This window comes from Leisingera sp. ANG59, from assembly GCF_013317235.1.
Classification (GTDB): domain Bacteria; phylum Pseudomonadota; class Alphaproteobacteria; order Rhodobacterales; family Rhodobacteraceae; genus Leisingera.
Genome location: NZ_WLCM01000015.1, coordinates 56,192 through 103,972 on the forward strand (window position 1 = coordinate 56,192; position 47,781 = coordinate 103,972).

Annotated in this window: 47 protein-coding genes and 1 pseudogene (1 of these 48 running past the window's edge); 22 read left to right on the plus strand and 26 right to left on the minus strand. The window is 64.5% G+C overall.

The genetic code is table 11. The features are described 5' to 3' along the window. The 8 genes and pseudogenes from tilS to GKC28_RS14575 form a co-directional block, all read left to right on the plus strand. Positions 1-1,227, plus strand: partial view of a tRNA lysidine(34) synthetase TilS gene (gene tilS, locus GKC28_RS14540; RefSeq protein WP_254604245.1) — the 3' portion only. The gene continues 27 nt to the left of window position 1, outside the view; 1,227 of the gene's 1,254 nt are visible here — the last part of the coding sequence; its start codon lies off the left edge, out of view; the stop codon is at positions 1,225-1,227. A 78-nt stretch (positions 1,228-1,305) separates the two neighbouring features. Continuing rightward, positions 1,306-3,219, plus strand: a complete 1,914-nt coding sequence (gene ftsH / locus GKC28_RS14545; protein ID WP_174147650.1) for an ATP-dependent zinc metalloprotease FtsH — start codon at positions 1,306-1,308, stop codon at positions 3,217-3,219. Between the two features lie 163 nt (positions 3,220-3,382). Next, a complete protein-coding gene (locus tag GKC28_RS14550) occupies positions 3,383-3,958 on the plus strand; it encodes a sulfurase (protein WP_174147652.1) in 576 nt (191 codons plus the stop codon). A 188-nt stretch (positions 3,959-4,146) separates the two neighbouring features. Next, a pseudogene (locus tag GKC28_RS14555) lies at positions 4,147-4,379 on the plus strand (formate--tetrahydrofolate ligase); the annotation flags it as partial. A gap of 17 nt (positions 4,380-4,396) precedes the next feature. Beyond that, on the plus strand, positions 4,397-6,073 hold the full coding sequence (locus tag GKC28_RS14560; protein ID WP_174147654.1) for a formate--tetrahydrofolate ligase: 1,677 nt from the start codon (positions 4,397-4,399) through the stop codon (positions 6,071-6,073). Between the two features lie 58 nt (positions 6,074-6,131). Then, positions 6,132-6,437 (plus strand): chorismate mutase, encoded by a 306-nt coding sequence (locus GKC28_RS14565; protein ID WP_174147656.1) that lies wholly within the window; start codon positions 6,132-6,134, stop codon positions 6,435-6,437. 36 nt (positions 6,438-6,473) lie between these two features. After that, entirely contained in the window at positions 6,474-7,364 is an 891-nt protein-coding gene (folD, locus tag GKC28_RS14570; RefSeq protein WP_174147659.1) for a bifunctional methylenetetrahydrofolate dehydrogenase/methenyltetrahydrofolate cyclohydrolase FolD, read from the plus strand. Between the two features lie 22 nt (positions 7,365-7,386). After that, the gene (locus GKC28_RS14575) at positions 7,387-7,614 is read left to right on the plus strand and encodes a hypothetical protein (protein ID WP_302480800.1); all 228 of its coding nucleotides are present in this window, start codon (positions 7,387-7,389) and stop codon (positions 7,612-7,614) included. A gap of 85 nt (positions 7,615-7,699) precedes the next feature. On the opposite strand, the gene GKC28_RS14580 is transcribed toward GKC28_RS14575, so the two are convergent. From GKC28_RS14580 to GKC28_RS14595, 4 genes are all read right to left on the minus strand, one after another. Further along, entirely contained in the window at positions 7,700-8,107 is a 408-nt protein-coding gene (locus GKC28_RS14580) for a PaaI family thioesterase (RefSeq protein ID WP_174147661.1), read from the minus strand. Positions 8,108-8,181: 74 nt separating this feature from the next. After that, positions 8,182-8,832 (minus strand): ligase-associated DNA damage response endonuclease PdeM, encoded by a 651-nt coding sequence (gene pdeM / locus GKC28_RS14585; RefSeq protein ID WP_174147663.1) that lies wholly within the window; start codon positions 8,830-8,832, stop codon positions 8,182-8,184. Positions 8,833-8,869: 37 nt separating this feature from the next. Beyond that, the gene (locus tag GKC28_RS14590) at positions 8,870-11,299 is read right to left on the minus strand and encodes a ligase-associated DNA damage response DEXH box helicase (protein ID WP_174147665.1); all 2,430 of its coding nucleotides are present in this window, start codon (positions 11,297-11,299) and stop codon (positions 8,870-8,872) included. Positions 11,300-11,337: 38 nt separating this feature from the next. Continuing rightward, on the minus strand, positions 11,338-11,706 hold the full coding sequence (locus tag GKC28_RS14595) for a helix-turn-helix domain-containing protein (protein ID WP_174147667.1): 369 nt from the start codon (positions 11,704-11,706) through the stop codon (positions 11,338-11,340). Between the two features lie 91 nt (positions 11,707-11,797). Here GKC28_RS14595 and GKC28_RS14600 point away from each other — a divergent pair, with 91 nt between their 5' ends. Continuing rightward, entirely contained in the window at positions 11,798-12,568 is a 771-nt protein-coding gene (locus GKC28_RS14600) for a nuclear transport factor 2 family protein (protein ID WP_174147669.1), read from the plus strand. A 45-nt stretch (positions 12,569-12,613) separates the two neighbouring features. On the opposite strand, the gene GKC28_RS14605 is transcribed toward GKC28_RS14600, so the two are convergent. From GKC28_RS14605 to GKC28_RS14665, 13 genes are all read right to left on the minus strand, one after another. Further along, positions 12,614-13,921 carry an ATPase gene (locus GKC28_RS14605; protein WP_174147671.1) on the minus strand — a complete coding sequence of 436 codons (1,308 nt, stop codon included), beginning with the start codon at positions 13,919-13,921 and terminating at the stop codon, positions 12,614-12,616. Positions 13,922-14,100: 179 nt separating this feature from the next. After that, the gene (locus GKC28_RS14610) at positions 14,101-14,598 is read right to left on the minus strand and encodes a prepilin peptidase (protein ID WP_174147673.1); all 498 of its coding nucleotides are present in this window, start codon (positions 14,596-14,598) and stop codon (positions 14,101-14,103) included. A 3-nt stretch (positions 14,599-14,601) separates the two neighbouring features. Continuing rightward, positions 14,602-15,450 (minus strand): lipopolysaccharide assembly protein LapB, encoded by an 849-nt coding sequence (locus tag GKC28_RS14615; protein ID WP_174147675.1) that lies wholly within the window; start codon positions 15,448-15,450, stop codon positions 14,602-14,604. A 30-nt stretch (positions 15,451-15,480) separates the two neighbouring features. Further along, entirely contained in the window at positions 15,481-16,071 is a 591-nt protein-coding gene (locus GKC28_RS14620) for a tetratricopeptide repeat protein (RefSeq protein WP_174147678.1), read from the minus strand. Continuing rightward, positions 16,071-17,054 (minus strand): type II secretion system F family protein, encoded by a 984-nt coding sequence (locus tag GKC28_RS14625; protein WP_174147680.1) that lies wholly within the window; start codon positions 17,052-17,054, stop codon positions 16,071-16,073. The genes GKC28_RS14620 and GKC28_RS14625 overlap by 1 nt, the downstream gene beginning before the upstream one ends. Positions 17,055-17,064: 10 nt before the next feature. Next, the gene (locus GKC28_RS14630) at positions 17,065-18,033 is read right to left on the minus strand and encodes a type II secretion system F family protein (RefSeq protein WP_174147682.1); all 969 of its coding nucleotides are present in this window, start codon (positions 18,031-18,033) and stop codon (positions 17,065-17,067) included. Continuing rightward, a complete protein-coding gene (locus GKC28_RS14635) occupies positions 18,033-19,469 on the minus strand; it encodes a CpaF family protein (RefSeq protein ID WP_174147684.1) in 1,437 nt (478 codons plus the stop codon). The genes GKC28_RS14630 and GKC28_RS14635 overlap by 1 nt, the downstream gene beginning before the upstream one ends. Before the next feature lie 24 nt (positions 19,470-19,493). Next, complete coding sequence (locus GKC28_RS14640; protein WP_174147686.1) at positions 19,494-20,729, minus strand: AAA family ATPase; 1,236 nt, start codon at positions 20,727-20,729, stop codon at positions 19,494-19,496. Positions 20,730-20,888: 159 nt separating this feature from the next. Further along, positions 20,889-21,509 carry an OmpA family protein gene (locus GKC28_RS14645; protein ID WP_174147688.1) on the minus strand — a complete coding sequence of 207 codons (621 nt, stop codon included), beginning with the start codon at positions 21,507-21,509 and terminating at the stop codon, positions 20,889-20,891. Positions 21,510-21,527: 18 nt separating this feature from the next. Continuing rightward, the gene (locus GKC28_RS14650; protein ID WP_174147690.1) at positions 21,528-22,919 is read right to left on the minus strand and encodes a type II and III secretion system protein family protein; all 1,392 of its coding nucleotides are present in this window, start codon (positions 22,917-22,919) and stop codon (positions 21,528-21,530) included. Between the two features lie 214 nt (positions 22,920-23,133). Then, positions 23,134-23,991, minus strand: a complete 858-nt coding sequence (cpaB, locus tag GKC28_RS14655; RefSeq protein ID WP_174147692.1) for a Flp pilus assembly protein CpaB — start codon at positions 23,989-23,991, stop codon at positions 23,134-23,136. A gap of 127 nt (positions 23,992-24,118) precedes the next feature. Further along, positions 24,119-24,328, minus strand: a complete 210-nt coding sequence (locus tag GKC28_RS14660; protein WP_174147694.1) for a Flp family type IVb pilin — start codon at positions 24,326-24,328, stop codon at positions 24,119-24,121. 97 nt (positions 24,329-24,425) lie between these two features. Next, positions 24,426-24,641: a hypothetical protein gene (locus GKC28_RS14665; RefSeq protein ID WP_039180491.1), complete on the minus strand. Its 216-nt coding sequence runs from the start codon at positions 24,639-24,641 to the stop codon at positions 24,426-24,428. Between the two features lie 357 nt (positions 24,642-24,998). On the opposite strand from GKC28_RS14665, the gene GKC28_RS14670 reads away from it, so the two are divergent. After that, positions 24,999-25,814 (plus strand): lytic transglycosylase domain-containing protein, encoded by an 816-nt coding sequence (locus tag GKC28_RS14670; RefSeq protein WP_174147696.1) that lies wholly within the window; start codon positions 24,999-25,001, stop codon positions 25,812-25,814. Between the two features lie 456 nt (positions 25,815-26,270). Here GKC28_RS14670 and GKC28_RS14675 read toward each other — a convergent pair whose 3' ends face one another. The 3 genes from GKC28_RS14675 to GKC28_RS14685 all read right to left on the minus strand — a co-directional run bounded on the left by GKC28_RS14675 (position 26,271) and on the right by GKC28_RS14685 (position 28,189). After that, positions 26,271-26,900, minus strand: coding sequence for a CoA transferase subunit B (locus tag GKC28_RS14675; RefSeq protein WP_174147699.1), 630 nt, complete (start codon positions 26,898-26,900; stop codon positions 26,271-26,273). Next, on the minus strand, positions 26,900-27,625 hold the full coding sequence (locus GKC28_RS14680) for a CoA transferase subunit A (protein WP_019298342.1): 726 nt from the start codon (positions 27,623-27,625) through the stop codon (positions 26,900-26,902). The genes GKC28_RS14675 and GKC28_RS14680 overlap by 1 nt, the downstream gene beginning before the upstream one ends. Positions 27,626-27,763: 138 nt before the next feature. After that, positions 27,764-28,189: a VOC family protein gene (locus GKC28_RS14685; protein ID WP_174147701.1), complete on the minus strand. Its 426-nt coding sequence runs from the start codon at positions 28,187-28,189 to the stop codon at positions 27,764-27,766. Between the two features lie 65 nt (positions 28,190-28,254). Between GKC28_RS14685 and GKC28_RS14690 the strand changes: the two genes are divergently transcribed. Then, entirely contained in the window at positions 28,255-28,842 is a 588-nt protein-coding gene (locus GKC28_RS14690; protein WP_174147703.1) for a TetR/AcrR family transcriptional regulator, read from the plus strand. Here GKC28_RS14690 and topA read toward each other — a convergent pair. From topA to tldD, 3 genes are all read right to left on the minus strand, one after another. Next, positions 28,839-31,481, minus strand: coding sequence for a type I DNA topoisomerase (gene topA / locus GKC28_RS14695; protein ID WP_174147705.1), 2,643 nt, complete (start codon positions 31,479-31,481; stop codon positions 28,839-28,841). The genes GKC28_RS14690 and topA overlap by 4 nt on opposite strands. Before the next feature lie 181 nt (positions 31,482-31,662). Beyond that, positions 31,663-32,844: a DNA-processing protein DprA gene (gene dprA / locus GKC28_RS14700; protein ID WP_174147707.1), complete on the minus strand. Its 1,182-nt coding sequence runs from the start codon at positions 32,842-32,844 to the stop codon at positions 31,663-31,665. 229 nt (positions 32,845-33,073) lie between these two features. Then, positions 33,074-34,501 (minus strand): metalloprotease TldD, encoded by a 1,428-nt coding sequence (gene tldD, locus GKC28_RS14705; protein ID WP_174147709.1) that lies wholly within the window; start codon positions 34,499-34,501, stop codon positions 33,074-33,076. Positions 34,502-34,696: 195 nt separating this feature from the next. Here tldD and coxB point away from each other — a divergent pair, with 195 nt between their 5' ends. The 11 genes from coxB to GKC28_RS14760 all read left to right on the plus strand — a co-directional run bounded on the left by coxB (position 34,697) and on the right by GKC28_RS14760 (position 44,761). Continuing rightward, complete coding sequence (gene coxB, locus GKC28_RS14710) at positions 34,697-35,542, plus strand: cytochrome c oxidase subunit II (protein WP_174147711.1); 846 nt, start codon at positions 34,697-34,699, stop codon at positions 35,540-35,542. A 96-nt stretch (positions 35,543-35,638) separates the two neighbouring features. Next, positions 35,639-36,580: a heme o synthase gene (gene cyoE / locus GKC28_RS14715; protein WP_174147713.1), complete on the plus strand. Its 942-nt coding sequence runs from the start codon at positions 35,639-35,641 to the stop codon at positions 36,578-36,580. Position 36,581: 1 nt separating this feature from the next. Beyond that, entirely contained in the window at positions 36,582-36,761 is a 180-nt protein-coding gene (locus GKC28_RS14720) for a cytochrome C oxidase assembly protein (RefSeq protein ID WP_174147715.1), read from the plus strand. Continuing rightward, positions 36,761-37,348: a cytochrome c oxidase assembly protein gene (locus GKC28_RS14725; protein WP_174147717.1), complete on the plus strand. Its 588-nt coding sequence runs from the start codon at positions 36,761-36,763 to the stop codon at positions 37,346-37,348. Before GKC28_RS14720 ends, GKC28_RS14725 begins: the two co-directional genes overlap by 1 nt. A 23-nt stretch (positions 37,349-37,371) precedes the next feature. Next, positions 37,372-38,181: a cytochrome c oxidase subunit 3 gene (locus GKC28_RS14730; RefSeq protein WP_174147719.1), complete on the plus strand. Its 810-nt coding sequence runs from the start codon at positions 37,372-37,374 to the stop codon at positions 38,179-38,181. 114 nt (positions 38,182-38,295) lie between these two features. Then, on the plus strand, positions 38,296-38,976 hold the full coding sequence (locus GKC28_RS14735) for an SURF1 family protein (protein WP_174147745.1): 681 nt from the start codon (positions 38,296-38,298) through the stop codon (positions 38,974-38,976). A 5-nt stretch (positions 38,977-38,981) separates the two neighbouring features. Beyond that, positions 38,982-40,370 carry a threonine synthase gene (gene thrC / locus GKC28_RS14740; protein WP_174147721.1) on the plus strand — a complete coding sequence of 463 codons (1,389 nt, stop codon included), beginning with the start codon at positions 38,982-38,984 and terminating at the stop codon, positions 40,368-40,370. Further along, positions 40,367-41,629: a pitrilysin family protein gene (locus GKC28_RS14745; RefSeq protein ID WP_174147723.1), complete on the plus strand. Its 1,263-nt coding sequence runs from the start codon at positions 40,367-40,369 to the stop codon at positions 41,627-41,629. The genes thrC and GKC28_RS14745 overlap by 4 nt, the downstream gene beginning before the upstream one ends. Beyond that, positions 41,629-42,219 carry a GNAT family N-acetyltransferase gene (locus GKC28_RS14750; protein ID WP_174147725.1) on the plus strand — a complete coding sequence of 197 codons (591 nt, stop codon included), beginning with the start codon at positions 41,629-41,631 and terminating at the stop codon, positions 42,217-42,219. Before GKC28_RS14745 ends, GKC28_RS14750 begins: the two co-directional genes overlap by 1 nt. Positions 42,220-42,477: 258 nt before the next feature. After that, positions 42,478-43,302, plus strand: coding sequence for an MBL fold metallo-hydrolase (locus GKC28_RS14755; protein WP_174147728.1), 825 nt, complete (start codon positions 42,478-42,480; stop codon positions 43,300-43,302). Positions 43,303-43,342: 40 nt separating this feature from the next. After that, positions 43,343-44,761: an FAD-binding oxidoreductase gene (locus GKC28_RS14760; protein WP_174147730.1), complete on the plus strand. Its 1,419-nt coding sequence runs from the start codon at positions 43,343-43,345 to the stop codon at positions 44,759-44,761. Between the two features lie 217 nt (positions 44,762-44,978). On the opposite strand, the gene GKC28_RS14765 is transcribed toward GKC28_RS14760, so the two are convergent. The 3 genes from GKC28_RS14765 to GKC28_RS14775 all read right to left on the minus strand — a co-directional run bounded on the left by GKC28_RS14765 (position 44,979) and on the right by GKC28_RS14775 (position 47,638). After that, positions 44,979-45,518, minus strand: coding sequence for an adenine phosphoribosyltransferase (locus tag GKC28_RS14765; RefSeq protein ID WP_174147732.1), 540 nt, complete (start codon positions 45,516-45,518; stop codon positions 44,979-44,981). 117 nt (positions 45,519-45,635) lie between these two features. Next, positions 45,636-46,646, minus strand: coding sequence for a DUF418 domain-containing protein (locus tag GKC28_RS14770; protein WP_174147734.1), 1,011 nt, complete (start codon positions 46,644-46,646; stop codon positions 45,636-45,638). A 128-nt stretch (positions 46,647-46,774) separates the two neighbouring features. Continuing rightward, positions 46,775-47,638 carry an S-methyl-5'-thioadenosine phosphorylase gene (locus tag GKC28_RS14775; protein WP_174147747.1) on the minus strand — a complete coding sequence of 288 codons (864 nt, stop codon included), beginning with the start codon at positions 47,636-47,638 and terminating at the stop codon, positions 46,775-46,777. Between the last annotated feature and the right edge of the window lie 143 nt (positions 47,639-47,781).

The following is a 47,781-nucleotide window of genomic DNA, read 5'->3' on the forward strand; positions in this document are numbered from 1 at the left end:
GGACTGCTGCGCGGACAGTTCCAGCCTGCGATGACAGGCAAATTGGGTATTGCCGTTTCCGGCGGCAGCGATTCGATGGCTCTGCTGCACCTGATGAAGGAGGCCTTCGAAGGCGAGCCGGTTGAGCTTCTCGCCGCAACGGTGGACCACGGCCTGCGGCCGGAAGCAGCGGCTGAGGCCAGCAAGGTCGGCGAAGCTGCTGCCGGACTGGGGATCGCGCATGAGGTGATCCGCTGGGAGGATGGACCCGGCAAGGGCAACCTGCAAAAACAGGCGCGCGAAGCGCGCTATGACCTGCTGTGCGCCTGGGCCAGGCGCAATGATATCCCTGCCCTCTGTGTGGCCCATACCGCGGACGATCAGGCCGAAACGCTGCTGATGCGGATGGCGCGTGCCGCAGGAGTCTCAGGCCTCTCGGGCATGCCGCCGCGCCGGGTGCACAAGGGTGTCACCCTGGTGCGGCCGCTGCTGGAAGTGACCCGCAGCGAATTGCGCCAGTACCTGCAGGAACGCGGCATCGAATGGTGCGAGGATCCCAGCAACAGCGACTTGCGCTATGAACGGGTGCGGGCGCGCCGCGCCCTGGCGGAACTGGCACCGCTGGGGCTGACTCCGACGGTGCTGGCCCGGGTTGCCGAAAACATGAACAAGGCCCGCGAAGCGCTGGATTGGTACGTGTTTCTGGCTGCCCGCGACATGGCGCATGTGCAGGCAGGCGCGGTGGTCATTTGCCAGCGCAAGTTCCGCACCCTGCCCAGCGAGACCGGCTACCGCCTGCTGGTCAAGGCAATCCAATGGGTGGCGGGCACCCCCTATCCGCCGCGCCGGGTGCCGATGGAAATCGCGGTTCTGGCCGCGCGTGGCGGCGGTGCGTCGACCGTGGCCGGCTGCCATCTGCTGACAACGTCAAAACAGATCTGGATTTGCCGCGAGGCCAAGGCGGTCGCAGGCGCCACTTCGCTTCCCGGCCAGGTCTGGGACGGCAGGTGGAAGGTTTTCGGAGGCGACGCAAAGGGTTGCGAAGTGCGGCCTCTGGGGCGCGACGGGCTGGCTCACTGCCCGTCCTGGCGGACAACCGGCGTTCCGGGCACCGTGCTGGAGTCCTCGCCGGCGGTGTGGCGCGGTGCAGAACTGGCGGCTGCACCGGTGGCCGGAATGGCCAACGGATGGTCGGCGGAACCGGTGGCAAACGAAGAAGAGTTCTTTGCGTCCCTTTTATCGCATTGAACCTGCCCGAATGATCCTTATTTTAAGCACAACGCAGGCGGCCTGACGGGTGCGCCTAAATGATTGGGAGGCCTTTCCTTGGGCAACGCACGCAATATCGCCTTCTGGGTTGTTCTGTTTCTGCTGATTCTGGCGCTGTTCAATCTGTTCAGCGGCTCCGGCAGCACGATGCAGAGCCGTGAAAAGGTGTTTTCGGATTTCGTAACTTCGGTGGAGACCGGCAAGGTCAGCACAGTGACCCTGGATGGGGAACAGGTGCGCTACACCACGACTGACGGGCAGAACTATGTCACCATCAAGCCGGCCGATGCCGAAGTCACCTCGCTGCTGATAGAAAAGAACATCCCGGTGCGCGCCGAGAAGCAGCAGCAGTCGGGTTTCCAGTCCTTCCTGATCACGCTCTTGCCGTTCCTGCTGCTGATCGGCGTCTGGATCTACTTCATGAACCGGATGCAGGGCGGCGGCAAAGGCGGCGCCATGGGATTCGGCAAGTCCAAGGCCAAGATGCTGACCGAAAAGCACGGCCGCGTCACCTTTGACGACGTTGCCGGCATTGACGAAGCCAAGGAAGAGCTCGAGGAAATCGTCGAATTCCTGCGCAACCCGCAGAAGTTCTCGCGTCTCGGCGGCAAGATCCCCAAGGGCGCGCTGCTGGTCGGCCCTCCGGGCACCGGTAAAACCCTGCTGGCCCGCGCCATTGCCGGCGAGGCCGGGGTGCCGTTCTTCACCATCTCCGGTTCCGACTTCGTCGAGATGTTCGTCGGCGTCGGCGCCTCCCGCGTCCGCGACATGTTCGAACAGGCCAAGAAAAACGCCCCCTGCATCGTCTTTATCGACGAGATCGACGCGGTGGGCCGCCACCGCGGTGCCGGCTATGGCGGCGGCAATGACGAGCGCGAGCAGACCCTGAACCAGCTGCTGGTCGAAATGGATGGTTTTGAAGCCAATGAGGGCGTCATCATCCTCGCTGCCACCAACCGCAAGGACGTGCTGGACCCGGCGCTGCTGCGCCCCGGCCGCTTCGACCGCAACGTCACCGTCGGCAACCCCGACATCAAGGGCCGCGAGAAAATCCTGGCGGTGCACGCCCGCAAGACTCCGCTGGGCCCGGACGTGGACCTGCGCATCATTGCGCGCGGCACGCCCGGCTTCTCCGGCGCCGATCTGGCCAACCTGGTCAACGAGGCGGCGCTGATGGCCGCCCGTGTCGGCCGCCGCTTTGTCACCATGGAGGATTTCGAATCCGCCAAAGACAAGGTGATGATGGGGGCAGAGCGCCGCTCGATGGTGCTGACCCAGGACCAGAAGGAAAAGACCGCCTATCACGAGGCCGGCCACGCCGTTGTCGGCCTGGCGCTGCCGCTGTGCGACCCGGTCTACAAGGCGACGATCATCCCGCGCGGCGGCGCGCTGGGGATGGTGGTGTCGCTGCCGGAAATGGACCGCCTGAACTACCACCGCGATGAGTGTCAGCAGAAACTGGCGATGACTATGGCGGGCAAGGCGGCGGAAGTCATCAAGTACGGCGAGGACCACGTCTCCAACGGCCCGGCCGGCGACATCCAGCAGGCCAGCCAGCTGGCGCGCGCCATGGTGCTGCGCTGGGGCATGTCGGACAAGGTCGGCAATATCGACTACGCCGAAGCGCATGAAGGCTACTCCGGCAACACCGCGGGTTTCTCGGTCTCGGCCCACACCAAGGAGCTGATCGAGGAAGAAGTGAAACGCTTCATCCAGCAGGGCTATGAACAGGCGCTGGAGATCCTCAAGGAGAAGAACGAGGAATGGGAGCGTCTGGCGCAGGGCCTTCTGGAATACGAAACCCTGACCGGCGACGAGATCAAGCGGGTGATGAACGGCGAGCCGCCGCAGGCCGGCGACGATGAGGATGACAGCGAGGATCAGGGCAGCGCCTCGGTCACCGCGATCCCCAAGGCGAAGCCCAAGAAGACCCCGCCCGAAGGCGGCATGGAGCCTGAACCCTCCGCCTGATCTGCCAGGGAATTAGCCCCCCGGAAGCCGCTGGCCTCCGGGGGTTCTCATTTGCGTTCCTGCAGGACGGCATCACAAAAATGCATCGCAACCGGACTGGCCCCGGCCGGCGCGGCCTGTATGCTCGCCCGGCATGAATACTGATTGGCGAGGGAGAGCTGACATGCCGGTGCTGCGGAAAACGGAATATACAGGCCAGATCACTTGGCTGGGCCATGTGCCGGCGGACAGTGGTCTGCAGGCGGTGCCGGCGGACCGCCTGGACCTGGGCTTTGGCGGCATTGCCGGGGAACGCCATGAGGGCGAAAACCGCGCCTCCTGCGTGCGGGTGCGCAATCTCCATCCTGAAGGCACCGAGATTCGCAATGTCCGCCAGCTGACCATCCTGTCGGAGGAGGAACTGGCCCTGATCGCGGCGGACATGGGGATGGAACGGGTCGATCCCGCGCATCTGGGTGCCACCATCGTGCTGCGCGGCATTCCCGACTTCACCTTCGTGCCGCCGGCCTCACGCCTGCAAGGGCCGGACGGGGTGACGCTGACGGTGGACATGGAAAACCGTCCCTGCGTGCTGCCGGGGCGGGAGATCGAAAAGGACCACACGGGTTTTGGCGCCCGCTTCAAACCGGCCGCGCAGAATCGCCGGGGAATCACCGCCTGGGTCGAACGCCCCGGCAGCCTGATGCCGGGCAGCGAACTCTCTCTCTTTGTTCCCGATCAGCGCGCCTGGGCGCCCTAGGCGGCCTTTTTCGGGGAAATCCGTTTCCTTTAAGGAACCTTGGCAGGGCCTGCGAAAGACGCCACGCCGCATCAAGGCGTGATAATGTCGGAAATCACGCGCGTGATTTGCCGCATCTTGGCTAAATCTAACGCCAAACCGGCAACCCTGTGCCGGCGATTGTATGCAAACTCAGCAGGAACCTTGCCATGAGCTACAAGAGTGACATCGAGATTGCGCGTGAGGCGCAGAAGAAGCCGATCCAGGAGATTGGCGCGAAGATCGGGATTTCCAGCGATGACCTGCTGCCCTACGGGCATGACAAGGCGAAGGTGAGCCAGGGGTTCATCGACTCGGTGCAGTCGAAGGAGGACGGCAAGCTGATCCTGGTGACCGCGATCAACCCGACGCCGGCGGGCGAAGGCAAGACCACCACCACCGTNCAGCAGGAACCTTGCCATGAGCTACAAGAGTGACATCGAGATTGCGCGTGAGGCGCAGAAGAAGCCGATCCAGGAGATTGGCGCGAAGATCGGGATTTCCAGCGATGACCTGCTGCCCTACGGGCATGACAAGGCGAAGGTGAGCCAGGGGTTCATCGACTCGGTGCAGTCGAAGGAGGACGGCAAGCTGATCCTGGTGACCGCGATCAACCCGACGCCGGCGGGCGAAGGCAAGACCACCACCACCGTGGGCCTGGGCGACGGCCTGAACCGGATCGGCAAGAACGCGATGATCTGCATCCGCGAAGCGAGCCTCGGCCCGAACTTCGGCATGAAGGGCGGCGCCGCGGGCGGCGGCTATGCCCAGGTGGTGCCGATGGAGGAGATGAACCTCCACTTCACCGGCGACTTCCACGCCATCACCTCGGCGCACTCGCTGCTGTCGGCGATGATCGACAACCACATCTACTGGGGCAACGAGTGCGACATCGACATCCGCCGCGTCGCCTGGCGCCGGGTGGTCGACATGAACGACCGCGCCCTGCGCCAGATCACCGCCAGCTTGGGCGGCGTCTCCAACGGCTTCCCGCGCGAAGCCGGCTTTGACATCACCGTGGCGTCGGAAGTGATGGCGATCCTGTGCCTGGCGAACGACCTCAAGGACCTGGAAAAGCGCCTCGGCGACATCATCGTGGCCTACCGCCGCGACAAGACCCCGGTCTACTGCCGCGACATCAAGGCAGAGGGCGCAATGACCGTTCTGCTGAAGGACGCGATGCAGCCGAACCTGGTGCAGACCCTGGAAAACAACCCGGCCTTCGTGCACGGCGGCCCGTTCGCCAACATCGCGCACGGCTGCAACTCGGTGATCGCCACCAAGACCGCGCTGAAGGTTGCCGACTATGTCGTCACCGAGGCCGGCTTCGGTGCCGACCTCGGCGCCGAGAAGTTCATGAACATCAAGTGCCGCAAGGCAGGCATCGCACCGTCCGCGGTGGTGCTGGTGGCCACCGTGCGCGCGATGAAGATGAACGGCGGCGTTGCCAAGGCAGACCTCGGCGCCGAGAACGTCGAGGCAGTGAACTCCGGCTGCGCCAACCTCGGCCGCCACATCGAGAACGTCAAATCCTTCGGCGTGCCGGTTGTGGTTGCGATCAACCACTTCGTGACCGACACCGATGCGGAAGTTGACGCGGTCAAGGCCTACTGCGCCACCCACGGCGTCGAGGCGGTGCTGTCGCGCCACTGGGAGCTGGGCTCCGAAGGCTCCGCGCCGCTGGCCGAGAAGGTTGTCGAGATCGTCGACGCCGGCTCCGCCAACTTCTCGCCGATCTACCCGGACGAGATGCCGCTGTTCGAGAAGATCGAGACCATCGCCAAGCGCATCTACCGCGCCGACGAGGTGCTGGCGGACAACAAGATCCGCAACCAGCTGAAGGAATGGGAAGACGCGGGCTACGGCAACCTGCCGGTCTGCATGGCGAAGACCCAGTACTCCTTCTCGACCGATCCGAGCTTGCGCGGGGCGCCGGTGGGCCACTCGGTGCCGGTGCGCGAAGTGCGCCTGTCGGCCGGTGCGGGCTTCATCGTCGCGGTCTGCGGCGAGATCATGACCATGCCGGGCCTGCCGCGCACCCCGGCGGCGGAAACCATCCGCCTGAATGCGGACGGCCAGATCGAAGGCTTGTTCTAAGACAGGATATGCGACATTCAGCGGCCCGGGACACCCCGGGCCGCTGGAGTTTTAAGACATGAGCACAGAGACACCGCCGCAGGACTGCCAGTCGATGGCAGAGGTGCGGGCCCAGATTGACCGGCTGGATACTGAGCTGGTGCAGCTTCTGGCCGCCCGGGCGGGCTATATCGACCGGGCGATTGCGCTGAAGCAGGCCAACGGCTGGCCGGCGCGGATCCCGGAACGGGTCGAGGAAGTGGTCATGAACGCCCGCGCCGCGGCGGCAGGGGAGGGGCTGGACCCCGATCTGATCGAAGGCCTGTGGCGGCAGCTGGTGGAGTGGTCGATTGCCCGCGAGGCGCGGGTGATCCGGGAAGAGTAGGCAGGCCGAGCGCCTGCGCAGGAAAGGAAGAGAGCAATGGCAGCAACTCTGATTGACGGCAAGGCCTTTGCGGGCAAGGTGCGCGGCCAGGTGGCCGAGCATGTGGCGCGGCTGAAGGAAGAGCACGGCATCACCCCCGGCCTGGCGGTGGTGCTGGTGGGCGAGGACCCGGCGTCGCAGGTCTATGTGCGCTCCAAGGGCAAGCAGACCGTCGAGGTCGGCATGAACTCCTATGAGCACAAGCTGGAGGCGGACACCCCGGAAGCGGATCTGCTGGCGCTGATCGATCAGCTGAACAACGACCCGGCGGTCAACGGCATCCTGGTGCAGCTGCCGCTGCCGAAGCACATGAACGAGGAGCTGGTGATCAACTCGATCGCGCCGGAGAAGGACGTGGACGGCTTCCACATCTCCAACGTCGGCCTGCTGGGCACCGGCCAGAAATCGATGGTGCCCTGCACGCCGCTGGGCTGCCTGATGATGCTGCGCGACCACCACGGCAGCCTCTCGGGCATGGACGCGGTGGTGATCGGCCGCTCCAACATCGTCGGCAAGCCGATGGCGCAGCTGCTGCTGGGCGACAGCTGCACCGTGACCATCGCGCATTCGCGCACCAAGGACCTGCCGGATGTGGTGCGCCGCGCCGACATCGTGGTGGCCGCCGTCGGCCGTCCGGAAATGGTGCCGGGCGACTGGATCAAGGAAGGCGCCACCGTCATCGACGTCGGCATCAACCGGATCGAGCGCGACGGCAAGAACGTGCTGGTGGGCGACGTCGACTTCGCCTCCGCCGCGGAGCGCGCCGGCGCCATCACCCCGGTGCCCGGCGGCGTCGGCCCGATGACCATTGCGTGTTTGCTGGCCAACACGGTGACCGCCTGCTGCCGCGCCCACAACCTGGCTGAGCCCGAAGGCCTCACCGCCTGAAGCGCACACCGCTGAGCGCTGACTGAACTGCTCCCGCCGGACCCCTCCGGCGGGAGTATTTTTTGCAAAGGTGAAANAGAACGTGCTGGTGGGCGACGTCGACTTCGCCTCCGCCGCGGAGCGCGCCGGCGCCATCACCCCGGTGCCCGGCGGCGTCGGCCCGATGACCATTGCGTGTTTGCTGGCCAACACGGTGACCGCCTGCTGCCGCGCCCACAACCTGGCTGAGCCCGAAGGCCTCACCGCCTGAAGCGCACACCGCTGAGCGCTGACTGAACTGCTCCCGCCGGACCCCTCCGGCGGGAGTATTTTTTGCAAAGGTGAAAAAGGGGGCGTCAGGAAGAGACGGGCACCATTGTGCCTTGCAGGAGGGCGACCAGCTTTTCGTTTGCGCCTGTAATTGCATGGACCTCTGCCGTGACGATCACTAGGCGGCGGCCCGGTTTGATGACCTTGCCCGTGGCACGCAGATAGTCCCCGGCCCCCGGGGCCAGCAGGTTGATCTTCATCTCCGCCGTCATCACCTCGCTGTCTTCCGGCATCAAGGTAAGCGCCGCATAGCCCGCCGCGGTGTCGCCGATGGCAAAGCTGAGCGCGGCATGGGCCACATCGTGCTGCTGGCGGCTGCCGGGCAGGATCGGGGCGGTGATCACCACTTCGCCCGGCGCAACGCTGGCGACCTCCGCGCCCAGTGTCTGCATCATGCTTTGCTTGGCGAAACTGCTGCGGATGCGGTCGTCCATCACTTCTTTCCTTCTGCTGGTTGCGCCAAGCATAGAAGAGGCCGGATAGCAAAGGGCCTGTGACGCTGCGCCACTTAGCGGGGCATTGGCACCGGAAGCGCCTGCGCACCGGTCAGGATCGCCAGCGCGTCCCTTTGCATCAGCGAGGTGAGCGCGGGATCACTGCTGCGCAAACCGCCGGTGTAGGTGCCGAAGGCGGGCAGGATCAGGCGCGACTGGTCGAGCAGGAAGCAGGGGCGGGAGGTGCTGCGCACCCGCGCCTTGGGATGGTAGTGGCCGGAGATCTCTGCTGCTGCCGCAGGATCGGCGATATGGCGGAAGGTAAGGGGGGCAAGATGCAGCTCGGCCATCTGTTCTCCGCCCAGATCCGCAGGCGCCGGGTCGTGATTGCCGGCGATCCAGATCCAGCGGCGGTTCTGCGTCAGGGCGGCCAGCTGCGATTTCTCCGCATCCGGCAAAGCCCGCGAGGCGGCGTCATCGTCGAAACTGTCTCCGAGGCAGACCACCGTGTCCGGCTGCAGGATGGCTATCAGCTCAGCGAGGCGGACAAGCGTGTCCCGCGTCTCATAGGGCGGCAGGGCGCTGCCGCCGCGCCGGATGCGGCGCTCGGATTTGCCCAAATGCAGGTCGGAGACGCAGAGCAGCCGCTGCTCTGCCCACCAGAGCGCGCCGGAGCCGAGGGCGGTGAGACGGGCGCCTGCAAGGGGGAAATCATATCCGGTCATGGTACGGGTTTATCTGTCACAGCCGGGCTGGCAAGGGTTATTGCGGCAGCTGGTCCAGCCCGGATTGCCGCATCAGCGCCGCGGCCTCCTGCTGCAGCAGTTTCTCCTCGGCCGCGCCCTTGACCGGGACCTTGCCAACCTCCAGCAGCAAGGGCGCGGCGAGGGGGGAGATGCGCTCCAGCCGCCTGAGCGTGATGCGGCCCCGGGTCCGCTCCAGCATCTCCTCGATACGGCCGAAATCCACCAGTCCGCGCAGGGCTTCCTCGCGGGTGATGTCCATCAGCAGGTGATCCGGGTCATACTTGCGCAGCGTGTCATAAAGGATGTCGGAGGAGAATGTCGCCTGCCGCCCGTTCTTGCGCGCGCCGGGGGTGTTGCGCTCAATGAGGCCCGCAATGGTGGCAGCGCCGCGGAAAGCGCGTTTCATCACCGCATTGCCGGCCAGCCAGCCCTCCAGCCCGTCGCGCAGCGTTTCCGGGTCGAGCAAGGGGGCGGGGTCGGTAACCTCTTCCAGCCCCCAGATCAGGGTGGCGTAGTCGGTGGCGACAAAACCCAAGGGATCAAGCCCCAACTCCTCCATCCGTTTGGTCAGCAGCAGGCCCAGGGTCTGCTGGGCGTTGCGGCCGGCAAAGCCGTAGGCGCAGATGTGCTCGCGGCTGTCATGCGGGAAGCTTTCGATCAGCAGCCGCCCGGCGCGGGGCAGTTCGGAGACCTCGCGCTGCAGTTCCAGCCAGTCCGCGGTGTGGCGGGGCAGGGCGGGCCAGCTGTCCTGTTTGAACATCGCCAGGATGCGGGCGCTGAGCTGGGTGGAGGTGGCGAATTTACTGCCGGAAAACACCGCGATCTTGGGCTTCTTGCCGGGGTTTCGGGTCACCTCCACGGTCATTTCGCGCAAGCCCTCGTAACGCACGGTCTGGCCGCCGATCAGGAAGGTGTCGCCAGTGGTCAGGGTGGCGGCAAAGGCTTCCTCCACCTCACCCAGCGGCTTGCCGCCGCGGCTGCGCATCAGGCGGACCTTGATCAGGTCGGCGTCCTGAATAGTGCCCAGGTTCATGCGGATGCGCTGCGCAGCACGCGGGTCGCGCAGCTGCCATTTGCCGTCCGGGCGCTGCAGCAGGCGCTGCCACTGGTCGTAGGCTTTCAGCGCGTAGCCGCCGGTGGCGCAGAAGGTTAGGCAGGCATCGAATTCCGGGCGCGTCAGGCCGGCATAGGCACCGGCTTGGGTCATCTCGGCATAGAGTTCGCCCGCGTCAAACGGGCCTGCGCAGGCGGCGATCAGGATGTGCTGGCACAGCACGTCGCGGGGGCCGGGCCCGCGCGGCGCGCCGTCCAGATCGTTTTCGCGCACGGCCTCGAGCGCGGCGCGGCATTCGACCACCTCAAACCGGTTTGCAGGCACCAAGAGCGCCTTGGACGGCGCATTGTAGCGGTGGTTGGCGCGGCCGATGCGCTGCACCAGGCGTTTGACGTTCTTCGGCGCGCCGATCTGGATCACCAGGTCCACGTCGCCCCAGTCGATGCCAAGGTCCAGCGAGCCGGTGCAGACGATGGCGCGCAGCTCTCCCCGGACCATCGCCGCCTCCACCCGTTCGCGCTGGACCCGGTCGAGCGAACCGTGGTGGATGCCGATCGGCAGGGCGTCTTCGTTGGCGAGCCAGAGGTTGTGAAAGAAGATTTCCGCCTGGGCGCGGGTGTTGTGGAAGATCAGCGTGGTCCTATGCGCCTTGATCTGTTCCATCACCGCCGGGATTGCATAAGCCGCGCCGCCGCCGGCCCAGGGCGGGGCCGCTTCGGTTTCCAGCATCCGGATGTCCGGCGCCGGACCGGGGTCGGCCAGTACGATATCGCAGGGGTCCGGGTGGCGGGCGAGATAGCCGGCGATGGCCTGCGGGTCATCCACCGTGGCCGACAGGCCCACCCGGCGCAGGTCCGGGCACAGCGTCTGCAGCCGCGCCAGCGCCAGCATCAGCTGGTCGCCGCGCTTGCTTTCGGCCAGCGCGTGGATTTCATCCACCACCACCCGCCTGAGGCCCTTGAAGGTCCGCGCAGCGTCCTCGTAGGAGGTGAGCAGCGCCAGGCTCTCGGGCGTGGTCAGCAGGATATGCGGCGGGTCGGCGCGCTGGCGCTTCTTGCGCGAAGCAGGCGTGTCGCCGGTGCGGTCATCAATGCGGATGGGCAGGCCGATTTCCTCAACCGGCGCGCGCAGGTTGCGCTTGATATCCGCGGCCAATGCCTTCAGCGGCGAGATATACAGCGTGTGCAGCCCGTCGTGGGTTCCATCGGCCAGTTCCGCCAGTGTCGGCAGGAAACCTGCCATGGTCTTGCCGCCGCCGGTCGGGGCGATCAGCAGGGTGCAGGGCGCCCCGGCCCGCTCCAGCATGGCGTGCTGATGCGGGTGGATGGTCCAGCCGCGGGCGGCGAACCAGTTCTCAATCGCTTCAGGCAGGGCAGGGGCGGTGTCACTCATCCTGCGGAATCTGGGAGGCTTTGCCGGTCATTGCAATGTCATTTGCTGTCATAGGCGGTACGGGAATCCAGAACCTGCTGATGCCGCCCGGCGGCCCAGATGGTCAGGGATTTCATGTGCTCCAGCAATTCCCGCCCCAGGGGCGTCAGCGCATAGGAGACCGCCACCGGCGGGCCGGGATCGACGCTGCGGGTGATATAGCCGTCACGCTCCAGCTTTCGCAGGTTCTCGGTCAGCACCCGCTGGGTCACATCGCCGATGGTGCGCCGCAGCGCCCCGAACCGCAGCGCGCCGTCCTCCAGCACCAGCACGATCAGCATCTGCCACTTGCCTGTCACCTGCGACAGAACCTGCCGGATCGGGCAGTCCTCAGCTTGTTCCTTTGTCTTGGCGGTTACTGGAAGCATACCTGGTTCCTGAATAGTGCGTAATTGATATCTGGTGCAGAAAGAATACCACATTGGGGTGTCACGACAATGCGATTCGAAAGGACATCCGATGAGTGCGAAAGAAATCGTACTGAACGCCGTAGCGGCGATCTTCACCTCGTTCGACCCGGAGGCGGCAGAGCAGCTGCTGGCGCCGGGCTATATCCAGCACAACCCGATGGTGCCGACCGGGGCTGCGCCTATTATCGGCTTCATTCCGGCGCTGAAGGAAAGCGGTGTCACGATGGAGGTCCACCGGGTGATTGCCGAGGGCGACATGGTGGTGCTGCACAGCACCTATGATAACGCGCAGGCCTTCGGCGCGGAAACGCTGGTGGCCTTTGACGTGTTCCGGGTTGAGGACGGCAAGGTGGCTGAGCACTGGGACAACCTGCAGCCGCCCGCCGCGCCGAACGCCTCAGGCCGTACATTGACCGACGGCCCGACGGAGGTCACGGATCTGGACAAGACCGCGGAGAACAAGGCGCTGGTGCAGGGTTTTGTGACTGACGTGCTGCACGGCAAGGCGCCGGAGAAGATCACCAGCTACGTCTCGACAGAGACTTACCTGCAGCACAACCCGAATATCGGCGACGGGCTGGAGGCCCTTGGCGGGATGATCCAGCATCTGGCGGAAACCGGCCAGGCGCTAGCCTATACCAGCACCCCGATTGTGGTGGCTGAGGGGAACTTTGTCTTTGCCGCCTCAGAGGGCAGCCTGGGCGAAACCCCGATGGCGTTCTTCGACCTGTTCCGGGTCGAGGACGGCAGGATCGTTGAGCACTGGGACACTGTCAGCCCGATCCCGGCAGAGATGGCGCACGATAACGGCAAGTTCTGACTGCTGTCAGCGGGAAGGGCGGGGATGACCCCGCCCTTTTTCTCATCACTTAACGATGTGCTCGTCCTTGACGAACATGTTCGCCCAGGCGCGGTCGATCAGCTCCGGCGACATCTGGTAGGGGATGCCTTCGAACTCGCAGATGGAGATCATCTGGTCGATCAGGAACACCGGCTGGTAGTTGGCGTAGATGTTGCTGATCGTCGGGTATTTCTTCTTCAGCAGATGCACCAGCGCGGCTTCGTCCAGCGGCATGCCCTTCTTGCGGGCCACCATGGCAAAGATCTTGAGGAAGTTCTCCTGGTTCGGCCCGTCGATCTTGATCTTGAAGAAGATCCGGCGCAGCGCCGCCTGGTCGAAAATCTCGTTCGGGTGGAAGTTGGTGGAGAAGATCACCAGCGTATCGAAAGGCACCTCGAATTTCTCGCCCGATTGCAGCGCCAGGATGTCCTTGCTTTCTTCCAGCGGCACAATCCAGCGGTTGACCAGCGACTGCGGCGGCTCCGCCTGGCGGCCAAGGTCGTCGACGATGAAGATGCCGCCGGTGGACTTCAGCTGCAGCGGCGCCTGATAGGTGCGCGCGGTCGGGTTGTAGACCAGGTCCAGCATGTCCAGCGACAGCTCGCCGCCGGTGATCACGGTGGGGCGCTCGCACATCACGTAACGCTCGTCAAAACGGCGGCGGCGGCGCAGAGCGTTGGGGTCTTCCGGCTCCTGCTCGACCGCGGTGTGCACGATCGGGTCATAGACGGTGATCACCTGGCCCGCGTATTCGATGGCGCGCGGCACATAGACATGATCCCCCAGTGCATCGCGGATGCCGTTGGAGATCGAGGACTTGCCGTTGCCCGGCGGGCCGTACATCAGGATCGAGCGGCCGGCGCTGACGGCGGGGCCAAGGTGGTCCAGCAGGCTGTCGGGCAGCACCAGATGGCCCATCGCATTGGTCAGCTGGTCGCGGGTCACCTGGATGTTGCGGATCGACTGGCGCTTCACCTGCTCGCGGTAGACCGCCAGCGGCACCGGCATGGCGCCGAAATATTCGGACTGGCTCAGCGCATCCAGCGCCCGCGCCTTGCCCGCGTCGGTCAGCTGATACCCCATTTCATTGCCGCTGTTGGCGTTCAGCGTGCCGGTCGCCTCCAGCAGCCGCTGCTCGCGCGCCATGTCCACCAGCTCCTGGGTGACAGAGGTCGGCAGGCAGATTGCCTCGGCGATCTCGGTCACGTTTTCGGCGTTCTTGCGGAAGATGGTCTTGAGCAGGATGTCCCGCATCATCACCACCGGCAGCTGCATCTGTTCCAGCCCCTTGGGGGCGGGGGGGGCCACAACGGCGAGGTTTTGCATGTTCATGGCGGTGCCTGTCCCTGAAATCCATATCCGGCCCCGGTGGACGGGGCGCTCCTGGAAACAGACTATTCAGGACTGTGGCAACAGCGGGGCAGAGCTGCAGCATTTCCGCGAAACGGCCGTGAAAACCGCCAAAGTTCCCGTCACTGACGGGCACAGCTGGCGCGCGGCACCGGCCAGCATCAGCTGCCGAACTGTGCGGCCAGACCCAGGTAAATGGCGAGGGTCGCGCCCAGGCAGAGGCCCATCGGGAAGCTCTTGCCGGTGTCCCAGCTTTGCCATTGCGGCGCCAGCTGCCGCAGGCGGGTGTGTTTGGCAATCCGGTGCGCCGTGAAGCCGGCCAGCAGGGTGGCGGCGAAAACCACCATCAGGAACCGCAAATCGCCAAGCGCGATGAACGGCGCCGCGGCGCCTGCAAACTTTGCGTCGCCCGCGCCGACGGCGCCGGCGGCATAGAACAGGAACCCCAGGCCGACGCCGATGGGCAGGTGCAACAGCTGCCAGCCGTAGTCCGCCCAGCTGGGCATCACCAGCGCCCCGATCACGACATAGATCACCGCCAGCAGGTCAACGGCCCAGTTGGGAATGCGCATGCCGCGCAGGTCGGTCAGCGCCACCGTGTAGCACAGCGGCAGCACGAAGGGCAGGAACCACAGGGCGGCATGGGCCGGGAACTGCATGGATCAGCCGTTTTCCAGCGCCGCCAGGGAGCGCGCGGCTTCTTCAAAGTGCTGCGGGTGGGTGGCAATCGCTTCGCGCAGCAGGTTTTCACCAACCTTGACGTCGCCCTGCTTGATCGCCGACAGGGCCAGCGTGTGCAGCAGCAGGGCGCGTTCGGTCTGCTCCAGCGGGATCACCGGAAGGGTGTAGTTACGCTGTGCGCCGCGGGCCAGCACCAGGTTGTTCTTGGCGGTGAACAGGCTCTGGTCCTGGCGGATTGCGTCGCCGAACAGGCGTTCTGCGCCGGTGAAATCGCCGCGGGTCAGTTTGGAATAGCCCCAGTTGTTCATTATCTTGGCAGGCTTGGTGGTCAGCCCCACCGCGATTTCATAGAAGCTGTCGGCGCGCTTCCAGTCCTTGTTCGCGTCGGCGACAACGGCCTCCAGCCGGTAGCGCTCATAGGTCTCATAGGTCGGCGGCACCTTGTCCAGTTCCGCCTTGGCTTCATCCCATCCGCCGCTGCGCACCAGGGCGCCGGCCAGGTGGACGCGGTCCTCGCTGGTGGCGCCTTTCATCGAAACAACCTTCTTCCAGGCCGCGGTGGCTTCGGTGGTGCGCTTGGCGCGGGACAGCGAATGCGCCAGCCCGCGGTGCAGTTCAATCCGGTCCGGGCTGTTCTTGATGGTGCGCTGGAAATGGGCCACCGCCTCATTCGGATCGGCTACGTTCAGCATCACATCGTTGAGGTTGCTTTCGTCGATGACGTTCACTTCCTGCAAGGCACGTTCGACGGATTCATCGGCCTTCTCTGCGCAGGCCGACAGGACCAGCGCCCCTGCTAGAGAAGCGGATAGAAAAATCTGCTGGCGCATTGGTGCGTCCTTTTTGCTGCTCTGCCTCTGTTATGGTGTCTGGCGAATCAGGTAGCTGCCGCCGCCCTGCCGCACCAATTTGTAATCTTCTTTTTGCGGAGCAGTATGCGCAGGATTTTCAAGTTTTGCGAGAGCCAGGCGTAAATTATCGCGGATTGCGTCACTTTCGCCATTGTCGAGCGCGTAGGCGCGATGGAACACCTGCACCGCTTCGGCGGTCTTGCCGCGTTCCATCAGCGTAACGCCAAGGTTGTTCATCGGCTCCGGCCAGTCCGGATCGGCGGCCACGGCCTGGCGCAGCAGGTCTTCGGCCTGCCCCAGGCGCCGCAGGCCCAGCTGGGCGCTGCCCATGCCGGACAGCACTTCCGGTGTCAGCCCGTTATCCAGCGCCGCACGGGTGAAGGCCTCAAGCGCCAGGCTGTACTCTCCCGCGGCCATCAGCCGGTTGCCGACCACCAGCCCGTCGGCCTCCTCGCCGCGCAGATCAGCACCCGGCGCCCAGGGGCTGTCCTTGTCCTGCCTCAAACCGCCCGGCGCACACGAAGCCGCCAGCGCGAAGGCGCTGGCGGCGGTAAGTGCCAATAGCAGCCGGGCACCGGGTGCCCGTTCTGTCAGATCCATTATTGGGGTCCCAGATTACCCAAGTTTGCGATGTTCTGCGCCGAGGGGCCGACCAGGATGATCAGCAGCGGCGGAACCGTCAGCCCCATTGTGGCAAGTGTCATCTTCACAGGCAACTTGTTTGCGGCCTCTTCCGCCCGCATGACCCGTTTGTCGCGCATCTCGCCGGCGTAAACCCGCAGTGCGTCGGCGATCGAGGTACCGAAGCTGGCGGACTGGATCATCACCGTCACGAAGGAGGAGACATCCATCACGCCGCAGCGGGTGCCGAAATCCCGCAGCACCTTGTCCTTGTCCTTGCCCGCCTTCATTTCATGGGCGACCACCTGGAATTCCTCCGACAGCTCCGGATAGGAGCTGCGCAGCTCCGAGGCCACCCGCACGATGGCCTGATCCAGCGATTGCCCGGCCTCGACGCAGACCAGCATCATGTCCAGCGCATCCGGGAAGGCGTCCGTGATCGCCTGCTTGCGGGCCTCGATGCGGCGGGTGATCCAGTAACGCGGCAGGAAATAGCACACCGCCGCGGGGGCCAGAATGCGGATGGCCATCTGCTGGCCGTCAAATTCCACATCCGCCTTCAGAACGTAGACAAAGAACAGCCCGCCCACCAGGCCGACCAGCCCCAGGGCAAACTGGGCAAAGTGGAACAGCCGCACGGAGTCCTTGGAGATATATCCCGCCTGCCGCAGCCGCAGCTCCATCGCGGACAGCTCGTCAGCATTCTGCGGTTCCAGGAAGTTGGCGAATTTCTGCAGCTGTTCGTTGCGGCCGGTGTGCCGCAGGTGCTGCTTCTGCGGCGATTGCCGGGTTTCCGGTTTGATATTCTTCTGCAGCTTCTTCAGCGGGTCTTCCCGCTGGTTCATGAGCAGCGGAATGGCGAGCAGGATCATGAACATGCCTGCAATGCCAAGCGCCAGAAGCGGGCCGAACGGGCCGAATTGCGAGGTGAGGAAGCCTTCAATGCCGGTCAGGAAATCCACGGTCCGCTCCTTAGACTTTGATGTTGGTCAGAATGCGCATGACGATCAGGTTGGCGGTCAGCATTGCGCCCACGACGAAACATGCAGGGATGAACCAGGGGTGGTCCGTGACGTTGTCATAGTAGTTGGGGTCCTTGACCAGGATCCCGATCAGGCACAGCAGCGGGAAACCTGACAGGAACTTGCCGGACCACTGCGCCTCGGCGGTGATCGCCTTCACCCGGCGGAACAGGCGGAAACGGGCGCGGATCACCTTGGCCAGGCCTGCCAGGACCTCGGCCAGGTTGCCGCCCGACTGCTGCTGGATGGTCACGGCCACCGCCAGGAAGCGCATGTCCTGCATGTCCAGGCGCTCTGCCATCTCCTTGAGCGCCTCGCCGACATCGCGGCCATAGGCGCATTCATCGGAGATGACGCCGAATTCGGTGGCCAGCGGGTCCTCGACCTCGTTGGAGACGATCTGAATGGCGGAGGTGAACGGGTGGCCGACACGCAAGGAGCGCACCATCAGTTCCACCGCATCGGGGAGCTGTTCCTCGATCAACGCCATGCGCTTGGCCGCCTTCTTGTTGACCCAGAAGAACACCGCCCCGACACCGATGATCACGGCGCCCAGAACGCGGACCGGCAGCGGCGCCGCAGTGCCGATGCTGAGACCGGCAAACGCCAGCCCCGCCAGCCCGGCCATGATCACGATCAGCTGCTTGGGGGAAAAGGCGATGGCCGCCTTCTGCGCCCGTTCGGACAGCAGCGAATACAGCGGGATCGACTGCGATTTGGCGTGCTGGCCCATTTCCTTGCGCAGCTGCTCCAGCACCTGCTCGCGGTTGTTGCCCTTCTCCATCATCTCCAGCCGGCGGTTGACCTTGCTGTTCAGGCTTATGGATTTGCCAAAGACAAACAGATACAGGCCTTCGACCAGCGCCAGGATCCCAAAGAAGATCGCGCCGTAGATAAGCGGTTCGGCACTCAGTTCCATCAGCGCGGCTCCATCGTGGTCGGTTCATAGATCGACGGCGGCAGGTCGTAGCCCCACAGGCGGAACCGCTCCGAGAAGTGGCTGCGCACGCCGGTTGCGGTGAAGTGGCCGATGATCTTGTTGTCCGGGGTCAGGCCGACACGCTGGAACCGGAAGATTTCCTGCATCGAGATCACGTCGCCTTCCATGCCGGTGATTTCGGTGATCGAGGTCATCCGGCGGGAACCGTCCTGCAGGCGCGAGGCCTGCACGATCAGGTTCACAGCCGAGGCGATCTGGCTGCGCACCGCCTTGATCGGCATCTCGATGCCGGCCATGGCGATCATGTTTTCCAGACGCGAAATACCGTCGCGGGCAGAGTTGGCGTGGATTGTGGTCATCGAGCCGTCGTGGCCGGTGTTCATGGCCTGCAGCATGTCGATCACTTCCTCGCCGCGGGTCTCGCCGACGATGATGCGGTCGGGGCGCATCCGCAGCGCGTTTTTCAGACAGTCGCGGGGGGAAACCTCGCCCTTGCCTTCCACGTTGGGCGGGCGGCTTTCCATCCGGCCCACATGGGTCTGCTGCAGCTGAAGTTCCGCGGTGTCCTCGATGGTCAGGATGCGCTCGGCGTTGTCGATGAAGGACGACAGCGCATTCAGCGTGGTGGTCTTACCGGACCCGGTACCGCCGGAGACGATGACATTCAGCCGGGTTGAAACCGCGGCTTGCAGATAGGCCGCCATTTCCTCGGTGAAGGCACCGAAATTCACCAGGTCGTCGATGCCCAGCTTGTCCTTTTTGAACTTCCGGATCGACACCAGCGAGCCGTCCACCGCAATCGGCGGCACCATCGCGTTGAAGCGCGAGCCATCGGCCAGGCGGGCGTCCACATAGGGGTTGCTCTCATCGACGCGGCGGCCCACGGCGGACACGATCTTGTCGATGATCCGCATCAGGTGCTTTTCATCCTTGAACGCGATGTCGCTCAGTTCCAGCTTGCCGCTGCGCTCGACAAAGATCTGGTGCGGGCCGTTCACCAGGATATCGCTGACCGTCTCGTCCTGCAGCAGGGTTTCCAGCGGGCCAAGCCCGGTCACCTCGTCGTAGAGTTCCTTGTTCAGCGTCTGCCGGTCCTCGCGGTTCAGCACGATGCTCTTTTCGGCCAGGATCTCAGTCGTGATGTTGGAGATCTCGGACCGCAGTTCAGCCTCGCCTGCGCGCTCCAATGCGGCCAGGTTCAGGTTCTCCAGAAGCTCCCGGTGCAGCTGGATCTTGATCTCGTTCAGCCGCTCCTTGCGCTTGCGCTCCTTGTCCATCGGGGCCGCTTCCGCCGCCTTGCGCTGGACCGGGCGCCGCAGGCTGACTGCAGGCTTGCCGTTTGCAGGTGCGGCCGGCTCCGGCGCCGACGCCGGTGCAGCAGGTTTCGCGGCCTGTTTCTTGTACTTGGAAAACATCAACTCACCCCCAATTCAAGCCGATCAGGCGGCTTCTGCTTCACTGCGGCCCAGCTCGTGCAGCGAGGCTGCAAGCTTGGCGATTTCCTTGCGCAACGGGTTCTTCGCGGCAGAGACGGCCAGCGGCAGCCCGTGGTCGCAGCTCTGCAGGATCTGCTTGCCGCCGTCAGGCAGCTGCAGGTCGATCGAGATCCCCAGGGATTCGGCCATCCGCTTGACCCGGCTCTTGCCGGTCAGGTCGGTGAACTTGGGCGCCCGGTTCAGCGCAAAACGCAGCTTCTCGAACGGCAGGTCTTCGGCCTGCAGCGCCCGCTTAAGCCGCAGCGCGTTCTGCGCCGAGCGCATGTCCAGTTCGATAAGCGCGAAATAGACATGCGCGAGGTTCAGCACCGTTTCGGTCCATTGCACCAGCGTGTGCGGCATATCGATGACAACGAAATCGAAATGGCTGCGGGCCAGGGCGATCACCCGGGTGATGTCCTCGGGCGACAGCAGATCCAGCGGCACCATTTCGGCCGGCGCTGTCAGAACCTGCAGCTTCTCCTGGAACGGGATCAGGGCCTGACCGAACAGATCCTCATCCATGTTCTCCGATTCGCCCAGCATTTCCATCACGGCGTCCCGGCGGGGCAGGTCGAGATAGGTCGAAACAGATCCGGCCTGCAGGTCCAGGTCCAGCAGGCAGACGCTGGGTTCCTCATGCTCGCTGAGCGCCGCAAGCTCCCAGGCGAGGTTGACCGCCATGGTGGTCGATCCGGTGCCGCCGGCCAGCCCGTGGCAGACAATCACGGCGCCCTCGCGCTGGCTGCCGGACTGCAGCTGATGCTGGTTCTGCGCCGCGGCGGGTGCCGGAGCCGGCGCCTGCAGCCTATCGATGGCCGCCTGCAGTTCCTGCTCCGGCAGCGGGTAGGGGACAAATTCGTCAGCGCCCTGGCGCAGCAGCGTGTGCAGCGCGGCCGGGGTCACGTCCTCGGCAATCAGAATCACCTTGATTCCGCGCGCCTTGGCCTGGGTGATGATCTCGCCCATCAGCGGCAGGTCACCTTCGTCGGCGCTGTCGATTGCCAGGGCAATGAATTGCAGCGGTTCCGCTTCTGCCTGGCCAAAGAAGGCCAGCGCCTCGGCAAAGCCCAGGTCGCCCCAGGCCTCACCCAGTGCGGCTTCCATGTCTTCAATCAGGAGGTCGAAATTCTGCACATCGCGGCTGACCGTGCAGGCAACAATCGCAGGTGTTTCTGTTTGCGGCATACCGCTGCTCATCGCCATCATCCTTGTTCACTTGGGCGGACCGGGCTTCGGGCACAGTCCGCCTCTTGGAAACAATGTCGGCGGCAATCTAGGCGATATTGGGGCCAAAAATCCCCAAATATGGGGAATTGTTACTAGTTCGTAACCGACGGGCCGCAAGGACCCGCCTTGTTAGCCTTCGTCGATGGTGGTGATGGTCAGCGAAGTCGGCGGAATCGCGCTCTCGATGTATTCGCGGTAGATGACTTTCGCGTATTTACCGTCCAGCAGGTTCGGGTGCCGTTTCAAAAAGCCGCTGACCTCGGTCACGGTGCGGCGGTTGCGGCGTTCGCGTTCCGGGGTCGGAATCAGCGGCTGGGTCTCACCGAAGGAGACCACGGCCTCAAGCCGGTTGCGGCTGATGCCGCGTGACACCAGGTAGTTGACCGCCGCACGCGCCCGGCGCATGCCGAGAGACTTGTTGTAGGCATTGCTGCCCACTGCGTCAGTGTGGCCGAACACACGGAACCGCACCTCGGGGAACTGCTTGATCCAATGCGCCTGCTGGTCCAGAATCGCACGGGCGTTCTGGTCCAGGCGCGCACTGTCAAAGTCAAAGTTGATGGTGTTGGGCACTTCCTCGGCGAACCGGCCGGCCAGTTGAATGGCATAGCTGCGGTCGCCCTTCATGACAGCGGCGTTGCTCGAGGCCGCGTCTCCGAAATGCTTCTGCTGCTGTGCGCTGAAGCCTGTGGCGTCAGTGCAGGCTGCGACACTCAGCATCAGGCCGGCCCAGGCGATTTTTCTGATCATCCGCTCAATTCCCTCTGCTTAGTCCAGCACGTAGCCGTAGGAGCCGTTGAAATCCTGACGCGCAACTTCAGCAGCGGCGCCTTTTGCATTGCGCTCCGTCTTGCCGAACAGGAACAGCTCCCCTTCGCTGGGGGCTTTCACCCGGTCGGTCGGCAGCACCAGCGCTTCGCCGCGGGTCGGTGTGACCAGATGCGCGCTGACAATGATAACCAGTTCCGATTGCGAGTGCTGGAAGTCGGCACTGCGGAACAGCGCGCCGAGGATCGGCACATCCCCCAGCCAGGGCACCTGTGCGTTGTTGTCGAGGAAGTTGTCTTCGATCAGGCCGGCAATGGCAAAGCTTTCGCCATCCCGCAGCTCGACCGTGGTCGACGCTTCACGGCGGGTGAAGGCGCTGACTGTCAGGTTGTTCAGGGTGAAGCCGTTGCTGGGGTCCAGAGCGGACACCGCGGCCACCAGCTCCAGGTTGATCAGATCGCCGTCGACAACGCGGGGAATGAAGCTGAGCTCAATGCCGAAGGGCTTGTATTCAATGCTGATTTCCCCTTCGTTCCCGGTGGTGGGGACGGGGTATTCACCGCCAGCCAGGAAGTTTGCTTCCTGCCCGGACAGGGCAGACAAGTTCGGTTCTGCCAGGGTGCGCACCAGCCCTTTGCGCTCCAGCGCTTCCAGCAGCAGGCGCACGCGGGCATTGCCGACACCGAAGTCGAACAGGAAGGCGCCCTGGATATTGTCCTGCGGTGTGATCGTAGGAGTGTTAAGGCCGTTGTCGGCAGACAGCATGGTGCCGGTCTCAAATGCCTTGTTGCTTGACCCGGCCGCCAGCGATGCGCTGAGCGATTTGGTCACCGACCGCTGCATCTCGGCAAAGCGGACCTCAAGCATGACCTGCTGGATACCGCCGACCGACATCAGGTTGCTGACACGCTCGGGCGCATAGCGCTCCGCCAGGTCCAGCGCCCGCTGCAGGCGGGCAGAGCTGGACACCGTGCCCGACAGCACGATGCCGTCGTTTGCGGTGCGCACCTCGATTTTCTCGTTCGGCAGGATCTGGCGCAGGCGCTCCTTGAATTCGGTCACATCCGCCGCCACCCGCACTTCCACGTTGGTGATCAGCTGACCGGATCCGTCAAGCAGCGTCAGCGTGGTCAGGCCCGGGGATTTGCCCAGCACATAAATAGTGCGGTCTGACAGGGATGAAATATCTGCGATGCCCGGATTTGCGATGCTGAGCTCCGCAAAGGGGGTTTCGCTTTCAACCACCACGGCGCGGTTCATGGGCACATCCAGCGTCGACGCCGTGCCCTTTTTCACCACCCGCAAGGATTGTGCTGATGCCCCATCCGCACCCGGTATGCCAATAAACGAGAGACCCAAAAGGGCCGCCGCAACGAACCTACGAATTTTCATGTGACCTGCCTTTCCGATCACGCCTCAATGTCCGGGTCTTTATGCCCGCTCTTTCCCGCAATGTGGGACAGTTCCCGAATTATTGCAAGAATCAATGGCTTCGGCGCCTTTCTTAAGCGGTGCGGATTGTGGGGCCTAGGCAACAGGCAATTCAGCCGCACCCCGGTCGGGGGCGCGGCTAAACCTGGTAATGCACTGTAATGAAACAGAAAGCTTAGTTGGTGCAGGGGATCGGGATTGCCACAACTTCTGCGCCGCGGCGGGTGCGGATGGTGCAGACCTGCTCCCGTTCGACCTCCTGCGGCGCTTCGATCGCACCAAGGCCCAGCAGCTTGCGCTGGTCGACCTCGATGACTGAGGCGATTGTGTCATCGCCTGCGCCCACCAGCGCCAGGGTCAGTTTGCCGGTGCTCTGCGCCTGGGCCAGGGCGGCAACTTGTTCAGGCCGCGCTGCAACGGTGACCGTGCGGGCAATCACGGCGCCATCGATATCGTTGCTGGCCTTCTGATCAACCGCGATCAGTTCCACATTGGTCTCGATCAGGCGGGTGAAATCACCCTGGACTGCGCCTTCCTGGCGCACTTGGCCGGTCCAGTAGATGTCCACCTTGTCACCGGGGCGCAGAAATCCGGACACGCCGGAGGACACGTCCACGCGTATTGCAAAGGCGCGCATGCCGCGCTCCAGGCGCGAGGTGATGCCCGCGTCTTCACCGGGCAGGGTGACCTTGCTGGCCATGATGGCCTCGTTCTTTTCCATGGTGCGCAGGATGACGCGGGGGGCGTCGTCCGAACCCGGCGGGAACAGGGCTTCAAGGCTGGTGAACACGCCTTCCGGCAGGCTTTCCTTGGGCCAGCGCACCTGGCGGACGTTTTCCTTGGTCAGGCGGTGGCCGTATTTCAGAGTATCCGTCGCAACAAAGATGTCGACGGTGGGGATGTTCTCCACCCGGGACGCGCGTTCCTGCGCAAGCGCGTTCTGATATGCGCTGACATATTTCTTCGTCATCATCACGGCGCCGCCGGCCAGGGCAACGCCAACAATCAGTACCAGTACAAAAATACCGCGCATAACTGTTCCTTTCGTGTGGTCTTCAACCCGCCGGGCAGGGGGCGTCAGCGCCGGAATGCCGTATTGTTTCAGGGGCAGTTACACCTGGGTGCAGGCGTAATGCGCAATCAGGCGGATATGGCCTGACTTATTGGAAGACCGAGTCCTGCAACTCGCCAATCGTATCGGCAGCGTTATTTACATAGGTCTTGGTGCTGGTGCTGACTTGCTCAACGCCCGCCCCGATGGACACAAATGCGATACCTGCTATCGATGCGACCACTGCAGTAAGAACGACCCAGTCAACTGTCACCGCTCCGTGTTCCTCAGAGCGGAATCTGGCAAAAAGTGAAAACATGGGTTCCACCTTCTTTCTGCTTTTCTTGGGAAAAGGGCCGCGCATCTTCGCAATGCGCGGCCCCTCAGCTTAAGAAATTGCCGTCTGCGGCCACTGCTTACGGAGTGGTGGTGCCGGTGTCGAAGGTGGTCGGCACTTCGCCGTCAACCGCGGTCAGGAAGTCGCCGGTCGAGCCTGCGATGGTTTCGATGCCGCCGCCGATCGAGGAGTAGGCAACGCCGGCCAGGGCTGCAACAGCTGCGGTCAGAACGACCCAGTCAACAGTCACGGCGCCGTCTTCGTCTTTGCGGAAGTTTTTGATGAACTTGATCATGGTTTGGTCCCTCCAAAGGATCTCAGAATTTGGTCCATCCCGCCGTCGCTCTGGAACCTGCTCTCTCACCAGCTTTGGTTCCTGTCCGGCTTGGATGAGTACATATAGCCAGTGCAGCGTGGCAGGATTTGGGCTGAAAGCCGCAAAACGCTGCCCAATTTTAACTTTTCAACAAGAACTCCGGTAACCTGCTGTTTTTGCGAAGTTAAAAAATCATTACCAGCGGGACTCCCGTGGTATTTTCGCGCCAGTCCGGGGCAAATATGGCGATTACGCCAGATTCAGGGGCGGAAAAGCTGGAATTAGCCGTCCGGTTTTCCGAGTCTCGGGCGATAAAAACCAACGGCAGGCAGAGCAATGTCCGTGCGAAACGCAATTTTGTCGGCAGCCCTGTGCGCCTTGCCCCTGGCGGCAGCGGGGCAGGAGGCGCCCAAGCCCTTTCCCGCATTCGAAGCAAAGCGGGTCAAGCCGCCCGCACCGGGGACCGGCAAGCGGATAACCGTGCAGATCGAGCCTGCACCCGAGCCGGAGGCGGACATTGCAGCCCCGGCAGCACCTGCCGCCGCAGAGCCGGCCCCTCCGCCGCCCGCCGGGCGCTACACCTGGTTCTGGGACAAGGTCGCGCCGGGGCTGGAAGGGGCCGGGCCGGGACGGCTGGACGATGCCCTGCAGGCGCTCAAGGGCGCCAAGGGGCTGGCGGCGCCCAGGCTGCAGCTGATGCAGGACATCGTTCAGGAGCGCGGCGTGCAGATCCTGACGGAAAGCGCCGGCACCCAGGTGTCGCCGGCGCTGGTCCTTGCGGTGATTGCCGTCGAATCCGCCGGCAAGCCCGATGCGGTCAGCTCTGCCGGGGCGCAGGGGCTGATGCAGCTGATGCCGGACACCGCCGCGCGGTTCGGGGTCCGCGATGCGCTGGAGGCCAAGCAGAACATTTCCGGCGGTGTCCGCTATCTGGACTGGCTGATGAAGGAGTTCGGGGGCGACCCGATGCTGGTTCTGGCGGGCTACAACGCGGGCGAGGGCGCGGTGCGGACCCACAAGGGCGTGCCGCCCTATGCTGAGACGCGCGATTACGTGCCCAAGGTGCTGGCCGCCTATCAGGTGGCGCGCGGATTGTGCACGACCCCGCAGATGTTCCTGTCCGACGGCTGCGTGTTCCGGATGCAGAACTGACGCCGCGCTGAGCCCGGCGGCGCTGCGCGCTTTGTTCCGGGCGGGATGGCGCCCCTTTTGCAGGGTGTTGCACCCCCACCGTACGGTGCCTTCACGCAATCCTCATGGCCCTCTGCCAAACTCCCAAAAGATCGCGATCCCCCGCCATGGTTCCCGCGCGCGGGGCCATGATACGAGGCGCAGGCATCTATGGGCTGCCTGCGCGACACCCCGGAGACCGGCCCTGATAAAAAGGGGGTCGTCCAGGATATCCTGTCCGAGCAGGCCCCCGGCGGGGTCTGTCCACCTCCATCCGGCGGCGCCGCCCCCTGAAACGGGACACAGCGCGAAACGGCACGAAACGAACCGAACAACAAAGACCTGCAAAACAAAACCGCCCGGGCAGATGCGCCCCGGCGGCTGGAAGGCCTGCGGCTGAGGCAGGCGTTTGACTATATCCGCGGCAGCAGCGCCGCGTCAGTCCACGATGGTGGCTTCGGTCGCCGCTCGCAGCTCGTCCTCGGTGACGCCTTCGGCGCATTCGACAATCTTCAGGCCGCCTTCGACCACGTCCAGAACGCCGAGGTTGGTGATGATGCGGTCCACCACGCCCTTGCCAGTCAGCGGCAGGGTGCATTCCTTCAGCACCTTGGACTGGCCGTGCTTGTTGGCGTGGTCCATCACCACCACCACGCGGCCGACGCCCGCCACCAGGTCCATGGCGCCGCCCATGCCCTTCACCAGCTTGCCGGGGATCATCCAGTTCGCCAGGTCGCCGTTCTCGGCCACTTCCATCGCGCCCAGAATCGCCATCGCGATCTTGCCGCCGCGGATCATCGCAAACGACTGCGCCGAGTCGAAATAGGCGGTCTGCGGCAGTTCGGTGATGGTCTGCTTGCCGGCGTTGATCAGGTCGGCATCCTCTTCGCCCTCATATGGGAAGGGGCCCATGCCCAGCATGCCGTTCTCCGACTGCAGGGTCACTTCCACACCCTCGGGGATGTAGTTGGAGACCAGCGTCGGAATGCCGATGCCCAGATTCACATACCAGCCGTCCTGCAGCTCCTGCGCGGCGCGTGCCGCCATCTGATTGCGGTCCCAAGGCATTATGCTTGCTCCTTCTTCTGACGGACGGTGCGCTGTTCGATGCGTTTCTCGTGGTCGCCCTTGATGATGCGGTGCACGTAGATGCCGGGCAGGTGGATCGAGTCCGGGTCCAGCGAGCCGGTGGGCACGATCTCCTCGACCTCAACCACGCAGACCTTGCCGCAGGTGGCGGCCGGCGCGTTGAAGTTGCGGGCGGTCTTGCGGAACACCAGGTTGCCGGTCTCATCCGCCTTCCAGGCCTTGACGATGGCGAGGTCGGCAAAGATGCCTTCCTCCATGATGTAATCCTCCATCGCGCCGTCGGGGCCGGTGGGGAACTGCTTTTCCATCTTGCCCTCGGCAATCACGGTGCCAACGCCGGTCTTGGTGAAGAAGCCGGGGATGCCCGCGCCGCCGGCGCGCATGCGCTCGGCCAGGGTGCCTTGCGGATTGAACTCCAGCTCCAGCTCGCCGCTCAGATACTGGCGCATGAATTCGGCGTTCTCGCCCACGTAGGAGGAGATCATCTTCTTCACCTGCCGGGTCTGCAGCAGGATGCCGATGCCGAAATCATCAACGCCCGCGTTGTTGGAGGCAAAGGTGAGGTCCTTGGTGCCCGCGTCCTTGATTGCCTGCAGCAGCAGCTCGGGAATGCCGCAGAGGCCAAAGCCGCCCGCGGCGATGAACATGCCGTCGTGAAGCAGCCCGTCGAGCGCTTCAGCGGCGCTGGAATATACCTTTTTCATGGAGATCTCCCATTATGCCGGTTGCAGGGAGTTCTGGCGCTGAGCGGGTGCAGAGTCAATGAATACGGAGAGGGCTGCGTATTTCTACGGAGCCGCTTTGACGGCCCGCCAGTTTCGGCAGACCGTCAAGGCCGGAAGTCATACAGGCAGGGCGTCTTCGGCGTATTGCGCCGCGAATTCCGCGCTGGGCGGGATCGGGGTGATCACGTCGATCAGCACGCCGTTCGGGTCCGCCGTGATGAAGTGGCGCTGCCCGAAGTCTTCGTCAATGAGCGGCTTCAGCACTGGCAGGCCTGCGCCGGTCAGCCGGGTGTATTCGGCTGCGGCATCCTCCACCTCGAAGTTCAGGATGACACCGGCACTGCTGCCGCGCCCGGCCTCGGGGACCGTGGGGTGCGTGCCATCCAGTATGGCCAGGTTCACGGCCGGGTCGGTGCGGGACTGAAGATGCACGTACCAGTCCGATTCAAACGCCGGCTGGAATCCGAAGTGGGTTTGGTAAAACGCCGCGGTGCCCGCGACATCGTTTGTTTGCAGCACCGGATAGTATTGAGTGACTTTCATCTTGCACCTCATTTTAAAAACATACAGTCTGTATGCATGTGGAAATAAACATACAGGCTGCATGTATGCAAGAGGGGAATACTCCCGTCCCAAACACGGCGCGCCGGGCCGCCATGCGGGAGCGGCTGATCGCTGCCGCCCGCAAACTGTTTTCGGAAAAAGGCTACGCCGAGACATCGACGCCGGAAATCGTCAAGGCCGCGGAGGTCACACGCGGCGCGCTTTATCATCACTTCGATGGCAAGGAGGCGTTGTTCTGTGCTGTTGCCGAGGCCGAGGCGCAAGTGGTCACAAAGGCAATCGAGGCTGCGGCGAAGGTGCCGGGCGGGGAGGGGCTGGAGGCGGGCAGCCGGGCTTTCTTTGCCGCAATGGCGGAGCCGGGCCGCGCCCGCATACTGCTGGTGGACGGGCCTGCCGTGCTTGGTGCCGCTGCGATGGACAAGATCGATGCCGGCGGCGGACGCAGTGCGTTGCGTGCTGGGCTGGCGTCGGCCGGCACGGGTTTGGATGAAGCTGAGCTTGATGCGCTGGCGGCGGTGATGTCGGCGGCCTTCGACAGGGCGGCGCTTGCCATTGCCGAAGGTGCCGAGACGGCACCGTATGAGGCGGCGATGGCGGCACTGATGCGCGCCGCCATCGGACCGGAGACTTAGGTCGAGGCTTTCTTGGCGGCAGGTTTTTTCTTGGCGGCGGGCTTCTTCGCCGCTGCCTTCTTCTTGCCGCCCTTCGACGATTTCTCGGCGATCAGCTGCACCGCCATTTCCATGGTCACATCCTTGGGCTCCACGTCCTTGGGCAGGGTGGCGTTCACCTTTTCCCATTTGACGTAAGGGCCGTAACGCCCGTCCATGATGTTGATGGCGCCGCCGCTTTCGGGGTGTTCGCCCAGCTCCTTCAGCGGCTTGGCGGAAGCGCGGCTGCCGCGGCGGCCAGGGTTGGCGCGCTTCTCCGCCAGCATCTCAACGGCGCGGTTCATGCCGATCTCAAAGACGTCCAGGGTTTCTTTGAGGTTCACGTAAACCGGCTTTTCCTCGTCGGGCAGCTGGTGCGCGATATAAGGCCCGAACCGCCCCAGGTTGGACTGGATGACACCGCCGTCCGGGTGCAGGCCGATTTCGCGCGGCAGGGTGAGCAGAGTCAGCGCCTGCTCCAGGGTGATCTCGTTCGGGCCCCAGCCCGGCAGGAAATCCTTGCCCTGTTTGGGCAGCGAGGAGCGCGGCGGCTTCTTGTTTTCGGGCGTGGCTTCGCCGCGCTGGACATAAGGCCCGAAACGGCCGGATTTCAGGTGGATCTCATCCCCGTTATCCTCGCCCAGAATACGTTCGTAACCTTCCGCGCCCTCTCCGGAAATCGGGCGGGTGTAGTTGCATTCGGGGTAGTTGCCGCAGCCGACAAACCCGCCGGTGCGCGAGGTCTTGAGGTGCAGCTGGCCCTGGCCGCATTTCGGGCAGGTGCGCGGGTCGGTGCCATCTTCGCGCGGCGGATAGAGCTGCGGCGCCAGAGCGTCGTCCAGCACGTCCAGCACCTCGGTGATGCGCAGGTTGGAGGTTTCGGCAATCGCCGCGGAGAAATCACGCCAGAACCGGCCCAGCAGGTCCTTGTAGTCGCGGTCGCCGGCGCTCACGTCATCCAGTTCTTCTTCCAGCTCAGCGGTGAATTCATAGCCGACGTATTTGCGGAAGAAATTCAGCAGGAAAATGGTGACGATCCGGCCCTTGTCCTCGGGGAACAGGCGGTTCTTTTCCTTGCGGACGTATTCCCGGTCCTGGATCGTGGTGATCACCGACGCATAGGTCGAGGGGCGGCCGATGCCCAGCTCTTCCATCCGCTTGACGAGGGTCGCCTCGGTATAGCGCGGCGGCGGCTGGGTGTGGTGCTGCAGCGCCAGCACGGCACCGTCTTCGGACAGGACAGAGGCGTCCTTGCCGGCCTTCTCTGCCTGCGCCGCCAGCGAGGACGCGAACTTCAGCGTCTCGCCCTGCATGATCTGCGGCAGGCGCTTGTCGTCCTCATCCGCCACATCGTCGCGGCCTTCCTCATAGACCCGCATGAAGCCGTCGAACAGCACCACCTGGCCGGTGGCGCGCAGCACGACCTGCTGGTCGCTGGAGCCGATGTCGACGGTGGTGCGCTCCAGCCGGGCGCCTTCCATCTGGCAGGACAGGGTCCGCTTCCAGATCAGGTCATAAAGCTTGCGCTGGTCGTCGTCCGAAACCTTCAGGCTGGCGGCATCGCGGCTCATGTCGGTTGGGCGGATACACTCGTGCGCTTCCTGCGCGTTCTTGGCCTTGTTCTTGTAGATCCGCGGCGAGGACGGCACGTATTCGGCGCCATAGCGCTTCTCGATCTCGGCGCGGGCTTCCTGCACCGCCTCGGGGGCCATGTCGATGCCGTCGGTCCGCATATAGGTGATGAGGCCGGCCTCATACAGCCGCTGGGCCGCGTTCATGGTCTGGCGGGCACCCATGCCGAACTTGCGGCTGGCTTCCTGCTGCAGGGTTGAGGTCATGAAGGGCGCAGAGGGGTTGCGGGCCGCGGGCTTGGCTTCGACCGACAGCACCGACAGCTTGCGCGAGGCCACGGCCTGCACCGCCATTTCGGCAGAGGTGGAGTTCTTGAGGCTGTATTTGTCGAGCTTGTCGCCGCCCATGACGGTCAGGCGCGCCTCGAACTCCTGGCCGCGGGGGGTGGCCAGCTGGGCGCGAACGGACCAGTATTCCTGCGCGTTGAAGGCCTCGATCTCCATCTCGCGCTCGACGATCAGGCGCAGGCAGACGGATTGCACCCGGCCCGCCGAACGCGCGCCCGGCAGTTTGCGCCACAGAACCGGCGACAGGTTGAACCCCACCAGGTAATCCAGCGCGCGGCGGGCCAGATAGGCCTCGACCAGCGGCATGTCGACCTGGCGCGGGTTCCGCATCGCCTCGGTCACCGCTTCCTTGGTGATCGCGTTGAAGGTCACCCGGCTGACGGCGGTGTCCTTCTTGATCGAGCGCCGCTTGGTCAGCGCCTCCTGCAGGTGCCAGCTGATCGCCTCTCCCTCGCGGTCGGGGTCGGTGGCGAGAATCAGCGCATTGTCGTCTTTCAGCGCGTCGGCGATGGCCTTCACATGCTTGCGGGAATCGTTGGCGACCTCCCAGGTCATGCCGAAATCATTGTCCGTGTCGACCGATCCGTCCTTGGCGGGCAGGTCGCGCACATGCCCGTAAGACGCCAGAACCGTATAGTCGGGGCCAAGATATTTATTGATTGTTTTTGCTTTGGCCGGGGATTCGACAACTACTACTGGCATAAATTCTGATACCTCTTCGGACCGCTTTGCCGGGTTCTATGGCGGGGCAGGATGTGGGGCGCAAGGGGAGAATGTCAATCCGGGCTCAATGGACGCGGCGCAATTCCTGCCTTTGCGGACCTGTTGCGGAGCCATCCGCAGCGCCCGCGTCACTGGCGTTTCCGGTTTCAGGCAGGAGAGGTCAATCCTTGTCTTCAGGGTAGGCCCGGGACAGCAGGCCGCCCGGCTCGCGGCGGATCGCGCCCTCCAGCTCCAGGTCCGTCAAGGCCGGCGCAAGGTCCTGCGGCGGCAGGGACAGGTCGCGGATCAGCTGCGTCTCGGACGTGGGGGAGGGGCCGAGGCTGCCGAGAATCTGCTGATGCAGGGCGTGGGTCTCTGCCAGGCTGCGCCGCCCCTGCGGCTGCGGCGGCAGGGCGGCCAGCGCCTGGTGGATGTCCTGCGGAGCGGAGGCCGGCGCGGCAGGCATCCCCTGCGGCGGCAGGGCCTCCAGCACGTCGTTCGCGTCGCGGACCAGCGCGGCGCCGTCCCGGATCAGCCGGTTGCAGCCGGAGCTGCGCGCATCAAACGGGTGGCCGGGCACCGCGAGCACCTCGCGGCCATAGTCCAGCGCGTCCCGGGCGGTGATCAGGCTGCCGGATTTGGCGGCGGCCTCCACCACCACCAGCGCCCGCGACAGGGCGGCGATGATCCGGTTGCGCTTGGGGAAATCGCGGGCCTGCGGCGTAAGGTCCATCGGCTGTTCCGACAGCCGCAGCCCGGTTTCGCTGATCTGAGCGGCCAGGTGCGCGTTTTCCGCCGGGTAGATCACGTCTGCCCCGCCCGCCAGCACCGCGATGGTGCCGGTTTCCAAAGCCGCCTGATGCGCCGCGGTGTCGATGCCGCGGGCCATGCCGGACACCACTATGTATCCGGCTTCCCCGAGGGAGTGGGCCAGCGAGCGGGCCATCCGCACCCCCAGCGAAGAGGCATTGCGGGCGCCCACGATGGAGATCATCGGGCGGTCCAGCACCTTAAGATCGCCGATGGCCCAGAGCAGGGGCGGGGCGTCTTTCAGGCCCTTCAGCAAGTCAGGATATTCAGGATCCGAAAAGCACAAAAGCCGCGCTTTGGCGGCTTTTGCGGTCTTGAGTTCGTTGTCCACCGCCTTGGCCGGGCATGTTTCATAACCTTTGATGCCTGCGGAACGTGCCACTTCGGGCAGCGCATCCAGCGCGTTCTGCGCTGAACCATATTCTGCGAGCAGCCGGTGAAAGGTTACCGGGCCAACCCGTTTGGAGCGCAAAAGGCGAAGCCATGAATACCGGTTATCTTCCGTGGTGGGTGGGAGTGGGGGGTGAGTGGAAGAAAGTGCTTCTTCGGTCATCCGCAGCTCCGCCTGTTTGCAGGACAAGAATTAACCTTGAGGGGGTTAACAGGTGGTGAACGGCTCGAAACTTTTTGCCAATGCCTTGAAAATTTTCCTAAGTTGCCGGAATAATTGGAAGATTCAAGATCAACCTGGGGTTGCTCGGTCGGGATCCCCTCAATCCCGGCCGGCTGCAAGTGCAGCCGGCCCCGGAAATTTGCGGCAAGTCTATGGTTTTGCAGGGATTTTACGCAGCAGATCCGCCAACTGTCAGCCCGCCCATCAGCACCGAGGGCTGGCCGACGCCGACCGGAACCCATTGCCCGGCCTTGCCGCAGTTGCCCATGCCGGGGTCCAGCGCCATGTCATTGCCGAGGCCCCGGATCTGCTTGAGCGCGGTGGCGCCGTCGCCGATCAGGGTGGCGCCCTTGACCGGCGCGCCGACCTTGCCGTCCTTCACCCGGTAGGCCTCGGTGCAGGAGAACACGAACTTGCCGTTGGTGATATCGACCTGGCCGCCGCCGAAGCCGACCGCCCAGATGCCGTCCTTGATGCCCGCCACCAGATCGCCGGGATCGGCCTCGCCGCCCAGCATATAGGTGTTGGTCATCCGCGGCATCGGTGCGTGGGCATAGCTTTGCCGCCGCCCGTTGCCGGTGGGGGAGACCCCCATCAGCCGCGCGTTCTGGCGGTCCTGCATGAAGCCGACCAGCACGCCGTCCTCAATCAGCGTGGTCTTCTGGCTGGGGGTGCCCTCGTCATCCACGGTGATCGAGCCGCGCCGGTCCGGGATGGTGCCGTCGTCCAGCACCGTGACTCCCCTGGCGGCGATCTGCTGGCCCATCAGCCCGGCAAAGGCCGAAGATCCCTTGCGGTTGAAGTCGCCCTCCAGCCCGTGGCCGATCGCCTCGTGCAGCAGGATGCCGGGCCAGCCGGGGCCAAGCACCACATCCATCTCGCCGGCGGGGGCCGGGACCGCGTCGAGGTTGACCAAGGCGATGCGCAGCGCCTCCTGCACCTGGGCCTGCCAGTGCTTGGGATCGACCAGCCCGTCGAGGCCCAGCCGCCCGCCGCCGCCGGCGGAGCCGCTTTCCCGGCGGCCGTCCTTTTCGACGATCACCGAGACGTTCAGGCGGGCCATCGGGCGGGTGTCGCGCACCCGCACCCCGTCGGCGCGCAGGATCTCGACCTCCTGCAGCGAGGCGGCGAGCGAGGCGGAGACCTGCACCACGCGTTTATCGAGATTGCGGGCATAGTCGTCGATCTCGCGCAGCGTCTCCACCTTGACCGGGAACGGCATGGAGCTGATCGGGTCGGCGTCGGTGTAGAGCTTCTTGTTGGTGGCCTGCGGTGCGCCGGCATAGGTGCCGCCGCCGCCGCCGCCGCCAACCGCCAGCTTGGCGGTTTCCGCCGCCCGCCGCAGCGAGGCGATGGAGACATCGGTAGAATGCGCATATCCCGCCACATCGCCGTTCACGGCCCGCAAACCAAAGCCTTCGGAGGCATCGTAGCTGGCGCTGCGCAGGCGCCCGTCGTCAAAGGACAGCGCCTCAGACTTGCGGCGCTCGGCAAAGATCTCTCCATCCTCCGCACCGTTCAGGGCATCGCGCAGGACGGCCAGCGCCTCATCCTCCGGAAGCGCGGTTTCGAAGGGTCGGAAGGATGGGTTTTCCATGGCACGGTCCTCAGATTTTTTGATCTAAATCAAGAAAGCGACGGTTTGACGCTTGGCTGCCTCTTTATCTGCACGCCCGAATATGGTTTTAAGCTGCGTCAAAGACAACGGGGCAGGTGCGTTTTGAGGAATCATTGATTCCTCTGCATTTCGTGCTGCCGCAGGAACAATACGATCAACCGATCAGGACAGAACATGAAAAACGCTTTGATGCTTTCGGGCCTTTTCGCCGGCCTTTCGAGCCTTCCAGCAATGGCGCAAGAAGGCCTGGAAACCATTGGTAAGCCGGTGAACGGCGGTCTGGGCTTCCAGCCGGCGGCAACTTCGCTGATGGAAGGGATCCACAAGCTGGACTGGATGATCCTGGTTATCATCACCGTGATCTGCGTGTTCGTCGCGGGCCTGCTGCTGTGGGCGATCCTGCGCTTCAACAAACGCGCCAACCCGACCCCGGCCAAGTTCACCCACCATACCCCGATCGAGATCGCCTGGACCGTGATTCCGATCCTGGTTCTGGTGTTCATCGGCTCCTTCTCGCTGCCGCAGCTGTTTGCCCAGCAGGAAATCCCCGAGGGCGACATCAACATCAAGGTGACCGGCTACCAGTGGTACTGGGGCTATGAGTACACCGATCACGAGTTCGGCTTTGAAAGCTTCATGCTGCCGAAGGACCAGCTGGCCGCAAACGGCTATGCCGAGGATGAATGGCTGCTGGCCACCGACACCGCCGTTGTGGTGCCGTCGGGCAAGACCATCGTGATGAACGTGACCGGCGCTGACGTGATCCATTCCTGGACCATCCCGGCCTTCGGGGTGAAGCAGGACGCGGTTCCCGGCCGTCTGGCACAGCTGTGGTTCAAGGTCGACGAGGGCAAGGAAGGCATCTATTTCGGCCAGTGCTCCGAGCTGTGCGGCAAGGACCACGCCTATATGCCGATCACCGTCAAGGTCGTGACCCAGGAGCAGTATGACGCCTGGCTGGAAGGCGCCAAGGAAGAATACGCGGGCATCCCGCAGGCCTACCAGGTCGCCTCCAACTGATAACTGGCTATATGGAGCTTGAGGGAGCTCCGTATGGATCAGAAACAAGACCGGGGTGCGCAGCCATGCGCACCTGTTGCCGCCAAAGGACCCAAGATGAGCGACGCAAGCATCAACGCAAGCCGGGCATATGAGGACGAGGCCAGCTTTGGCGATTACTTCGCCCTGCTGAAGCCCCGTGTCATGTCGCTGGTGGTGTTCACCGCTCTGGTGGGGCTGCTGGCTGCACCGGTTTCCGTGCATCCCGTTGTTGGCTTCTGCGCCATCCTGTTCATTGCCATCGGCGGCGGTGCCTCCGGTGCGCTGAACATGTGGTGGGACGCGGATATCGACAAGGTGATGAAGCGCACCAAGTCGCGCCCGATCCCGGCCGGCAGGGTTGAGCCGGGCGAGGCGCTGGCGCTGGGCCTGGCGCTGTCGGGCCTGTCGGTGATCATGCTGGCGCTGGCGGCCAATGTCTTTGCCGGCGCGTTCCTGGCCTTCACCATCTTCTTCTACGTGGTGGTCTACACCATGTGGCTGAAGCGGGCGACGCCGCAGAACATCGTGATCGGCGGTGCCGCCGGGGCCTTCCCGCCGGTGATCGGCTGGATCGCCGCCACCGGCACCATGTCGGTTGAGCCCTGGCTGATGTTCCTGCTGACCTTCATGTGGACGCCGCCGCATTTCTGGGCGCTGGCGCTGTTCATGCGCTCCGACTACGACGACGCCGGCGTGCCGATGCTGACCGTGACCCACGGCCGCCGGTCCACCCGCATCCATATTCTGGCCTATACCGTGCTGCTGGCGCTGCTGGCTGTCGGCACCGCGTTCTCCGGCATCGGCGGCCCGGTCTACCTGGCCGCGGCGCTGGTGATGAACGCGCTGTTCCTGCATGGCGCCTGGAAGATCACCCGCCGCGACGAGGACGATTCCGAGGCCGACAACTTCAAGGTGGAGCGCAGCTTCTTCAAACTGTCGCTCCTGTACCTCTTCCTGCATTTCGGCGCCATTCTGGCCGAAGCCCTGCTGAAGCCCTACGGGCTGGGAGGCTGGTAAGATGGCCCTGCGCAAGGAACATGAGATTCACAAGCGCCGGTCCGGCCTGAACAAGGGCGTCGGCCTGCTGCTGGCCGCCTTTGTGGTGCTGATCATGGCGCTGACCATGGTCAAGGTGACCTCCGGCAGCTTCAAGTTCCCCGATGCACAGTCTTCTGGTGAACAGGGGGAGCAGAACTGATGGCGCTGCAGGGCCCCAAGAAGACTGTTGTCCAGCTGGTCGGTGTTGTCGTCCTGATGGGCGGGCTGTCCTGGGCCTCGGTCCCGTTCTATGACTGGTTCTGCCGCGTCACCGGGTTCGGCGGCGTCACCGGCGTGGCCAGCACGGGATCTGACACGGTGCTGGAGCAGACCATCAGGGTCCGCTTTGACGGCTCCAAGGAGCGCGGCATGCCGTGGGAGTTCAAGCCGGTGCAGCGCGAGATGGAGATCCGTCTCGGCGAAACCGGCCTGGCCTTCTATGAGGCCTACAACCCGACCGACCGCCCGGTGGCCGGGCAGGCGTCCTACAATGTGGCGCCCTACGAGGCCGGCGGGTTCTTTTCGAAAATCGACTGCTTCTGCTTTACCGAGCAGGTGCTTCAGCCCGGGGAGCGGGTGCAGATGCCCGTGACCTTCTATGTCGACCCGGAAATCATTGACGACCGGGACGCAAAATACGTGCATACGATCACGCTGTCGTACACGTTCCATGAAATCGATCTGCCCGAGGGCGTTGCCGCTCTCGACACCGGGGATAACACCGGGGCAGGCACAACCACGAACTAGGCCGCTAGGTGAGGGACACTTAAATGGCGCACGCTAAAAACCACGATTATCACATTCTGCCGCCGTCGATCTGGCCGCTGGCCTCCGCTCTGGGCACCTTCGTCATGCTGGTTGGCGCGGTGTTCTGGATGAAGGGCATCACCGCATGGCCGTTCTGGATCGGCTTTGTCGCGGTGCTCTACTCGGCCTATGCCTGGTGGGCGGAAGTTGTTGCCGAAAGCAAGGTCGGCGATCACACGCCGGTCGTCCGCATCGGCCTGCGCTATGGCTTCATCCTGTTCGTCATGTCCGAGGTGATGTTCTTCTTCGCCTGGTTCTGGTCGTTCTTCAAACACGCCATCTACCCGATGGAGACCTATGTCGGCACCGAATATGTGGCGCCGGCGATCTATCCGGTTGATCCCTTCCACCTGCCGCTGATCAACACCCTGATCCTGCTGCTGTCCGGCTGCGCCGTGACCTGGGCGCACCACGCGCTGGTGCACAACAACGACCGCAAGGCGCTGATCCAGGGCCTGGCCATCGGCATCGCCTTCGGTGTCGCCTTCACCGCGCTGCAGGGCTATGAGTACGCCCACCTGCTGCACGAAGGCTGGCAGTTCGGCGGTGATGAGTTCTACTCGAACTTCTTCATGGCAACCGGCTTCCACGGCTTCCACGTGATCATCGGCACCATCTTCCTGACCGTTTGCCTGGTCCGCGCGATGAAGGGCGACTTCACCCCGGAGCAGCACGTCGGTTTCGAGGCCGCTGCCTGGTACTGGCACTTCGTGGACGTCGTCTGGCTGTTCCTGTTCGTTGCCGTCTACATCTGGGGCACCTCCGGCCTGTAACGGCGGTTTGTACGGGTTACATGTTTGCGGTTGATTATCGGCGGGCATGAAGTCACACACGGGGCGCGCAAGGGACACCTTGCGCGCCCTGAACTTTGAAGCGGAGCAGCGATGATGCGGCGTGTCATCTTCCTGTTGATCATCAGCGGTGCCGGCCTGGCCGTGCTGATCGGCCTTGGCAGCTGGCAGCTGCAGCGCAAGGCCTGGAAGGAAGGCATCCTCGCCACCATCGAACAGCGTATCGCGGGCGAGGCTGCCGCGCAGTTGCCGCAAGCGCTGGAGCCGGAGGCTGACAAATACCGCCCGGTGCGCCTGACCGGAGACATCGGTGCAGAGGAGCTGCACGTCCTCACCTCGATCAAGGACATCGGCCCTGGCTACCGGGTGATCTCCCCCTTCACGCTGGAAGACGGCCGCCAGGTGCTGATCGACCGCGGATTTATCCCGGTGAACGAAAAGCAGGCCCTGCGCCTGACCGGCCCCGCGGAGATCGAAGGCAACATCCACTGGCCGCAGGAGACCGACAGCTACACGCCCGCGCCGGATCTGGCTGGCAACATCTGGTATGCCCGCGACACCGAGCAGATGGCGGCAGAGCTGGGTACCGAGCCGGTGCTGATTGTCCTGCGCGCGCGCCCCGAAGGGGAGGCCGATCTGCTGCCGGTACCGGTAGACTCGGCCTCTGTCCCGAACAACCACTTGCAATATGCGATCACCTGGTTTTCGCTGGCCCTGATCTGGGCGGCGATGACCCTCTACTTCCTGCGGCGCAGCCGCCCCAACCCGAAGAGCTGAAGGCGATGAAATATATCTCGACCCGGGGCCAAGCGCCCGAGCTGACCTTTGAAGACGCGATGCTGACCGGTCTCGCGCGTGACGGCGGCCTGTATGTGCCGGCGGAAATCCCGCAGATGTCCCAGGACGACATCGCGGCGCTGGCAGGGCTGTCCTATGAGGAAACCGCCTTCCGCGTCATGCGTCCCTTCCTTGGCGACTGCTTCACCGATGAGGAATTCCGCGGCATCATCGCCCGCGCCTATGAAGGTTTCGGCCACGCCGCCCGCGCGCCGCTGAAGCAGCTGGCGCCCAACCATTTCCTGCTGGAACTGTTCCACGGGCCCACGCTGGCGTTCAAGGACTTCGCCATGCAGCTGATCGGCCAGCTGTTCCAGGCGGCACTGGAGCGCCGCGGCGACCGGGTGACCATTGCGGGCGCCACCTCCGGCGATACCGGCTCTGCCGCCATGGAAGCCTTCCGCGGGCTGAACAATGTGGATGTCTTCATTCTTTTCCCGCATGGCCGGGTGTCCGAAGTGCAGCGCCGCCAGATGACCACCCCGCAGGACGCCAACGTCCATGCGCTGGCCGTCGATGGCGACTTCGACGATTGCCAGGCCCGCGTCAAAGACATGTTCAACGACTTCGATTTCCGGGACGGGGTGAAACTGGCCGGCGTGAACTCGATCAATATCGCCCGCGTCCTGGCGCAGGTGGTCTATTACTTCTCCTCGGCCGTCAGCCTCGGCGCGCCGCAGCGCAAGGTGAGCTTCACTGTGCCCACCGGCAACTTCGGCGACATCTTCGCGGGCTTCATTGCCAAGCAGATGGGCCTGCCGATCGACCAGCTGGTGGTCGCCACCAACCAGAACGACATCCTGCACCGCTGCCTGTCGGGGCAGGGCTATTACAAGGGCGACACCCAGCCCTCGATCTCGCCGTCGATGGACATTCAGGTGTCGTCGAACTTTGAGCGCGCGCTGTTCTACGCCTACGGCCAGGACAGTAAGGCAGTGGCGCTGTTGATGGATGAACTGAAGAACGGCGGCTTTGACGTCTCCCAGGGGGCCATGCAGGCGCTGGCGGAGAATTATACCTCTGGCCGCACCTCGGAGGAAGAGACCCTGGCGACCATCAAGTCCGAGCTGGCCTCGTCGGGCGAGCTGATCTGCCCGCACGGCGCGGTTGCTGTGAAAGTGGCGAACGAGCACCGCAAGGGTGATGTGCCGATGATCACGCTGGCCACCGCGCATCCGGCGAAATTCCCTGCCGCGGTGGAAGACGCAAGCGGCATTCATCCGCCCTTGCCGCCGCGCATGGCGGACCTGTATGAGAGGCCGGAACGGGTCACCCGGATCGCCAACGATCTGGCTGCCCTCGAGGATCACATCAGAAAGAACATCGCGAATTGACAGTTCAGCAGCACACACTCGCCAACGGGTTCCGCATCGTCTCCGAGCATATGCCGGGTCTGGAATCCGCGGCGGTCGGGATCTGGGTGAGCGCCGGCGGCCGCCACGAGCGGCTGGAGCAGAACGGCATTGCCCATTTCCTTGAGCATATGGCCTTTAAGGGCACCAAGCGGCGCACGGCCCTGCAGATTGCCGAAGAAATCGAGGATGTAGGCGGTTATATCAACGCCTACACCTCGCGTGAGGTAACGGCCTACTATGCCCGGGTGCTGAAGGATGACGTGCCGCTGGCGGTGGATGTGATCGGGGATATCCTGCTGAACCCGGTGTTCGACCAGCGCGAGATCGAGGTTGAGCGCGGGGTGATCCTGCAGGAGATCGGCCAGTCTCTGGACACGCCGGACGATGTGATCTTTGACTGGCTGCAGGAGGAAAGCTACCGCGGCCAGCCGCTTGGCCGGACCATTCTGGGCCCTGCGGAACGTGTCCGTGCGTTCTCACGCGAGGATTTGCAGGGCTTTGTCGGCGAACACTACGGCCCAGGTCAGATGATCCTGGCAGCGGCGGGCGGCGTTGATCACGAGGCGCTGGTCAAGCTGGCGGAACAGCTGTTCGGCCATATGGAGGCCAAGCCCGATTTCACCGCCGAGGGCGCGCAGTTCACCGGCGGCGAGGCGCGGCAGGTGAAGGATCTGGAGCAGGCGCATTTCGCGCTGGCCTTTGAGGGGCCCGGCTACCGCGACCAGTCGATGTACACCGCGCAGATTTATGCCAGCGCGCTCGGCGGCGGCATGTCCTCGCGGCTGTTCCAGGAGGTGCGCGAAAAGCGCGGCCTGTGCTACACGATCTTCTCGCAGGCCGGGTCCTATGCCGATACCGGCTCGATGACTGTCTACGCGGGCACCTCGGGTGAGCAGCTGGAAGAGCTTGCAGGCATCACCATCGACGAGATGAAGCGTGCCGCGGACGACATGAGCGATGCCGAGGTGGAGCGCGCCCGCGCGCAGATGAAGGCCGGGATGCTGATGGGGCTGGAAAGCCCCTCGAACCGGGCGGAGCGGCTGGCGCGGCTGGTGCAGATCTGGGACAAGGTGCCGTCGCTGGAGCGCACCGTGGAGCGGATCAATGCGGTCACCACCAAGGATGTGCGGGAGCTGGCGGAGACCATGGCAGTTACGGCGCCTGCTGCGCTGGCGCTCTATGGCCCGGTGGCGGATGCTCCGGCGCTTGAGAGGCTGCAGGAGAGGCGCGCCGCCTGATGCTGCTCAACCGCCGCAAGGTCCGCATCGAAACCGAGCGCCTGACCCTCAGGCCGCCGGTGCATGCGGATTTTCACGGCTGGGCGGCGCTGCGGCTGCAGAGCCAGCCCTACCTGACGCCATGGGAGCCGAGCTGGGCGGCGGATCACCTCAGCCGCAAGAGTTTCACCAACCGGGTCTACTGGGCGCGCCGGTCGGTCACGGGCGGCACAGCGCTGCCGCTGTTCCTGATCCGGCGCGACGATCAGCTGCTGGTGGGGGCGATCACGCTGGACAACATCCGCCGCGGCCCGGCGCAGGCGGGCACGCTCGGCTATTGGACCGGGCTGCCCTTTGCCCGCCAGGGCTACATGCGCGAGGCGATCGGCGCGGTGGTGCATCATGCTTTCACCAAGCTGGACCTCAGCCGCGTCGAGGCCGCCTGCCTGCCGGAAAACCAGGCCTCCCGCGGGCTGCTGGAGAAATCAGGCTTCAAATACGAGGGCGTTGCCCAGTCCTATCTGCAGATTAACGGCCGCTGGCGCACCCATGTGCTCTATGCCTCCCTGCGCCACGACCGCCGCGGCAAGACGCTGGCAGGGCAGGCCTAGGCGGCGCATTTCAGACAGCCAATCTCTCCCGCCAGGCGCCTGCGCATCTGCGGATGCGCCGCTCCCGTTGGGCCGGGCGCCGCCCCTGTGGTGCGGCGCAGGTTCCGTTGCTGGCGGTGCCGCGCCCTGCGCCAGCAGGGCGCCACGCCCAACCGGGACGCGGAATTTCCAATTCCGCCGGTGCGGGCGGGAGCTTCTGGGTCTGGAAAATCCGGCAGACGGGGCTGACAATGCCTGTTCGCGCCCTAGAACTGCCACATGCGCGCCTTTGCCTCTCTCCTGTGCCTCCTCTTGTGCTTCAGTGCCCTTCAGGCGCAGGAGCGGCGGCAGAGCCATTGCATTGCCTTGGCACAGGCTGTGCCCGGTCTGGAATACCTGCATCAGGCCAGCTGGCAGGATCCGGTGGCAGAGGACAGCGTGCAGATCCGCTATATCGCCCATGCCTCTTTCCTGCTGCGCACCGCGGGCGGGCTGAACGTGGTCACCGATTTCACCGGCTTCACAGGCGCCGCGCCGCTGATCCCGGATGTCGTCACCATGAACCACGCCCATGAGACCCATTGGACCGCGCACCCTGATCCGGCAATCCCGCATGTGCTGGAGGGCTGGGGGCCGTTCGGGGCAGGCATCGAGCATCACCTCGACCTCGGCGAGATGCTGATCCGCAATGTGCCCACGGACATCCGCAACATGTTCGGCGGAGTCGAGGAACGGGGCAATTCGATCTTTGTGTTCGAGGCTGCGGGCCTGTGCATCGGCCATCTCGGTCACCTGCACCATGTGCCGACGCCGGAGCAATACGCGGCGCTGGGGCGACTCGATGTGGTGATGGCGGCGGTGGATGGCGGCATCACCCTGCCGCTGGATCAGATGCTGGAGGTGCTGGGGCGGCTGCGGTCCTCGGTGATCATTCCGATGCACTGGTTCAGCGACTATTCGCTGCAGAGTTTCCTGTCCCGGACCGGCCCGGAATTTGATGTGGTGGATGAGGGTGCAAGCGACCTGACCGTTTCCCTTCGCAGCCTGCCCGGGCGCCCGACCATCCATGTGCTGCGGCCCAAGTACCTGCTGGAAGAGGAGTGAGCGCCTTGCCAGCCGCGGGGCCTTGCGGCATGGATAAGGCATGACGCTGAACCCTGCCGATCCCGCCTTTGCCGCCCGCCTTTCAACCCTGCTGCCCGAGGGCGTGCTGCGGCCCGCCGAACCGCGCTATCTGGAAGAGCCGCGCGGCCGGTATCAAGGGCAGGCGGGGCTGCTGGCGCTGCCGCGCAGTGTGGAGGAGGTGTCCATTCTGGTCCGCGAAGCCAATGCTGCGCGGGTGCCGGTCGTGCCTTATGGCGGCGGCACCGGGCTGGTGGGCGGCCAGGTGATGCCCGAGGGCCCGGCGCCGCTGGTGATCTCGCTGGAGCGGATGGCGGCAATCCGGGCGGTGCACGCCCGGGAAAATGTGCTGATCGCTGAAGCGGGCGCCATTCTGGCCGATGTGCAGGCCGCAGCGCGGGAGGCCGGGCGGCTGTTCCCGCTGTCACTGGCGGCAGAAGGCTCTGCCCGGATCGGCGGCAACCTCTCGGCCAATGCGGGCGGCGTCAATGTGCTGCGCTACGGCAATGCCCGCGCCCTCTGCCTGGGGCTGGAGGCGGTGCTGCCGACGGGCGAAATCTGGCATGGACTGTCGCGGCTGCGTAAGGACAACACCGGCTATGACCTCAGGAACCTCTTGATCGGGGCTGAGGGCACATTGGGGGTGATCACCGCTGCCGCGTTGAAACTCTCGCCCATACCAGCGTCGCAAGGCACCGCGGTTTTTACCGTGACGAACCCGCAGGCCGCCATTGATCTGCTGGCCCTGGCCCGGGACCACGCGGGCGAGGGCGTCAGCGCCTTTGAGCTGATCCACCGGCAGGGGCTGGAATTTCTGGCGGAGACGCAGCCGCAGGTGCGCCAGCCTTTTGCCGCGGCGCCGGAGTGGTGCGTGCTGATCGAGTTGGGCCTGCCGCGCGGGCTGCAGGCGGAGGAAACGCTGGCAGAGCTGTTTGAAGCCGCCGAGGCGGCGGGGCTGGCCAGCGACGGGGTGATCGCCCAGTCGGAAAGCCAGCGGCAGGCGCTGTGGGCCATGCGCGAGCACATCCCGCTGGCCAACAAGGCCATCGGATCGGTGTCCAGCCATGACATTTCTGTGCCGATTTCGGACATCCCCGCCTTCATCGAACAGGGCAGGGAGGCGGTTGCCCGGCTTGGCGATTTCCGCATCAACTGCTTTGGCCATCTGGGCGACGGCAACCTGCACTATAACGTGTTCCCGGCCAAGGGCCGCAAGCGGGAGGACTACGAGGCCCTGCGGGGGGCGGTGAAGGAAGCCGTGCATGATCTGGTCCACGCCTTCGGCGGCTCCTTCAGTGCCGAACACGGGGTGGGGCGGATGAAGGCTGGCGATCTGGAGCGCTATGGCGACCCGGCCAAGCTGGCCGCGATGCGGGCGATAAAACAGGCGCTGGACCCCAATGGCATCATGAACCCGGGTGCAGTGCTGCGCGCAGAATGACGTGTGTCATGCGCGGCACGCTCCCGCAGCCGCGGCTGCCCGGCTGTGCCGGACCGCCTGGCGGCCTTGGGCCCGGCGCCGCCCATCCGCGCGGCGCGCCCCTTCCGGCCCAAGGGGCCTGAAGGGGCCATGCCCAACGGGAACAGGCTTTCCCTGGAAAGGCGCCTGACCGGCGGGAGTGCCCGGGCTGGCGGCCTGGACGGTCAGGAGAGTAGCTTCAGAGGCCCTCGAACTCGCAGAGCACATGCACGTCCATGCCCATGTCCTCCAGCAGCTTGCGCCCGCCCAGTTCCGGCAGATCGACGATAAAGGCGCAGGAGACGATCTCGCCGCCCAGCCGCTCGATCAGCTTGATGCCTGCGCCCGCGGTGCCGCCGGTGGCCAGCAGGTCATCGACCATCAGGATCTTCTCGCCCGGCTGGATGGCATCGTCGTGGATCTCCACAATCGCCTCGCCGTATTCCAGCTTGTAGTCCTGGCTGATGGTGGTGCCGGGCAGCTTGCCCTTCTTGCGGATCGGCACGAAGCCGGTGCCGAGCTGGTGGGCAATGGCGCCGCCCAGGATGAAGCCGCGCGCCTCAAGCCCCACAACCTTGTCGATCTGCTCGCCGGCATAGGGGTGCAGCATCTGATCGATTGCCATGCGGAACCCGCGCGGATCGGCAAACAGGGTGGTCACATCGCGGAACATGATCCCTTCGTGCGGGAAGTCGACGATGGTGCGGATGTAGTCCTTGACGGCGGGTTTCTTGGGCATCGGCGCGGCTCCCCTGAGCAGTATCGGTGTTGCGGCCCGGCAGGCGGCCGGGCCAGCAGCGGTTTGGACGATCCTGGGCCCTGTTGCAAGGGAAAGCAGGCGGCGGCCGACTTCGGGTCACCGGGCCAGGTTCGTGCTCCAGCGCATCAGCGCCTCCAGCGGACCGCGTCCGGCAAAGAGGTTCCAGAACCACACCAGCACCATGGACAGCGCGCAGAACCCCAGCGAGTAGCCGAAGATCTGCGCCGGGCTGAGCGAGCCGTCCAGCTGTCCCATCGCCTCCAGCGTGCCCATGCCCAAGAGGATATGCGCCGCATAAAGGCTGAGCGCCTGCCGCCCGGGCGCAGCCAGCCATTCCGCCAGCCCGGCCTTGCCGAGCGCCGGGGCGACCGCCAGCACCAGTCCGGTGACCGCCAGCGCACTGCCGGAGGCCGACAGGATGTAAAAGGGGCCTGGCGGGATGGCACTGGTGCCGAACAATTCCGCCAGCTCCGGGTCAGAGATGAGCATGCCGGGTACGGCCCCCACCACCGCGGCCGCGGCTCCCCAAAGGACCAGATGCGCCTGAACCCGGCGGCTGGAGAGCTGAAGGCGGCCCGCCCACATGCCCAGGAACAGGAAGGCGGCCCAGGGAAACACCGGGTGCCAGCCGTTGAAGAAGGAGTGGCGCAGGAAGCCTTCGATGGTCCAGAAGTCCGCATACTCAAGGGTCTCCCAGCTCCAATGCGCCTCGTAATCCAGGGCCAGAAGGCTGATCAGCCCGATCAGCAGGGTGCCCGCCGCGGCCAGCAGGAGCGCCCGGCTGGAGGCGGTCAGGACAGGCAGCGCCACCAGGAAGTAAAGCGCGTAGAAATGCAGGATGTCGGCCTCGAAGATGGTGAGGTTCAACAGCCCGATCACAAACAGGAACACCGCCCGGCGGAAGACTGTTGTGCGGTCCGGGCTGCCCAGCGTGAGACCAATGCCTGCCAGCACCTCAAACAGCGCCGCCGCTCGTCCCTCCAGCGCGTTGGTGAGCAGCGATGCGGTGTCCGTGCCCGGCGTCACCTGGGCGGCAATGCGGAAGTTCACCAGCACCATGCCGCAAAAGGCCAGAAAGCGGGCAATGTCCAATCCGTGCAAACGCATGAAAACCCCGTGAAATCAGGAATGTGAAAAGAGCTTGTCCTGCTAGGATAAAGGAACTGCCGGCGGCAAAGAAAAGGGGCGGTCCGCAAAGACCGCCCCCGTGTGCTGCTGAATGCAAGGGCTGCCGGTCAGCCCAGAACCCGGCCCGCCACGGAGTCCAGCCTGGCCAGCAGCGCCGGATCGCGTTTTTCGGGCGCGGTCATGATGGCGTATTCCAGCGCCTTGTCGCAGCCGTGCGGGCAGTCCTGCCGCTCCTTGCCCAAGAGGCCGGGCAGGCGGCGCACCAGTTCCCGGGCGTTGGCGGAATTGCCCTGCAATGTGGCAATGATATCAGTTATTTCCACCGCGCCGTGCTCCGGGTGCCAGCTGTCGTAATCGGTGACCATGGCGATGGAGGCGTAGCACAGCTCCGCCTCGCGGGCGAGCTTGGCTTCGGGCATGTTGGTCATGCCGATGACGTCGCAGCCCCATTGCTCGCGGTACATCTTGCTCTCGGCCATGGAGGAGAACTGCGGCCCCTCCATGCACAGGTAGGTGCCGCCGCGGTGCACCTTGACGCCGGCCTCCCGCGCGGCCGTCTCTGCCGCGTCTGAGAGCCGTTCGCAGGTCGGATGCGCGACGCTGACATGGGCGACGCAGCCGCTGCCAAAGAAGCTTTTCTCGCGCGCAAACGTCCGGTCAATGAACTGATCCACAACAACAAAATCGCCCGGCGCCATCTCCTCGCGGAAGGAGCCGCAGGCGGAGACGGAGAACACATCCGTCACCCCCAGGCGCTTCAGCGCGTCGATATTGGCGCGGTAGGGGACCTCAGTGGGGGAATGCACATGGCCGCGGCCGTGGCGGGGCAGGAAGGCCATTTTGACGCCGTCCAGCGTGCCGGTCAGGATCTGGTCCGACGGCGCCCCCCAGGGCGTTTCGACCGTGGTCCACTGGGCGCCTTCCAGCCCGTCGATCTCATAAATGCCGGAGCCGCCGATCACGGCGATCATGGTTTCCCGGGGTTCTGAAATGGTCACATCCTGCCCTCCTGTTGCTGCTGATTTGGATATGCGCAAGCGGGGGCGGATTTGGCAAGAGCGGGGCGGTAAACAGGGGGTGGCATGCGCGCACCATATGTGCAGCGGATGGGTGC

Coding starts and splice junctions, on each gene's coding strand:
- GKC28_RS14550 (WP_174147652.1), top strand. CDS start 3,383: ATGCCGGTGCTGCGGAAAACGGAATATACAGGCCAGATCACTTGGCTG.
- GKC28_RS14560 (WP_174147654.1), top strand. CDS start 4,397: ATGAGCTACAAGAGTGACATCGAGATTGCGCGTGAGGCGCAGAAGAAG.
- GKC28_RS14565 (WP_174147656.1), top strand. CDS start 6,132: ATGAGCACAGAGACACCGCCGCAGGACTGCCAGTCGATGGCAGAGGTG.
- folD (WP_174147659.1), top strand. CDS start 6,474: ATGGCAGCAACTCTGATTGACGGCAAGGCCTTTGCGGGCAAGGTGCGC.
- GKC28_RS14580 (WP_174147661.1), bottom strand. CDS start 8,107: ATGGACGACCGCATCCGCAGCAGTTTCGCCAAGCAAAGCATGATGCAG.
- pdeM (WP_174147663.1), bottom strand. CDS start 8,832: ATGACCGGATATGATTTCCCCCTTGCAGGCGCCCGTCTCACCGCCCTC.
- GKC28_RS14590 (WP_174147665.1), bottom strand. CDS start 11,299: ATGAGTGACACCGCCCCTGCCCTGCCTGAAGCGATTGAGAACTGGTTC.
- GKC28_RS14595 (WP_174147667.1), bottom strand. CDS start 11,706: ATGCTTCCAGTAACCGCCAAGACAAAGGAACAAGCTGAGGACTGCCCG.
- GKC28_RS14600 (WP_174147669.1), top strand. CDS start 11,798: ATGAGTGCGAAAGAAATCGTACTGAACGCCGTAGCGGCGATCTTCACC.
- GKC28_RS14605 (WP_174147671.1), bottom strand. CDS start 13,921: ATGAACATGCAAAACCTCGCCGTTGTGGCCCCCCCCGCCCCCAAGGGG.
- GKC28_RS14610 (WP_174147673.1), bottom strand. CDS start 14,598: ATGCAGTTCCCGGCCCATGCCGCCCTGTGGTTCCTGCCCTTCGTGCTG.
- GKC28_RS14615 (WP_174147675.1), bottom strand. CDS start 15,450: ATGCGCCAGCAGATTTTTCTATCCGCTTCTCTAGCAGGGGCGCTGGTC.
- GKC28_RS14620 (WP_174147678.1), bottom strand. CDS start 16,071: ATGGATCTGACAGAACGGGCACCCGGTGCCCGGCTGCTATTGGCACTT.
- GKC28_RS14630 (WP_174147682.1), bottom strand. CDS start 18,033: ATGGAACTGAGTGCCGAACCGCTTATCTACGGCGCGATCTTCTTTGGG.
- GKC28_RS14635 (WP_174147684.1), bottom strand. CDS start 19,469: ATGTTTTCCAAGTACAAGAAACAGGCCGCGAAACCTGCTGCACCGGCG.
- GKC28_RS14640 (WP_174147686.1), bottom strand. CDS start 20,729: ATGAGCAGCGGTATGCCGCAAACAGAAACACCTGCGATTGTTGCCTGC.
- GKC28_RS14645 (WP_174147688.1), bottom strand. CDS start 21,509: ATGATCAGAAAAATCGCCTGGGCCGGCCTGATGCTGAGTGTCGCAGCC.
- GKC28_RS14650 (WP_174147690.1), bottom strand. CDS start 22,919: ATGAAAATTCGTAGGTTCGTTGCGGCGGCCCTTTTGGGTCTCTCGTTT.
- cpaB (WP_174147692.1), bottom strand. CDS start 23,991: ATGCGCGGTATTTTTGTACTGGTACTGATTGTTGGCGTTGCCCTGGCC.
- GKC28_RS14660 (WP_174147694.1), bottom strand. CDS start 24,328: ATGTTTTCACTTTTTGCCAGATTCCGCTCTGAGGAACACGGAGCGGTG.
- GKC28_RS14665 (WP_039180491.1), bottom strand. CDS start 24,641: ATGATCAAGTTCATCAAAAACTTCCGCAAAGACGAAGACGGCGCCGTG.
- GKC28_RS14670 (WP_174147696.1), top strand. CDS start 24,999: ATGTCCGTGCGAAACGCAATTTTGTCGGCAGCCCTGTGCGCCTTGCCC.
- GKC28_RS14675 (WP_174147699.1), bottom strand. CDS start 26,900: ATGCCTTGGGACCGCAATCAGATGGCGGCACGCGCCGCGCAGGAGCTG.
- GKC28_RS14680 (WP_019298342.1), bottom strand. CDS start 27,625: ATGAAAAAGGTATATTCCAGCGCCGCTGAAGCGCTCGACGGGCTGCTT.
- GKC28_RS14685 (WP_174147701.1), bottom strand. CDS start 28,189: ATGAAAGTCACTCAATACTATCCGGTGCTGCAAACAAACGATGTCGCG.
- GKC28_RS14690 (WP_174147703.1), top strand. CDS start 28,255: ATGCAAGAGGGGAATACTCCCGTCCCAAACACGGCGCGCCGGGCCGCC.
- topA (WP_174147705.1), bottom strand. CDS start 31,481: ATGCCAGTAGTAGTTGTCGAATCCCCGGCCAAAGCAAAAACAATCAAT.
- dprA (WP_174147707.1), bottom strand. CDS start 32,844: ATGACCGAAGAAGCACTTTCTTCCACTCACCCCCCACTCCCACCCACC.
- tldD (WP_174147709.1), bottom strand. CDS start 34,501: ATGGAAAACCCATCCTTCCGACCCTTCGAAACCGCGCTTCCGGAGGAT.
- coxB (WP_174147711.1), top strand. CDS start 34,697: ATGAAAAACGCTTTGATGCTTTCGGGCCTTTTCGCCGGCCTTTCGAGC.
- cyoE (WP_174147713.1), top strand. CDS start 35,639: ATGAGCGACGCAAGCATCAACGCAAGCCGGGCATATGAGGACGAGGCC.
- GKC28_RS14720 (WP_174147715.1), top strand. CDS start 36,582: ATGGCCCTGCGCAAGGAACATGAGATTCACAAGCGCCGGTCCGGCCTG.
- GKC28_RS14725 (WP_174147717.1), top strand. CDS start 36,761: ATGGCGCTGCAGGGCCCCAAGAAGACTGTTGTCCAGCTGGTCGGTGTT.
- GKC28_RS14730 (WP_174147719.1), top strand. CDS start 37,372: ATGGCGCACGCTAAAAACCACGATTATCACATTCTGCCGCCGTCGATC.
- GKC28_RS14735 (WP_174147745.1), top strand. CDS start 38,296: ATGCGGCGTGTCATCTTCCTGTTGATCATCAGCGGTGCCGGCCTGGCC.
- thrC (WP_174147721.1), top strand. CDS start 38,982: ATGAAATATATCTCGACCCGGGGCCAAGCGCCCGAGCTGACCTTTGAA.
- GKC28_RS14750 (WP_174147725.1), top strand. CDS start 41,629: ATGCTGCTCAACCGCCGCAAGGTCCGCATCGAAACCGAGCGCCTGACC.
- GKC28_RS14755 (WP_174147728.1), top strand. CDS start 42,478: ATGCGCGCCTTTGCCTCTCTCCTGTGCCTCCTCTTGTGCTTCAGTGCC.
- GKC28_RS14760 (WP_174147730.1), top strand. CDS start 43,343: ATGACGCTGAACCCTGCCGATCCCGCCTTTGCCGCCCGCCTTTCAACC.
- GKC28_RS14765 (WP_174147732.1), bottom strand. CDS start 45,518: ATGCCCAAGAAACCCGCCGTCAAGGACTACATCCGCACCATCGTCGAC.
- GKC28_RS14770 (WP_174147734.1), bottom strand. CDS start 46,646: ATGCGTTTGCACGGATTGGACATTGCCCGCTTTCTGGCCTTTTGCGGC.
- GKC28_RS14775 (WP_174147747.1), bottom strand. CDS start 47,638: ATGATCGCCGTGATCGGCGGCTCCGGCATTTATGAGATCGACGGGCTG.